General features: G+C 36.8%; 62 protein-coding genes, 3 tRNA genes and 1 riboswitch. Of the genes, 30 read left to right on the forward strand and 35 right to left on the reverse strand.

Annotation, left to right across the window (positions count from 1 at the left end; translation table 11 throughout):
* Positions 1-94: 94 nt before the first annotated feature.
* The 3 genes from CP355_RS03070 to CP355_RS03080 are packed head-to-tail and all read right to left on the reverse strand — an operon-like array spanning position 95 to position 2,235.
* Positions 95-733, reverse strand: coding sequence for an NAD(P)H-binding protein (locus CP355_RS03070; protein WP_087176613.1), 639 nt, complete (start codon positions 731-733; stop codon positions 95-97).
* 18 nt (positions 734-751) lie between these two features.
* Positions 752-1,408 carry an alpha/beta fold hydrolase gene (locus CP355_RS03075; RefSeq protein ID WP_025005599.1) on the reverse strand — a complete coding sequence of 219 codons (657 nt, stop codon included), beginning with the start codon at positions 1,406-1,408 and terminating at the stop codon, positions 752-754.
* 11 nt (positions 1,409-1,419) lie between these two features.
* The gene (locus CP355_RS03080; protein WP_098043866.1) at positions 1,420-2,235 is read right to left on the reverse strand and encodes a glycosyltransferase family 2 protein; all 816 of its coding nucleotides are present in this window, start codon (positions 2,233-2,235) and stop codon (positions 1,420-1,422) included.
* Between the two features lie 158 nt (positions 2,236-2,393).
* On the opposite strand from CP355_RS03080, the gene CP355_RS03085 reads away from it, so the two are divergent.
* Complete coding sequence (locus CP355_RS03085) at positions 2,394-3,338, forward strand: DUF1002 domain-containing protein (protein WP_025005601.1); 945 nt, start codon at positions 2,394-2,396, stop codon at positions 3,336-3,338.
* 45 nt (positions 3,339-3,383) lie between these two features.
* Here the strand turns inward: CP355_RS03085 and CP355_RS03090 are convergent, their stop codons facing one another.
* Positions 3,384-4,142 carry a ribonuclease H family protein gene (locus CP355_RS03090; RefSeq protein WP_087176616.1) on the reverse strand — a complete coding sequence of 253 codons (759 nt, stop codon included), beginning with the start codon at positions 4,140-4,142 and terminating at the stop codon, positions 3,384-3,386.
* Between the two features lie 87 nt (positions 4,143-4,229).
* Here CP355_RS03090 and CP355_RS03095 point away from each other — a divergent pair, with 87 nt between their 5' ends.
* Complete coding sequence (locus CP355_RS03095) at positions 4,230-5,156, forward strand: alpha/beta hydrolase (protein ID WP_098043867.1); 927 nt, start codon at positions 4,230-4,232, stop codon at positions 5,154-5,156.
* A 21-nt stretch (positions 5,157-5,177) separates the two neighbouring features.
* Complete coding sequence (gene cls, locus CP355_RS03100; protein ID WP_087176617.1) at positions 5,178-6,635, forward strand: cardiolipin synthase; 1,458 nt, start codon at positions 5,178-5,180, stop codon at positions 6,633-6,635.
* Here the strand turns inward: cls and CP355_RS03105 are convergent.
* Positions 6,630-7,109 (reverse strand): hypothetical protein, encoded by a 480-nt coding sequence (locus tag CP355_RS03105; RefSeq protein WP_098043868.1) that lies wholly within the window; start codon positions 7,107-7,109, stop codon positions 6,630-6,632. The two genes, cls and CP355_RS03105, sit on opposite strands and share 6 nt — an antisense overlap.
* A gap of 91 nt (positions 7,110-7,200) precedes the next feature.
* Between CP355_RS03105 and CP355_RS03110 the strand changes: the two genes are divergently transcribed.
* The 3 genes from CP355_RS03110 to CP355_RS03120 are packed head-to-tail and all read left to right on the forward strand — an operon-like array spanning position 7,201 to position 9,248.
* Positions 7,201-7,905, forward strand: coding sequence for an NAD-dependent protein deacylase (locus CP355_RS03110; protein ID WP_098043869.1), 705 nt, complete (start codon positions 7,201-7,203; stop codon positions 7,903-7,905).
* A gap of 49 nt (positions 7,906-7,954) precedes the next feature.
* Positions 7,955-8,473, forward strand: a complete 519-nt coding sequence (locus CP355_RS03115) for a methylated-DNA--[protein]-cysteine S-methyltransferase (RefSeq protein ID WP_025005607.1) — start codon at positions 7,955-7,957, stop codon at positions 8,471-8,473.
* Entirely contained in the window at positions 8,460-9,248 is a 789-nt protein-coding gene (locus tag CP355_RS03120) for a TerC family protein (RefSeq protein WP_025005608.1), read from the forward strand. Before CP355_RS03115 ends, CP355_RS03120 begins: the two co-directional genes overlap by 14 nt.
* Before the next feature lie 37 nt (positions 9,249-9,285).
* Here CP355_RS03120 and CP355_RS03125 read toward each other — a convergent pair whose 3' ends face one another.
* Positions 9,286-9,648 carry a DUF488 domain-containing protein gene (locus CP355_RS03125; RefSeq protein ID WP_087176621.1) on the reverse strand — a complete coding sequence of 121 codons (363 nt, stop codon included), beginning with the start codon at positions 9,646-9,648 and terminating at the stop codon, positions 9,286-9,288.
* A gap of 69 nt (positions 9,649-9,717) precedes the next feature.
* Between CP355_RS03125 and CP355_RS03130 the strand changes: the two genes are divergently transcribed.
* From CP355_RS03130 to CP355_RS03145, 4 genes are all read left to right on the forward strand, one after another.
* Positions 9,718-10,350, forward strand: coding sequence for a DNA-3-methyladenine glycosylase (locus CP355_RS03130; RefSeq protein WP_087176622.1), 633 nt, complete (start codon positions 9,718-9,720; stop codon positions 10,348-10,350).
* Between the two features lie 48 nt (positions 10,351-10,398).
* Positions 10,399-10,572: riboswitch (Lysine riboswitch) on the forward strand.
* 105 nt (positions 10,573-10,677) lie between these two features.
* Positions 10,678-12,291 carry an ABC transporter substrate-binding protein/permease gene (locus CP355_RS03135; protein WP_098043870.1) on the forward strand — a complete coding sequence of 538 codons (1,614 nt, stop codon included), beginning with the start codon at positions 10,678-10,680 and terminating at the stop codon, positions 12,289-12,291.
* Complete coding sequence (locus CP355_RS03140; RefSeq protein ID WP_098036530.1) at positions 12,291-13,046, forward strand: amino acid ABC transporter ATP-binding protein; 756 nt, start codon at positions 12,291-12,293, stop codon at positions 13,044-13,046. Before CP355_RS03135 ends, CP355_RS03140 begins: the two co-directional genes overlap by 1 nt.
* Before the next feature lie 80 nt (positions 13,047-13,126).
* Positions 13,127-14,059 carry a DUF805 domain-containing protein gene (locus CP355_RS03145; protein ID WP_098043871.1) on the forward strand — a complete coding sequence of 311 codons (933 nt, stop codon included), beginning with the start codon at positions 13,127-13,129 and terminating at the stop codon, positions 14,057-14,059.
* Between the two features lie 98 nt (positions 14,060-14,157).
* Here CP355_RS03145 and CP355_RS03150 read toward each other — a convergent pair whose 3' ends face one another.
* The 8 genes from CP355_RS03150 to CP355_RS03190 all read right to left on the reverse strand — a co-directional run bounded on the left by CP355_RS03150 (position 14,158) and on the right by CP355_RS03190 (position 21,960).
* On the reverse strand, positions 14,158-15,072 hold the full coding sequence (locus tag CP355_RS03150) for an HNH endonuclease (RefSeq protein WP_087176625.1): 915 nt from the start codon (positions 15,070-15,072) through the stop codon (positions 14,158-14,160).
* A complete protein-coding gene (locus tag CP355_RS03155) occupies positions 15,073-15,717 on the reverse strand; it encodes a YfbR-like 5'-deoxynucleotidase (RefSeq protein ID WP_013436958.1) in 645 nt (214 codons plus the stop codon).
* A 198-nt stretch (positions 15,718-15,915) separates the two neighbouring features.
* Positions 15,916-17,049 carry a glycosyl hydrolase family 8 gene (locus CP355_RS03160; RefSeq protein WP_199161205.1) on the reverse strand — a complete coding sequence of 378 codons (1,134 nt, stop codon included), beginning with the start codon at positions 17,047-17,049 and terminating at the stop codon, positions 15,916-15,918.
* A gap of 9 nt (positions 17,050-17,058) precedes the next feature.
* Positions 17,059-18,366: a glycosyltransferase family 2 protein gene (locus CP355_RS03165; protein ID WP_098043872.1), complete on the reverse strand. Its 1,308-nt coding sequence runs from the start codon at positions 18,364-18,366 to the stop codon at positions 17,059-17,061.
* A gap of 131 nt (positions 18,367-18,497) precedes the next feature.
* The gene (locus CP355_RS03175; RefSeq protein ID WP_098043873.1) at positions 18,498-19,370 is read right to left on the reverse strand and encodes a hypothetical protein; all 873 of its coding nucleotides are present in this window, start codon (positions 19,368-19,370) and stop codon (positions 18,498-18,500) included.
* Between the two features lie 102 nt (positions 19,371-19,472).
* Positions 19,473-19,613: a hypothetical protein gene (locus tag CP355_RS03180; RefSeq protein ID WP_003548644.1), complete on the reverse strand. Its 141-nt coding sequence runs from the start codon at positions 19,611-19,613 to the stop codon at positions 19,473-19,475.
* A 71-nt stretch (positions 19,614-19,684) separates the two neighbouring features.
* Positions 19,685-21,463, reverse strand: coding sequence for a glycerophosphoryl diester phosphodiesterase membrane domain-containing protein (locus CP355_RS03185; RefSeq protein WP_098043874.1), 1,779 nt, complete (start codon positions 21,461-21,463; stop codon positions 19,685-19,687).
* A gap of 92 nt (positions 21,464-21,555) precedes the next feature.
* Positions 21,556-21,960: an iron-sulfur cluster biosynthesis family protein gene (locus CP355_RS03190; protein WP_005727488.1), complete on the reverse strand. Its 405-nt coding sequence runs from the start codon at positions 21,958-21,960 to the stop codon at positions 21,556-21,558.
* A 199-nt stretch (positions 21,961-22,159) separates the two neighbouring features.
* Here CP355_RS03190 and CP355_RS03195 point away from each other — a divergent pair, with 199 nt between their 5' ends.
* The 3 genes from CP355_RS03195 to htpX all read left to right on the forward strand — a co-directional run bounded on the left by CP355_RS03195 (position 22,160) and on the right by htpX (position 24,835).
* Entirely contained in the window at positions 22,160-23,266 is a 1,107-nt protein-coding gene (locus CP355_RS03195) for an SLC13 family permease (RefSeq protein WP_098043875.1), read from the forward strand.
* A gap of 97 nt (positions 23,267-23,363) precedes the next feature.
* Positions 23,364-23,924 (forward strand): LemA family protein, encoded by a 561-nt coding sequence (locus CP355_RS03200; RefSeq protein ID WP_098043876.1) that lies wholly within the window; start codon positions 23,364-23,366, stop codon positions 23,922-23,924.
* 14 nt (positions 23,925-23,938) lie between these two features.
* Positions 23,939-24,835 (forward strand): zinc metalloprotease HtpX, encoded by an 897-nt coding sequence (gene htpX / locus CP355_RS03205; RefSeq protein ID WP_098043877.1) that lies wholly within the window; start codon positions 23,939-23,941, stop codon positions 24,833-24,835.
* A gap of 31 nt (positions 24,836-24,866) precedes the next feature.
* Here htpX and CP355_RS03210 read toward each other — a convergent pair whose 3' ends face one another.
* The gene (locus CP355_RS03210) at positions 24,867-25,808 is read right to left on the reverse strand and encodes a helix-turn-helix domain-containing protein (protein WP_098043878.1); all 942 of its coding nucleotides are present in this window, start codon (positions 25,806-25,808) and stop codon (positions 24,867-24,869) included.
* A 155-nt stretch (positions 25,809-25,963) separates the two neighbouring features.
* Between CP355_RS03210 and CP355_RS03215 the strand changes: the two genes are divergently transcribed.
* Genes CP355_RS03215 through pepI form a run of 3 tightly spaced genes read left to right on the forward strand, consistent with a single transcriptional unit; the run spans position 25,964 to position 28,862 of the window.
* Positions 25,964-27,313 (forward strand): ATP-binding cassette domain-containing protein, encoded by a 1,350-nt coding sequence (locus CP355_RS03215; protein ID WP_098043879.1) that lies wholly within the window; start codon positions 25,964-25,966, stop codon positions 27,311-27,313.
* Positions 27,314-27,315: 2 nt separating this feature from the next.
* The gene (locus tag CP355_RS03220; protein WP_098043880.1) at positions 27,316-27,969 is read left to right on the forward strand and encodes an energy-coupling factor transporter transmembrane protein EcfT; all 654 of its coding nucleotides are present in this window, start codon (positions 27,316-27,318) and stop codon (positions 27,967-27,969) included.
* Positions 27,970-27,977: 8 nt separating this feature from the next.
* Positions 27,978-28,862: a proline iminopeptidase gene (gene pepI / locus CP355_RS03225; RefSeq protein WP_098043881.1), complete on the forward strand. Its 885-nt coding sequence runs from the start codon at positions 27,978-27,980 to the stop codon at positions 28,860-28,862.
* A 137-nt stretch (positions 28,863-28,999) separates the two neighbouring features.
* Here the strand turns inward: pepI and CP355_RS03230 are convergent, their stop codons facing one another.
* The 9 genes from CP355_RS03230 to yycF form a co-directional block, all read right to left on the reverse strand.
* Entirely contained in the window at positions 29,000-29,374 is a 375-nt protein-coding gene (locus tag CP355_RS03230) for an SLAP domain-containing protein (protein ID WP_098043882.1), read from the reverse strand.
* Positions 29,375-29,514: 140 nt separating this feature from the next.
* A complete protein-coding gene (locus tag CP355_RS03235; RefSeq protein WP_025005626.1) occupies positions 29,515-29,904 on the reverse strand; it encodes a hypothetical protein in 390 nt (129 codons plus the stop codon).
* A gap of 131 nt (positions 29,905-30,035) precedes the next feature.
* The gene (gene rlmH, locus CP355_RS03240; RefSeq protein ID WP_098036534.1) at positions 30,036-30,515 is read right to left on the reverse strand and encodes a 23S rRNA (pseudouridine(1915)-N(3))-methyltransferase RlmH; all 480 of its coding nucleotides are present in this window, start codon (positions 30,513-30,515) and stop codon (positions 30,036-30,038) included.
* 479 nt (positions 30,516-30,994) lie between these two features.
* Positions 30,995-32,236, reverse strand: coding sequence for a S1C family serine protease (locus tag CP355_RS03245; RefSeq protein WP_098043883.1), 1,242 nt, complete (start codon positions 32,234-32,236; stop codon positions 30,995-30,997).
* 81 nt (positions 32,237-32,317) lie between these two features.
* On the reverse strand, positions 32,318-33,115 hold the full coding sequence (locus tag CP355_RS03250; RefSeq protein ID WP_098043884.1) for an MBL fold metallo-hydrolase: 798 nt from the start codon (positions 33,113-33,115) through the stop codon (positions 32,318-32,320).
* A 16-nt stretch (positions 33,116-33,131) separates the two neighbouring features.
* Positions 33,132-33,956: a two-component system regulatory protein YycI gene (locus tag CP355_RS03255; protein WP_025005628.1), complete on the reverse strand. Its 825-nt coding sequence runs from the start codon at positions 33,954-33,956 to the stop codon at positions 33,132-33,134.
* Between the two features lie 2 nt (positions 33,957-33,958).
* Positions 33,959-35,308: a YycH family regulatory protein gene (locus tag CP355_RS03260; protein ID WP_199161206.1), complete on the reverse strand. Its 1,350-nt coding sequence runs from the start codon at positions 35,306-35,308 to the stop codon at positions 33,959-33,961.
* Positions 35,298-37,154: a cell wall metabolism sensor histidine kinase WalK gene (gene walK / locus CP355_RS03265; RefSeq protein WP_098043893.1), complete on the reverse strand. Its 1,857-nt coding sequence runs from the start codon at positions 37,152-37,154 to the stop codon at positions 35,298-35,300. The genes CP355_RS03260 and walK overlap by 11 nt, the downstream gene beginning before the upstream one ends.
* Positions 37,155-37,221: 67 nt before the next feature.
* On the reverse strand, positions 37,222-37,938 hold the full coding sequence (gene yycF / locus CP355_RS03270; protein WP_056945541.1) for a response regulator YycF: 717 nt from the start codon (positions 37,936-37,938) through the stop codon (positions 37,222-37,224).
* A 135-nt stretch (positions 37,939-38,073) separates the two neighbouring features.
* Between yycF and CP355_RS03275 the strand changes: the two genes are divergently transcribed.
* The 4 genes from CP355_RS03275 to CP355_RS03290 all read left to right on the forward strand — a co-directional run bounded on the left by CP355_RS03275 (position 38,074) and on the right by CP355_RS03290 (position 39,553).
* Positions 38,074-38,146 (forward strand) — tRNA-Lys (locus CP355_RS03275).
* A gap of 120 nt (positions 38,147-38,266) precedes the next feature.
* The gene (locus CP355_RS03280; protein ID WP_025005631.1) at positions 38,267-38,488 is read left to right on the forward strand and encodes a hypothetical protein; all 222 of its coding nucleotides are present in this window, start codon (positions 38,267-38,269) and stop codon (positions 38,486-38,488) included.
* A 141-nt stretch (positions 38,489-38,629) separates the two neighbouring features.
* A tRNA-Lys gene (locus tag CP355_RS03285) sits at positions 38,630-38,702 on the forward strand.
* A 170-nt stretch (positions 38,703-38,872) separates the two neighbouring features.
* Positions 38,873-39,553: an SLAP domain-containing protein gene (locus CP355_RS03290; RefSeq protein WP_087363442.1), complete on the forward strand. Its 681-nt coding sequence runs from the start codon at positions 38,873-38,875 to the stop codon at positions 39,551-39,553.
* Positions 39,554-39,603: 50 nt separating this feature from the next.
* Here CP355_RS03290 and CP355_RS03295 read toward each other — a convergent pair whose 3' ends face one another.
* Genes CP355_RS03295 through CP355_RS03300 form a run of 3 tightly spaced genes read right to left on the reverse strand, consistent with a single transcriptional unit; the run spans position 39,604 to position 40,975 of the window.
* Positions 39,604-40,464 (reverse strand): helveticin J family class III bacteriocin, encoded by an 861-nt coding sequence (locus CP355_RS03295; RefSeq protein WP_233186978.1) that lies wholly within the window; start codon positions 40,462-40,464, stop codon positions 39,604-39,606.
* A gap of 57 nt (positions 40,465-40,521) precedes the next feature.
* Positions 40,522-40,632, reverse strand: a complete 111-nt coding sequence (locus tag CP355_RS10490) for a class III bacteriocin (protein ID WP_233186979.1) — start codon at positions 40,630-40,632, stop codon at positions 40,522-40,524.
* A gap of 19 nt (positions 40,633-40,651) precedes the next feature.
* Positions 40,652-40,975: a hypothetical protein gene (locus CP355_RS03300; protein WP_003628386.1), complete on the reverse strand. Its 324-nt coding sequence runs from the start codon at positions 40,973-40,975 to the stop codon at positions 40,652-40,654.
* Positions 40,976-41,275: 300 nt separating this feature from the next.
* Here CP355_RS03300 and CP355_RS03305 point away from each other — a divergent pair, with 300 nt between their 5' ends.
* Both CP355_RS03305 and CP355_RS10495 read left to right on the forward strand, forming a co-directional pair.
* Complete coding sequence (locus CP355_RS03305; protein WP_013436925.1) at positions 41,276-41,629, forward strand: helix-turn-helix transcriptional regulator; 354 nt, start codon at positions 41,276-41,278, stop codon at positions 41,627-41,629.
* Positions 41,626-41,856 (forward strand): M48 family metalloprotease, encoded by a 231-nt coding sequence (locus tag CP355_RS10495; RefSeq protein ID WP_233186980.1) that lies wholly within the window; start codon positions 41,626-41,628, stop codon positions 41,854-41,856. Before CP355_RS03305 ends, CP355_RS10495 begins: the two co-directional genes overlap by 4 nt.
* A gap of 263 nt (positions 41,857-42,119) precedes the next feature.
* On the opposite strand, the gene CP355_RS03315 is transcribed toward CP355_RS10495, so the two are convergent.
* Both CP355_RS03315 and CP355_RS03320 read right to left on the reverse strand, forming a co-directional pair.
* Positions 42,120-43,313, reverse strand: coding sequence for an SLAP domain-containing protein (locus CP355_RS03315; RefSeq protein WP_098043894.1), 1,194 nt, complete (start codon positions 43,311-43,313; stop codon positions 42,120-42,122).
* A gap of 215 nt (positions 43,314-43,528) precedes the next feature.
* On the reverse strand, positions 43,529-44,200 hold the full coding sequence (locus CP355_RS03320) for a hypothetical protein (RefSeq protein ID WP_098043886.1): 672 nt from the start codon (positions 44,198-44,200) through the stop codon (positions 43,529-43,531).
* Between the two features lie 127 nt (positions 44,201-44,327).
* On the opposite strand from CP355_RS03320, the gene CP355_RS03325 reads away from it, so the two are divergent.
* Positions 44,328-45,086, forward strand: a complete 759-nt coding sequence (locus tag CP355_RS03325; protein WP_098037055.1) for a 1-acyl-sn-glycerol-3-phosphate acyltransferase — start codon at positions 44,328-44,330, stop codon at positions 45,084-45,086.
* 59 nt (positions 45,087-45,145) lie between these two features.
* Here the strand turns inward: CP355_RS03325 and CP355_RS03330 are convergent, their stop codons facing one another.
* From CP355_RS03330 to CP355_RS03345, 4 genes are all read right to left on the reverse strand, one after another.
* Positions 45,146-45,859, reverse strand: coding sequence for a hypothetical protein (locus CP355_RS03330; protein WP_098037054.1), 714 nt, complete (start codon positions 45,857-45,859; stop codon positions 45,146-45,148).
* A gap of 62 nt (positions 45,860-45,921) precedes the next feature.
* The gene (locus tag CP355_RS03335; RefSeq protein WP_233185839.1) at positions 45,922-46,170 is read right to left on the reverse strand and encodes a sodium:proton antiporter; all 249 of its coding nucleotides are present in this window, start codon (positions 46,168-46,170) and stop codon (positions 45,922-45,924) included.
* A gap of 415 nt (positions 46,171-46,585) precedes the next feature.
* Positions 46,586-46,834, reverse strand: coding sequence for a hypothetical protein (locus CP355_RS03340; protein WP_098043887.1), 249 nt, complete (start codon positions 46,832-46,834; stop codon positions 46,586-46,588).
* A gap of 11 nt (positions 46,835-46,845) precedes the next feature.
* Entirely contained in the window at positions 46,846-47,118 is a 273-nt protein-coding gene (locus CP355_RS03345) for a helix-turn-helix domain-containing protein (protein WP_158227430.1), read from the reverse strand.
* A gap of 95 nt (positions 47,119-47,213) precedes the next feature.
* On the opposite strand from CP355_RS03345, the gene CP355_RS03350 reads away from it, so the two are divergent.
* From CP355_RS03350 to CP355_RS03380, 7 genes are all read left to right on the forward strand, one after another.
* Positions 47,214-48,050 (forward strand): glycosyltransferase, encoded by an 837-nt coding sequence (locus CP355_RS03350; RefSeq protein WP_098043889.1) that lies wholly within the window; start codon positions 47,214-47,216, stop codon positions 48,048-48,050.
* Between the two features lie 17 nt (positions 48,051-48,067).
* Positions 48,068-49,024 carry a glycosyltransferase family 8 protein gene (locus CP355_RS03355; protein WP_098043890.1) on the forward strand — a complete coding sequence of 319 codons (957 nt, stop codon included), beginning with the start codon at positions 48,068-48,070 and terminating at the stop codon, positions 49,022-49,024.
* Positions 49,025-49,035: 11 nt separating this feature from the next.
* Positions 49,036-49,983, forward strand: coding sequence for a glycosyltransferase family 8 protein (locus CP355_RS03360; RefSeq protein WP_087236501.1), 948 nt, complete (start codon positions 49,036-49,038; stop codon positions 49,981-49,983).
* Complete coding sequence (locus CP355_RS03365) at positions 49,980-50,849, forward strand: lysophospholipid acyltransferase family protein (protein WP_087176765.1); 870 nt, start codon at positions 49,980-49,982, stop codon at positions 50,847-50,849. Before CP355_RS03360 ends, CP355_RS03365 begins: the two co-directional genes overlap by 4 nt.
* 91 nt (positions 50,850-50,940) lie before the next feature.
* Positions 50,941-51,159 carry a cytochrome b5 domain-containing protein gene (locus tag CP355_RS03370; RefSeq protein ID WP_056945469.1) on the forward strand — a complete coding sequence of 73 codons (219 nt, stop codon included), beginning with the start codon at positions 50,941-50,943 and terminating at the stop codon, positions 51,157-51,159.
* 155 nt (positions 51,160-51,314) lie between these two features.
* Positions 51,315-51,938, forward strand: coding sequence for a LysR family transcriptional regulator (locus CP355_RS03375; RefSeq protein WP_098043891.1), 624 nt, complete (start codon positions 51,315-51,317; stop codon positions 51,936-51,938).
* Between the two features lie 120 nt (positions 51,939-52,058).
* Positions 52,059-52,973 (forward strand): LysR family transcriptional regulator, encoded by a 915-nt coding sequence (locus CP355_RS03380; RefSeq protein WP_087176767.1) that lies wholly within the window; start codon positions 52,059-52,061, stop codon positions 52,971-52,973.
* Between the two features lie 28 nt (positions 52,974-53,001).
* Here CP355_RS03380 and brnQ read toward each other — a convergent pair whose 3' ends face one another.
* On the reverse strand, positions 53,002-54,360 hold the full coding sequence (brnQ, locus tag CP355_RS03385) for a branched-chain amino acid transport system II carrier protein (RefSeq protein ID WP_098043895.1): 1,359 nt from the start codon (positions 54,358-54,360) through the stop codon (positions 53,002-53,004).
* Between the two features lie 97 nt (positions 54,361-54,457).
* A tRNA-Asn gene (locus CP355_RS03390) sits at positions 54,458-54,530 on the reverse strand.
* Positions 54,531-54,596: the final 66 nt, after the last annotated feature.

Below are 54,596 nucleotides of genomic sequence, written 5' to 3' on the forward strand. Positions count from 1 at the left end.
AAAAAAGCTGACTGCTAGGTCAGCTTGGCCCTATCCATCCCCGCATTAAAATACGGGGATTTTCGGGCGTTTTTCATTAAAATGATCCACATTTTTAATACCAGCTAGGCTTATCTCCTTCAGTACCTGGCTTACCTAAGCCAATTGATTCGCCAACGTCTTCTTTAGGATTCTTGATCAAATGATAAACATATGCGGCAACTGACTTACGTGATACTTCAGTATCCTTGATTGGTTCACCCTTCTTAGACTTTTCATAATCTACTTCATCTTTATTGTCCATCCAAGTTGGACGAATAATGGTGTAGTCTAAGCCAGATTCTTCAATTCTCTTAGCAGCCTTGGCATATTCAGTAATGTAGTCACCTAAAGTTTCCTTGTTCCATTCACCAAACTTGCCTGGAACTTCATCATAAATGCCCAAAGTAGAAATCCAAATCAATCTCTTAACGCGGGCATTCTTCATTGCTTCAATAACGGCTTCTGCTTCAAGATCAATATCATCTTTGCCGCCTAAGTTAGCGTAAACAATGTCTTGGCCCTTCATAGCTTTTTCAAGTTGTGCGGCATCAGTTGCGCTGCCTTCAAAGATTGTAGCTTGATTCTTTTTATCTTCCATACGCTTAGCATTACGTAAAAATAATGAAGGTTGAACTTCTTTATCTGCAAACAAAAATCTTTCAGCAATTTGGGCTACTTGTCCGTGAGCACCAAGTACTACAACTTTAACCATAATTTTTCTCCTTTTTAATTATTTACAAAATTCTTTAATCAAATCTAATAGCTTAAGGCTACGCACTGCATAGCTATCGTGTGTTTGACGTGGCATAATAACTAATCTCGCATTGGGCATAAATTGACTATACCAGCGAACGTGTTCCACCTTAACCCAATCTCTTTCTCCAACTACACAAAGTGTTGGTATCGTGATTTTCTTCAAATCATCAACAGAGATAAAGGACTCGGTTAATTCGACACGACTATCACGATCAAGCTTCAAAAAGCGGTGAAACCCTTCAGTTAAGTAGTGGTATGGACGAATGCCGGCACCATTAACAAATACCCCAGCAACAATCATTTTCTTAAAAATTGTTGGATATTTTCTAGCTAGCATCATCGCAACTAATCCACCTGCATCAAAACCGAAGCAGTAACATCCTTCGATGCCTACTTGCTTAATAAAGGCATAAACGTCTTCCACTTCAGTATGATAGTGTTCCGCAATATCACCTTCACTTAATCCATGACCACGCATATCGAGTACATAAACCGTGTAATAAAGAGAAAGTGGGGCAACGATTTTATCAAACATGCCCCCATCTAGATGGTGACCATGTAAAAGAAGCAAAGGTGCCCCTTTGCCTAGTTTATGATAATAAAATTCGATGCCATTAACTTTTTCTTTCATAAAAACCTCTCTTATTGAGCGTCACTATCACGCAAGGCTGAACGATCTAGCTTTTTACGAATCTTTTCTTCTTCACGATCTTTCATAATAGTTTTAATGATCTTGTGCCATACACGATAATTACCGCGAAAATTATCCGCTACCTTCTTAAAGTTAGGTTGGTGAATAATACTGCCTTTTCTTTGCCAATAATGATAATACGGCTTTTGAGTATAGTACACACCTCTAGCTACTGAAGTATATTTAACGTTAAAAATCTGATCCTCTAATAAAGAGATATCACGATCAAATCTTAAGTGATATTTATTGATAATCGCTGTTTTATAAGCTTTGTTCCAGCTATATCCCTTCATTGGTGAACCAAATACATTAGTTAATTTAAGGTAAGTTTCACCACGTGTTAAAAATCCACCTTCTGGGTGGCCAACAACACGTTCTTTTTTATCAGGGTAATCAATCCAATAACCGCATGATACAAGATTTACATTTGGATGTTCTTCAAAGGCACTAATAAAGAATGCAGTATAGCCTGGATCTACCCAATCATCGCCATCATGAAAGGTGACATATGGCGTGTCGATATACTTTATACCAACATTACGTGCGTCAGAAGGCCCTCCATTTTCCTTTTGAATTAATTTGAAATATGGAAAACGGGAGGCATAGCTTTGCGCTACCTCAACCGAATTGTCAGTTGAGCCATCATCAACCACAATTAGCTTAAATGCTTTATTAACTTGCTTAAGCAAAGCATCGAAAGCACGTGGCAAGTATTGTGCCGTATTATAAACCGGCATAATAATAGTTAACTTTGGCACTTGTAACATAATGTCCCCCTTTATTGCTACTTATTATATCATCTTTAAGAATCAGTTCGAAATTAAGAAAGTTTTAGAATATGCTCCTATTAAATTTTTAAAAATTTCTAGTATAATGAGGCGTATTAAACAGAATATATTTTCGATGAAGAGGAAGAAGATTAATCATGAAAAAATCACTTACATTAATTACGGCAATTTTGCTTAGCGTTGTCGCGATACTTTCTTTTGGCAAAAAACAGACAGTACTCGCTGACGACGACACCCCAGTGGTCACTCTGGGAACATCTTTAACCGAATCACAAAAACAAGGTACTCTGAAAACTTTAACTGCTCCATTAAATGGCGGCAATTATCAAACCATTACAGTTACTGGTTCAGACCTAGTTAAATATTTAAACCCATCTGGCGATAATTTCACCACTTCATCTGGTGTTTGGTCCAGTGCAATGATTCAAAAAACAAATAGTGGCTCTGGAATCAACGTTAAAATTTTAGACTATAACGGTAAAAACAATATCACAACTATTACCGCTAACCAATACAAAAATGCAGCTTTAACCGCAGGAATTACTGATGCTAATATTTATGTAACCAGTGCTATTCCGATTGATGGTTCTGGTGCTTTAGCCGGTGTTTATGCCGCATATGCTAAAAACGGTAATGCTTTAAATCAAAAACAAGTTAATGCAGCTCAAGATGAAATGAATACTTTGAGTGGCATTACCCAAGACAACAAGGGCAAAAAAGGTTATTCTGATGCTCAATTGAACAATGCGGTTGCTGGCGCCAAATCAGAAATGGCTAAACAAGGACAAAATATTTCTGACAGCCAAATTCGTGATATTGTGAATAATCAAATTAATATTAATCACTTAGGCAACACCATTAACAACAATCAAAAGAATCAAATTATTAATTTGTTAATTGAAATTCGTGATTCTGGTGCTTTAAAGAATGGAGATTTTAAAGGCCAAGCTGCTAAGCTTTCTAACCAAATTGAAAATGGTGCTAAGAACATCTTCAATAAATTCAACACTCCTGAAAACCGCAATCTTTTCCAACAAATTTGGGATAGCATTGTCAATTTCTTCAGTGGTTTGTTTAAGTAAACAAAAATACCTGATTTTTTGAAATCAGGTATTTTTTTATGCTTTTTACATTTTATTGTCCATATAGCGATTTAATTCATGATCCACAAATTCATTGCCTCGATTATTGGCGTGGCCTTTAGTCCATTCAAATGTACTATCTGGGAAATGCTTAAGCAAACGATCAAGTTCTTGCCATTCTGCCACATTTTTTAAAGGTCCGCCAGAACGCTTCCAACCGCGTTTCTTCCAACCGGCTAACCAGTGCTGATTAATTGCATTTAAAACATACTTAGAATCTAGCACAAACAATAAATGCTTTTCATTAAAGCCAAGCTCAATTAGTTTTTTCAAAGCATTAATCAAAGCAGTCTGTTCCATCTTATTGTTAGTTGCACCATATTCACCGCCTGAATCATGAACTTCTTGATCATCCCATTCAATCAAATAAGCCCACGCTGCTTTATCAGTTTTCTTAACATGGCCGCCCTTATATACGCCTGTATTACGAGTACCGCCATCAGTATAAGTCACTGCAAAAAACTCTACGGTTGAATGCGCCGTTACTTTTTTAGCTTGTGGCTTATTTTTTACTCTATTACTTTCTTGTTTAATCTTGGCAATGGCATTTTGCAAGGTATCTTCACCCTTTTGCAAAATATCTCCCTGAGTCCCATTGTTTAAACCTAGATAGTCAGTCGCATCAGTAATATTTTCAAATGACTTATACTCTGCTCCGGAAAAACCATCTACCTGCTTTTTTGCATCATCCCACGTGCGGTAGACGCCTGGTACACGACCATTTTTTACAGCATAAAACTTCATGATTCACCTCAAAAACAAAAAATCTCTACCCAATGTTAAAATATAATTATTATTCATTATAGGGAATTATGTAAGAAGGTGGCAAAAATGTTCTTTAACTCCAAAAAATATGCCGAAGAGGCTGAAAAGAACCATAAATATGATCTAAAACAAGAACCCAGCATGTTTAACATGATCTCATTAGGTCTGCTTGCTTCCTTTGCCCCTACACGTATCTTTCTCAAGTTACGCAAACGACACATCGAAAACAAGGCAGTAATTCAAGAAAGTTCAGTAAAGCAAGTTCCTATTATTTACTTCCATGGCTTTCGCGGTGGAGATTACACTACTAATGTAATGGTTCATCAAGCAATGCATGATAAGAGAACCGATAAATTTTTAAAGGTTACGGTTGATTTATTAGGCAACTTCAAATTAGAAGGTACTTGGTCCGGCGATGAGCATCCTATTGTACAGGTTGCCTTTCGTCAAAGAATTGTGGGAATTTACGGCATTGATTATTATCTTAGCTTTGTTTTACCCTTTCTTTCTAAAAAATATCACTTCAAAAATTATATTGCTGTAGCTCACTCCTTAGCCTGTCCTTGCATCATTAGAACGGAAATGAAGCATGCCTCTAGTAAAACTTTCCCTCATTTAATTAAATGTGCGTTAATTGCCGGCCCCTTTGACGGTGTTACTTATCTAGGCGATATTCCTAACGTAAATATTCTTAATGAAAATGGCCGTCCTAGTGTCATGAATCCTCATTATTTATATTTGCTTTTTAATCGCCGAAAATTCAATTCAAATATTTCAGTGCTAAATATCTACGGCAATGTTCTTGATAACACTAACACTGATAAATTTATTTCTGTAGTTTCAGCTAAAAGCATCCGCTACATTTTGGCTCCTAAAGCACATTTCTACCAAGAAGTAGAAGTTCGCGGCAAAAATGATGCAGAACATAGTTGGATGCATGATAATCCATTCGTTATTGATATTGTTGATAAATTTCTCAATTTAAAAAAATAGACTGTATTTGGGAGGAAGAACATGGTCTGGTGGCATGATTTTATCAGAATTATCTTTATTACTAACACACTCCTTGCTTTTTACATCGTTTTCCACCGAAGGCGATCAGTTTCTACAACTTGGGCCTGGTTAATTATTTTGCTTATTTTTCCAGTAGTTGGTCTTACTCTTTATGCATTTTTCGGCCGGGGTATTTCCCAGGAAAATATTTTTTCAATTAATAAGCAACACCACATTGGCTTACGCAACGTTCAAAAATCAATTGCCAAAGCACCCAAAGAAGTCAGCCCCTCTGACACTTCTAAATTAGGCGAAATCGCGATTCATTTTTTTAACCGCAATAATGAATCGCCTCTCACCAAAAACAACAACGTGGAACTCTATACTGAGGGTGAAACCTTCTTTCATGATTTGCTCAAAGACATAGTTCGAGCAAAGGAAACTATCAATGTAGAGTTTTATACTTTTTATAGCGACAATATTGGTAACCGCGTTTTACAACTTTTAATCCAAAAGGCTAAACAAGGTGTAAAAGTACGAGTTATCTATGATGCCTGGGGATCAATGGGTGCAACCAAGGCCTGGTTTGATCAATTACGCAAAGCCGGCGGAGAGGTTTTGCCTTTTATTACTTCCAGAAATATGATCACTAGATATCGAATTAACTATCATTTGCACCGTAAGATTGTTGTAATCGATGGGCGTATTTCCTGGACTGGTGGCTTCAATATCGGTGATCAATACTTAGGAAGGAAAAAGAAATTTGGTCATTGGCGTGATAGTCAGGTGCGCATCGTCGGCTCTGCTTCTTTGTTATTGCAAGAGCGATTCGTGATGGACTGGAACGCTTCTATCAAACGTCCTGAACAAATTATTCGCTTTAACGATACGCTTTTCCCTGATCTTGATGAAAAAAAGATCCATCGCGGAGATGTTGCTACACAGATCATTTCTGATGGCCCTGACCGTTATATTCCCTATATGCGTAACGGTATGATGCGCTTAATGCAGCTAGCGAGAAAAAGATTATGGATTCAAACACCTTACTTAATTCCTGACGATGCCGTCTTTGCCACATGGCAAACTATCGCTATGTCTGGTGTCGATGTGAGAATCATGATCCCGTGCAAGCCCGATCACCCTTTTATTTACCGGGCTTCTCAATGGTATGCCAATGAGCTTACACGCTGCGGCGTAAAAATTTATATTTATGAAGACGGCTTCTTACATGCGAAGACTACTATCATCGATGATTATTTTTCTACCGTTGGTTCGATGAATCAAGATTATCGTTCATATGATCTTAACTTTGAAGACAATGCCATTTTCTATGATAAAAAATTTACTAAAAAAATGATCGAAGTTTTTGAAGCAGATATGAAAAAATCTCACTTGCTTACTCACGAGGAAATAAAAAAGCAAGGTCGTATATTACGAACCTTGCAAAGTTTTTCACGGATGCTTTCCCCAATCTTATGATTGGATTTCAACGGGAATATTTTTACCTATATATTTTTGCAATGCGGCAATAACTTCGTTAGCTTGAATCCGAAACCGCATCATATATGCCTTATTATTGTTAGTTCTAAAAATGGCCATTACTAATGGCTTTTTAGGATTAGGGACATTAATTAATGTGACACTAGAGATTTCATCGTACTTAACCGTTCGCTTAAAGTAACCTGAAACCACCATTTTTTTAGGACTAAAACCTGAAAAACCATCAACTATGCTAATTAACAAGAATAAGGCTAAAAATACGTTTAAACCTGGATCACCTTTTTCAATGTAGTTCCAGGTAAAACCTAACCAAATAAAAATAATTGCCCAAACGATTGAGGAGATACGATAGTGTCCACGAAATTCTACTTTAGCTTGCCAATACCAACTGTAGCAAGCATAAGCTAGCATCAATATATTAACTACAATGTAAAAATAAGACATATAAGCCATAAAAATCCCCTCAAAAAATTTATTTCTTTTAATTATAACAAAGACAGGATTCATAATTAAACAAACAGATTATAGAACAGAGGCATAAACTATGAAAAAATCTGATTTAATAGAATTGCAACAAGAAATTGATAAAGCAAACCACATCGTTTTTTTAACCGGCGCAGGTGTCTCAACTCATTCAGGCATTCCTGATTATCGTTCAAAAAATGGGATTTATAACGGCGTGCAAGAAAGTCCGGAAAATATTCTTAGTGAAAGCACTCTTTACAACCGTCCAGAATTTTTCTACCAATTTGTAATGAATAATATGTATTTCCCAGACGCTAAACCCAACCTAATCCACCAAAAAATCGCTCAAATTTGCAATCAAAAAGGTGATCTTATTACCCAAAATATTGATTGTTTGGATACGAAAGCCGGAAATAAACACGTGACAGAGTTTCATGGAAATCTATATAATATATATTGTACTAAATGTCACCATTCAATTTCTTACGAAAAATATTCTCAAAATTACATCCATCAAAATTGCGGTGGCATTATTCGACCAGACATAGTACTATATGGTGAATCAATTAAGCCTGAAACTTTAACTAAATCCGTTGAAATTATGCAAAAATCTGATTTAGTTATTATTTGTGGGACAAGTTTTGTAGTTTATCCATTTGCTCAACTTTTGGCCTATCGCAATGAGAAAGCAAAGATTTTTTCCATTAACAAAACTAAGATTCCTGCATCAGGAATTAAACAAATTATTGGTGACGCTCTTGATGTATTTAAAATATTGAATTAATATAACATTTAATATTTTCAAAGTGAAAATTTATGTAGGTGGTGAAAATATGGCAGAGGTTTTTTATTATGATTATGTGACGATCAAACCATGGACTTACTTTTTAACAGCTTCCATATTTGGTTTGACTTACGTAGGGCTCAAAGGTGACAAAAGCGTTTCTCCCATTTTTAGCTTTTATCCTCACCGAATGCTTGTACATGATCCTAAAAAATTAGCTCCATATATTGAACAATTAAAAGAATATTTCGCTGGAACAAGAAAAAAGTTTGATGTTCCGATTGATATTTCTGAATTTGGCACTGAATTCCAAAGAAAAACATTACAAGTTGTGCAAAATCTTCCATATGGTTTTACAGCCAGTTACGGTGATATTGCAACATCATTACCTAACGCTACTTCTGCACGCGCAGTAGCACATGCGGTAGCGTTAAATCCTGTTTTGATTTTTATTCCAGACCACAGAGTTATTCTCTCCAATAATCAAGTGGGAACTTATCGTCTAGGACAAAAAGAAAAAGTTAGGTTAATTGATTTAGAAAAGAGTCATATGCATGGCAATCTTTAAAATGTATGCCCCATTTTTTGACCTAGGCAACTGGGCTCATGTTTTAACCAGTGGTAAAGATTGGATGATTATCCTAACCCTGATTTTAATGGAATGTTTGCTTTCCGTTGACAATGCCGTAGTTTTAGCAGCACAAACACAAGTGTTGCCTACAAAAGCAGAAAAGGAAAAATCATTATTATATGGTTTATGGGGTGCCTACCTTTTCCGCTTTATTGTTATCGGAATTGGAACATATTTAATTCATTTTTGGGAAATTAAATTAGCTGGTAGTATTTATTTATTCTACCTAGCTTTTAAGTTTTTCTATGATCAGCGTCACCCTAAACAAGCCGCTGAACGTGAAAAAGAAAAGGAAGAGCGTGAGGCCGCTCACCATAAAGGAAAGAAAAAGAAGAAACACGTTTTGTCTTTATTCTGGCGAACGGTTATCTCAATTGAATCCATGGATATCGTATTTTCTATCGACTCAGTTCTGGCGGCATTAGCTGTCTCAAGTAATCCTGTCGTAGTTTTAATCGGTGGAATGATCGGTATTCTCTGCATGAGAGGGGTTGCCGAAATAATTATTAAATTAATGGATATCATCCCTGAATTACAGCCAATGGCTTATCTATTAATTGGGATTATCGCCTTAAAATTACTTTTAGCACTTCCACCTCTTCGTTTTGAATTACCAAACATGGTTTTCGCCATCATTGTTTTTACTATTTTAACTTTGACTATTCTTTTCCACTTCTGGCGTGTTAAACGTCATGGACATAAGCATATTTAAAATAAAAAAGCTTATCTGTTATGATAAGCTTCTTTATTTACTTCAATTTCTTTTCTACATATTTCTTCAAAACAACCGCTTGATTATGTTCCCTATTTTTAGCCCCATAAAGAAAGAGTACATCACCTATTTTCAATTTCTCTTGTACAGTTTTGATAAACTCAGGCATAAAATCATTGGCATCTAATTCTGTAATATACTTTTGTTCAAATTCCGGGAACTTCTCATCCTCATGATTAAACCATTTTCTTAAATCATTTGTCGGTCCAATCTGCTTATCCCATTCATCCAGGGCCGCTTTAACTTTGCTTATTCCTCGTGGCCACATACGATCAACTAATATTCTATAGCCAGCAGGTTGCTCATGATCATAAATTCTTACTAATTTTATTTCACTCATTTGAAAGAATCCTCTCTTTTAGATTAGTCTATAACTAAGATTAAAAAATTTAAACCAGAAAGGCGTTAAATGAACTACACAAATTACTTTACTAATCGTCCAACTGATGAAATTACACACGATTTAATTGGACGACCTCTTATTTATAATGAGGGAAAAGAAAAATTAGGTGGCTATATTGTCGAGGCTGAAGCGTACATGGGCAAAGATGATCGTGCAGCCCACTCTTATGGCGGTCATCGCAGTCCCGCTAACGAAGGACTTTACCGCCGCGGCGGCACCATTTATATCTACGCACAAAGACAATATTTCTTTTTTGATGTTGCCTGTCAAGAAGAAAATGAACCACAAGGGATTCTTATCAGAGCAATTGAACCTGTTTGGGGAATTGATACTATGATTAAAAACAGAAACGGCAAAAGCGGCGTTTTGCTTACTAATGGCCCAGCCAAAATGATGCAGGCTTTTGGAATACACGACAAGAATTGGAATTTGCATTTTCTTTCTGATTCTCCATTTATAATTGATCTTGAAGACAAACACAGAAAACCTGCCCAAGAGATTATTGCAGATAAACGCGTGGGTATTAATCAATCTGATCCTATTTGGGCTAATAAAAAACTACGTTATTACGTAGCTGGAAATCCTTACGTTTCAGATATGAAAAAGAGAAATTATGCTAAAAATAATGGATGGACTTGACATATTTTAATTTTTCTTTTATTATCTTTCCATAGTTAAATAATTTTCCAATGCAATAGAGGTTGCGACAACCACAAGATAATTCAGAGTCCGCGAAGACAATGAAGGTTATCTTAGGGCTGCCGCCGAAATGGATTTAACATTCGCGTGTTGATCTGTTGGGCTATAGAACAATATTCTATAGACTGTCCTGGTTAGTCCCCAGGGAGCGCTATAAGATTTGGTTTTAATACTGATGATTATGACCTCGTTGCTGATGAAGCACCGAGGTTTTTATTTACGCTTTATTGTATTGGCTTTATGTTGAAAACATTGGAGGGTTTTTCATTGAAGTCAAGATTTAGATGGATTGCAGCATTACTAACAATCCTGATCGGTTTATTTATTGGATTCAGCTTTAACAGCCGCGAGACTCAAGCTGCTAAAAAAGATTCCAGCGTATTAAAAATAGGTATGGAAGCTAACTATCCACCATACAATTGGACTCAACCTAAGAAGACAAACGGTGCTGTGCCAATTGATGGCTCAAATTCTTATGCAAATGGTTATGACGTTCAAATCGCCAAAATTATTGGTAAGAGACTTCACAAAAAAGTTGTGGTTGAAAAGACTCAATGGGATGGTTTATTACCTGCTTTAACTTCCGGCAAAATTGATTTAATCATCGCTGGTATGAGTCCTACTGCTGAAAGACGTAAGGCTATCAACTTTTCAGAGCCATACAGAAAGAGTACTTTCGTTGTTATTACCAATAAAGCAAGTAAATACTCAAATGCTAAGAAATTATCTGATTTTAAGGGTGCTAAGTTAACTGCTCAACAAGGTACTTTGCACTACGATTTAATCAAGCAATTAAAGGGTGCTAAGCGTGAACCAGCTATGCGTGACTTCTCAGCCATGCGTCAAAGTTTAGCTTCTGGTACCATCGATGGTTATGTTGCAGAAGACATCGAATTCGAAAGTTACCACAGCGTTAACCCTAACATCATTGCCGTTAACTTGAACAAGATGGCTGGTTTCCACGTTGATCATGATGATTCCGTAACTAGTATTGGTGTTAAAAAGGGCAACACTAAATTACTTAACGAAGTTAACGCTACTTTAAGAACTATTTCTAACAAAAAGCGTGAACAATTGATGTCACAAGCCGTTAAGGAACAACCTAAGGCTGGTAACCAAACTAAGAAGGAAAACTGGTTAGTAACTACTTGGAAGCAATACGGCGGCATGATCATGTCCGGTATTGGTATGACTTTACTTTTAGCCTTAGTTGGTACTATTGTTGGTTTCTTTATCGGTTTGCTTGTAGGTATCGTTCGTACCATCCCTACCCCAACTACTCGCGGTAAGCGTTGGGCTTTAAACTTCGTAAAATGGTTATTATCAGTTTACGTTGAAATTTTCCGTGGTACTCCAATGATGGTTCAGGCCGCTGTAATTTACTACGGTATTGCTCAATTCTGGCACTTAAACTTAAACAGAACTATTGCCGCTTTAATCATTGTTTCAATCAATACTGGTGCCTACCTTGCCGAAGTTATCCGTGGTGGTATTATTTCTACTCCAGAAGGACAATTTGAAGCAGCTAGTGCACTTGGTATGACTCACAACCAAAGAATGTGGCATATCATCTTGCCTCAAGCTATTAGAAACTGTTTACCATCAATCACCAACGAATTTATCGTTAACATCAAGGATACTTCAGTATTGAGTATCATCTCAGTTTCTGAATTGTTCTTCGTTGGTACTACTATTGCCAGTCAATCATTCAAGTTCTTCCCAACTTACTTAATGATTTCGGCAATCTACTTAATTTTGACATTTACTATTACCAGAATCTTCAACTTTATTGAAAAGAAACTTGAAGGTAAAAAGAACTACAACTTGATGGCTAACCAAGTTCAAGTTGGTACTCCAAAAGATGCGGAGGCAAACAATTAATGACTGAATCAAACGAAGTAATTTTAAGTTTAAAGCATATGCAAAAGTCCTATGGGGCTCACAAGGTATTGAAGGACATTTCTTTCGATATCAACAAAGGCGAGATCGTGACCATCATTGGTCCTTCCGGTGGTGGTAAGTCTACTACCCTTCGCTGCATCAACTTGCTCGAAGAACCTACTGGTGGCGAGATCGATTTCCACGATGAAAACATTTTGGCACCTGGTTACAACCGTAATACCTTTAGATCCAAGGTCGGCATGGTATTCCAGCAATTCGACTTATTCGAAAACAAGAATGTTTTGGAAAACTGCATGATCGGCCAAGAATTGGTCCTCAAGCGTTCAAAAGACGAAGCACGTAAGATTGCTATGGAGAACCTTAAAAAGGTTGGTATGGATCCATTTATCAAGGCTAAACCACAACAATTATCTGGTGGTCAACAACAGCGTGTTGCTATTGCCCGTGCGATTTCAATGAATCCAGAAGTTTTATTGTTCGACGAACCAACTAGTGCCCTTGACCCAGAAATGGTTGGCGAAGTATTAGACGTTATGCAAAAGCTTGCTACAACCGGTTTGACGATGGTGATCGTTACCCACGAAATGGGCTTTGCCAAGAGCATTTCAGACCGTGTATTGTTCATCAGTGACGGTATCATTACTGAACAAGGTTCACCTGATCAAATCTTTGATCATCCAAAGAATGAAAAGACACAAAAGTTCCTGAGTAACTTCAGAAAAATGGACTTTTAAAATTTTAAAAGCAGAGAAGTTTGATTACTTCCCTGCTTTTTTAGTTTATAATTAATAAAAAATTAATTGGAGGAATATTTATGAATGAAAGAGTGTATTACTTCGTCAAATCGTATGATGAAGATTTACCAAAACCACCAGCAGAAAGTTTTGGTCAAATTTTAAACGAAACCTACTTGCATCCCTTCGATTGGAGCGCAAGAACCACTCGTAAGTCCTACTGGTGGAGCGTCTTAACCAACTTCATTATTGCCATTTTAGCTATTGTAGTTGGCTTCTATGCTTTCAATGAGGGCCTTAATCCAGGTATCAGAGTAATCGACGCTGTTGTTGCGATTGCTATCTATGTCTGGGTATTTCTAGCTGGCCTTGGTCAAATGATCCGTCGTTTGCATGACGTTGGCTACAGCGGCTACTGGTACTGGGCTACCTTCACTGGTTATGGCACAATGTTTATGTTTTACTTAGCACTTCAGCCATCTGTCCAACACAAGGTTAAATGGGGCAAGTACTTGTTCAGCGATCAAGATTATCCTGAGGACGGCGCAAAAAGTAATGTTCCTATACCAACTATTGGTCAAATCTTGAAGGAACACTTCTTTGACTGCTTCAAGTGGGATGCTAGATCTACTAGAACCTCATTCTGGGTAGGTACTGCAATTAGCCATGTTATCATGACAATCGGCGTACTTGCTTGTTACCTACTTGCTTTCATGCTTTTAGCTCCTTTCAGCGTTACTGAATTTGATTCTGGCGATGCCAAGGTAATCGGTGTAATCTTCATCATTTTTATTATTTTCTTTATTGCAGCAGCTATTTGGGCCTTTTTAGCACAATTAGGTCACACTGTTCGTCGTCTGCACGACGCAGGCTTTAACGGTGGTTGGTGGTGGCTGGGCGTAATTCCTTACGTTGGTCAACTGTTGCTAGCATTCTTGCTCTTCCACCCTACTGTCCAAAATGAAGTTAAATGGGACAAATATTTATTTGATCCAGAAGATCGAATTAGATAGATCAAAATTAAAAAGATCATTCCTATATGGGGATGATCTTTTTAAAACTCATTTTCTATTTTGAATTGAGTTTACAAAAAATAGCGCTTTTTTACGTTTTAAATAATATCCTTATTTTCCTTAATGCGAGCTAATTTCCAGCCCGTATCAAAATACGTCTTGCGCGTTTGACGCAAATCATCATAATCACTTTGTAAACTATCAATGGCATCCTGTAAGCTCTTATTTTGCTTTCTAATCGCATTTAGCTCAGGATCATTGATCACACCCTTAAGGTGTACTTGAGCCGCTAAATAGCGCCGACGATGCTCAAATTCTTCTCTCAAAGTACCCAGCGCATCTTCATACTTAACTAGCTTTTTATTGATCTCAGAAATTTGATCATTCAGTTGAATAAACAACTTATAAGGCATATCCGACTTAATTCGGTTGCATTCCGCACAAGCTAAAGTTAAATTATCTAAGCTGTTGTTGTGACTAAGAGAAACAGGATCCTTATGATCTACGCTGCGGCCACGTCTGCCGCAATATTGACAACGGTATTTATACTTGGCCCGAATGCGTTCACGATCAATAAAATCAACTTCGTTTAACTGGAAATTGATCTCCAAATCCATTCCCTTTAAATTTTGCTCAAAAGTTACGCCTTGGTTAGGCACATAATTAAGCTTGCCATCTTCGCTTTTAATTACCGCCAAATTCAAATCAGACCTTTTAATCTGTTGGCGGGCGATTTCATTGCCATCATAATCTTGTAAAAAGGCCTCGTATTTTTTACGGTCCTTTTTATTTTTCACAATAAAACCTGATTGATCTTGTTTCTTTGCACCGACAAACGTGTAAAGCAAGCTTTGAGCAAAAGTTGCGACCGCATCATTTGCGTAATCTTCCGGATTCAGGTTGCGCGTGATACAAATGTCGCAAATACTGGTCAACTTAGGATTCATTAACCCCTCTTGCTTAAAATGCAAAGAGTCCATGCGTAGCCCGCATGAACTACATTGAAATTTCACCTAATCATCCCCTAACAATAGAATGCTAAAAGCTATTCGTTGCATCTTATCCTTTCCCGCGAAATCACCTTTAAAAAGATCTGGCAAAATTTTCTTAATAAAGTATTGTACGCAAACTAAATCGTCGAACTTCTTGATCGTTTCAAGACTTTCCTTGAACATTTGCATATAAACCGGGTTCGGATTACCTAATTCGATTTCTCCATAAGCTTCATATAACAAATCTAATTTATCACAGATTGATAAAATTTTACCCTCTAAAGTATCATCTTTGCCTTCTGAGAGACGTTTAGTATAAATTTCTTGAAATTCTTCTGGAATCTCATCCTTAATGAACTTGGTGGTCATTGTTTCTTCAACGTCACCAATCATCTTTCTAAGTTGAGGAGTAGCGTATTTAACCGGTGTCTTAATATCACCGATGAAACGTTCAGTATAATCGTGATTCAAACTCTTTTCGTAAAGGGCCTTCCAATTGATCTTCTTATTGCCGTGAACTTCTTCGATATCACCCATCATTTGTGCGAGTTCAGCCGTTCTGAAGCAGTGATCAGCTACTGAGTGGTGGTGGTACTTGAAGTAACCTGGTGCACGATCGATTGACTCTAAACTGTTAAAACCTTGAATGTATGCATTTAATCCCATTTTTTGTCCTCCTCTTAAAAATTTATTGCTAAAAATGTTTAAAAATTTTTACTATGTTATCAAAAATCAAAATAAGATGCAAATATAGCTGCCATAATGGTCGGTATCCTAGCTTTGCGACGAGCATTTGCCGGGATGCAAGAACAAGTGAATAAATAAAAACAAAAATAAAAAAAGTCCCACTTTTGTGGGATTTTTTTATAGCTTATCAGCATCTAAAGCAGCCATTGTCGTCAATGCGGCATCATAATAATTATTTCGCGGTAAATGACGCGCAAAAATATACTGCTGAGACATGAACAAATCGTCATAGCCTTCATTTCGATTGAACGATACGGCATCGAAAATCGGTGCACTGAAGCTGGCAGACTGGTACTTGTTTAATGGCTTGCCTTTTAGAGTATAGCCTGCTGTTATGGTGTTTTGCTTACTAAAGAATTTAAGCATCCTCTTTAAAGTGTTCTGTGCTGAGCGATCATTGCATCCCGCCAACATCATCGGAACACGACAAGCATTAGCAGAATAGTAGCCATCATTTTCTGTTGAAATAGTCTTGGGCTTAACCGGTTTGGCGTCATTTTTGCTTACCCAAGCAAAATCAGGCACTAAGCCAGTTTTATTTTGATGACTGAGCTGGTTAAGTCGCTTAAGCATCGTATTTTTGATCACGAGCCAGCGCTTATCATCTGTTTCTTGATAAAAGTTGTCGAAGAATTCCGGCATCACATCAGAAGTCCGCATTAAATTGTAGTACTTGGACTTCGAATCAGCCCAGTCTCCGACAGTCAGCGTTTCAGTATCAGGATTGTACTCATAGCGCAAAATATCTTGCAAAATGGCATGCGCTTCTTTTTGATACTTATCATCATGCCACTGCTTGCTGGCTAGTAATAATGCCTGGGCAATAAATAAGTCACCGTCTGTGGCACTATTTTTATTAATCGTCCAGTGACCATTATTTTCAACGGCACGCCAAGACATTAATGCTGTCTTGTCTTTATTAATCGTTTCGCGGTGCTTGAGATAAAAATTATTCAGTTGATCAAAATATTCTTTCTTGCTCCACTTTCTTTTAGCAGACAAAACAGCAATATACATGCCGTAGCCTTGCCCTTCAGATAGCGCGGTTCTGGTTTTTGTTTTTGGCGTCGTATCAATAAAACTCTCTTGTTTATTAACTTTAACAACGTAATCTTCGTGCCATTGTCTATAAAAATTGTGGCGCAATTGGCTACCGTTTTGCAATCGTACATATGCCATAATCCCTGAAAAAATAGCGATAATAACTATAAAATACAGGGATAAATGATGATTATGATTTAGTCTCTTCATTTTTCTTCCTTAATCGGCAAATCTCTTCGTCTTAACCCACTTAGTACTATCACGGTGGAACAATCTATCGGCCGTAACTGAACATACTGCATGAACGGAAACTACGATAAACAATTGCGAATATGAGAAATATGAGGCCAAGGCTAGCCAAATTTGCCCAGTAGTTGCCTGACCAAACTGCGTACACATGGCCGCATAAATTTGCAAAATATAAAGCAAAATCATCAGTAGCCAATTAAGCAACAAAATCTGTGCCAGCAAGATGTTGCTTGAAGTAATTGTGAATGGCAATTGCACTCCTGGCTGCCAAATGTGGACGATCATTGCAATCACATTGGCTAAGAAAATAATGTCAGACAAAATAATTGCGGCATTAAACCAGAAGAAAGTACATGAGTAATAAAACGTTTCTAGTTTTACGCGCCAATTGCTTCGATCAAACAAGTGCTTGAAGTTGTTGATGACCACTTCGTAGTTGCCTTTAGCCCAGCGCAAACGCTGGAAGTAATAGTCCTTCAATCTTTCTGGTTCTTGCTGGAAAGCTTCAGAGTTATAAGCCAGTGCAATCAATTTGCCTGAGCCCATAATCTTAAAGGAAATATCGGTATCTTCGGTCAAGGCACCATTACGCCAGCCACCGATTGATTCTACATATTCTTTATTAATAATGAAATTAGTACCTGGAATTCGGCCAATTTTGAATAATTGCCAAATACCGCAGTGTTGAATTCGCTGCGTTACAACGATCTCTTGGTTGATACATCTAGTTAAAAAGTTCTGCTTAGCGTTACGCGTTTTATTTCTACCAAAAGCCGCCATATAACGCTTAGGATTTTCCAACACTTTTCGAACTAAAAAGTACAGCGCATTGCTTTCAGGCATGGCATCCGCATCATAAACGCCTAGGTATTCACCGTGAGCAATTTTCAAGGCATCGTTTAAAACTCCGGCCTTACCACCGGTACCAGTTCGTCTAATTACTTTAGCGTTACGATTTTTAAACCTTTCTTCTGCTAAAACACTGTCTAGAACATCAGCAGTATGGTCCTCACAGTTATCCGCGTAAAATAAGACTTCTAATTTATCCTTAGGATAATTAAGATTCAAAATTGCTGTCGCCGTATTTTTAATTACCAATTCTTCGTTATGGGCTGGGACAACGATCGTCACTTTAGGATAACGAGGAAGCGGTGTGATTTTAACTAAAACCTTGCTGTGCCTTAGCCAAAATGCAATTGCCCCACTTAGAGTAATCATCGACATGAGCAGCGATAGCCAAATCGAAATCAACGTAATTATCTGCATTACATCACTCATTGTCATTCTTCCTCTTCGATTTAATCAAAGTCTGGTTCACATTACTTAAAATTTTTAATGTACAAAAGAAAATGATGAAAAAACAGATGCTAAAAATCAACGTAATGCCAACTGCCAAAAAGTAAAACCAATTAGTCATTTTGATCAGCCTTCAAATATTCCACAATGATATCTGTTTCTAGGCCTCGTTCCAAATGCTTAAAGAGCTTGTCCAGATCAGAAAACTTTTCACAGTTTTGCAAGTTTACTTTCTGAGTTGCTACCTTAAGCATCAACGGAATTCCGGTATCCAATTTTTGCAAAGCAATGTAAGCTTGCTCATCTAATTCCTTATACATCTCATCTGTAACTCTAGGTGAAAGGATCAAGAATTTACCATCGCCAGTGTAATAGATAAACTCGCATCTTAGGCGTGTCTCCTTTAAAATCTTGGCAATCTCACGTAATAACTTGGCATGATATTGTGGATGGTGCTCTTCGACTTGTTGGTGATGTGCCCAACTGATCAATTCCGCATTAACCCAAATATTCATGTCAGGGTAACGTTTCATCTTTCTCAGATAATCTTCATAAAGTTTACTTGCATTGTAATAAGTCTGCAGCTTCACGTTTAAATCATAGTGGCCTATCAAGCGCTTAGCATCGCTTTCACGACCAAAGACAATACTCCAGTCCAAAATATGGTGTCGCACCACACTTAATAAAATTGCTTCAACCGGAAAGGCAATAATCAAGAATGTCTTTTCAGTACTTGCCATTACCACATACCCCAGCAGCAAAAAAGCAACTGCAACTGTAGTCAAAATAATAATCAGCCAACTAACTAAGTATCTAGCTGAAAATAGGCCAACGAAGATTGCTAATACAAAAATCATTAACAAACCGTTAATCACGTTAATTTGGAAAGAATCCGCTAGCCAAAATGTAATAATTGGAAAAAGCAGTGCTGCCAGCAGTGCTGCCAGCAGTGCAAAATATACTAGTCTAATATATTTTTTATTCATAACCTAACCTTCTCAAAATTCCCATTGCATGAAAAAAGGCTACTAACAAATCTAACGATCTCTTAGTAGCCCTCCTCTGTTTCTTAATTTTAAAAAACGAAATTACTTGTTTTCGTCTTTTGCGGCCTTGTTCAAGAAAGCAACAACTGCTGCTACGTGAGCAACACGCTTCTTTGCGTTTCTCTTGTTCTTAGGTCTTTGGTTTGGTTCACAACCAGTGTTGTAATTTTCACCTTTACGCATATGCTATACTTCCTTTCAGATTTTCGAAAATCTAGTATAGTTTACCATGTCCAGCCCTTCAGATCAAGTCTTCATGCAGATTCAAAATTTTTCGGCAGATGCAGGACAACAATATAATTTAAGATTCGCGTAGCATAACTAGCATCCTTTTGGAAACTTTTAATTGCCTTTTTAGCTAAATCAACTCGATCAGTAATTAAGCCATCAACTTGTTGATACATCATCTTCTTCATTAATTTTTCGTCATTAACTGTCCAGGCATAAACAGGACGATCCTGCAAATGGGCTTGCCAAATAAAGTCTGAATTCAAGGTAGAATATTCCATTGAATATCCACTAGCAACACTTTGCGGATAAGTAAAATTATAAGGTTGAATGTAAAAGACAACCAAACGTGTATTAATTAAGTGCAGTCCTTCAACCACGCGATAGTCGAGTGATTGTACTTGATACGTATTTTTGAGAATCGTTTTGCCATATTTTTGATTAAAGCGCTGCAGCATTTTCTTCGAATCTTTAGCCGTCGTTTTAATTTCAATTAGCAATTTTTGATGCAGTCTTTTGGCTTCCTCAAGATATTGATCAAAGCTAACTAACTTAGCATGATAGCCGTCTTCTTTGGCAGTTAACTTTTCTAATTGCCGTAAAGTTAAATCATTCGGGGCTTTATTAACTCCTGTTAGCTTCAATAAATTCTCATCATGAATTACGATAAATTTTTTATCCTTAGTTTCATGAACATCAATTTCAACGTAGTCCGGCTTTTCTTTAGCCGTTTTTCTTAATGACTGTAACGTGTTTTGTACGCCATTTTTATCATCAACGCCGCGATGAGAAATAATTACTGGCACTTTAGCATTTACACTAGTCAAATATAAATAATTGGTGGATATTGCATTAATCATTACTAGTACAAACACAACTAATGTACTTAGAATTATCTTTTTAGTTTTACCTGTTTGACTTATCTTTTCTTGCCTTAAGGCTTTCAAAATAATAGATAAGCCCAGTACACTAACATAGACTAACGCTACTTCACTAATAATTTGAACAAGCGAAAGATTGATAATGGCTACAATTAACGGACATTTCCCAGGTAATAAATCAACTAATAGCTGCAAGCAATACATTGCTAAATAGAAAATTGTCATGACTGCTGCAGATAAAACGGCTAAAACAATAATCCTCCAGCAAATCGTCCGCCAACGGTAGTGCGCCGTTAATCGCCAACTTCTTTTTACTGCTTGCGCTGACTTTAAGTGGTCAAAAACGATGATGGGTAAAGTAAATACTAGCCTTGCACCAAGGATCAAAGTGGCTAAATAAAACGCAATCAAAACGGCTAACAAGATTGGCGTTCTCGTCAGATAATCCAAGATAAATTCTGAAATCTGCACTTTGCTTAAAAGTGGTGTTCTAAAGATGACATCGGCTAACGGTACTACCAATAAAAAATAGAGCATCAAAATAAAAAGCGTGCCCAAACGAATTTTTTTGATATTTTGCCAAGTTTGAATAAAACTATTTTTCCACGTAAAAACTTGATGCTTAATATCCCAAACGCCATGAAGTAAATAAGCTAATTGCGCATACAAGATTACTAATAAAAGCAGCAACTCAATTATCAAAATTAAAAAGGCAACCGTATGCGTCGTAATGATCGTCACTACATTTTGATAAGATACGAACGGAATAGCACTAGCCTGCAAAACAAAGGTTGTAATATAGCGAAAAAATGGAATAACAATAAATTGATTAAATAAACTTAATCCCATAAAAAGTAGCAGATACCGCAGCCAATTTTGGCAAAATTCACGACTACATGCTTTTATTTCTTTGACAAAAGTCATTGTTCTTCCCCCCCTTGCATTGAAATCACTTTCTTAATTCTATACTAAAAAAGGACGAGGTCATTCCCTCGTCCCTATGATTAATTTTATTTTTAACATTGACCGCCGTTTTTTAGATCATCAGCAGTAATTGCTTCAGGTTCATATTGGGTAACGGTCATCCCGCCATCAATAATGCCGCTGTCTGAAGATAAACTCAAAGTTGAGTTGCGCGCATTTACCACTAGACCTGGTTCAAAGAAAGTTGTTTCCGGCTGAGCAGTATACAAGTCAAGACCAGCATTATTTTCGATTGAAATATTATACTTAGGATCTTTTTCAGCAAGGATTACAAACTGGAAGCTGTCGCCAATAGTACAAGTGCCGCCTTTTTTAGAATACTTGGTTGAACCATCATCTAAAGCCAAGATGACAATTTGGTGATCTGCATCCATCTTGCTTTTAATCATTTCTGCAGCATCTGGTTTAATATTGATTGAAATTGCATTCTCTGTCATTTTGTTTCCTCTTTTCAATCTAAATTTGATTAATTTACTTATTTAAATATAGCACGACTAGTTCCAACTAACTAAAAATATGCTCGAAAATGCCGCTAATCTTGATATTTTTAAAATTTATCATTGCATGCAACCACAAAAAGGCTCAAAATGGTACATAGGGTTTTTAGACGATTGTAATACGTAAGGGGGCGCTTTTATGACCGTCTTAAAGAATATTGCTAAAGATAGAATTTTACAGATTACAGTTTTAATTACAGTAGTAAGTCTTTTTTTCGCTAAGCCGCGGTTAGCAGATATTAACTTTCACACTTTATGGTCTGTTGCCGCAATGCTGACGCTGATCCAGATCTATGCTTATTTGCACGTTCTGGATGTTTTAGCGTACAAACTTACGAGTATCGCAGATAATACGCGTAAGTTGAACATGCTGTTCACGGTTTTGGCCGTTATCGCCGGTATGTTCTTAGGTAATGACATTACTGTATTAACTTTAATTCCACTTTATTTAAATATCGCTAAGCGCTACAAGCTACCACAAATTTTGCCAGTTACCTTAATTGGTATGGGGGCAAATATTGGTGCTGCATTTACACCATGGGGGAATCCGCACAATATTTTCTTAGTAAGTCGCTACAACGTAAGTCCAATTAAGTTTTTTGAATGGTCTGTACCTTATTTGGTAGTTTCATTGATCATCATGTGGCTGGTCTTTTTGCTTATCCCTAAAAAAGATATTCCTACTCAAAAAACAGAACCTATCAGAATTAGTTGGCGTCCTACTATTATTACAACTGTAGTATTTATTTTCTTCTTCTTTGGCGTCTTCAGAGCAATTGATATCATTTGGCCATTAATTGTCGCCATAATTTTAGCACTTGCCATCAATCCGCGCATAATGCTTAAGATTGACTATGCCCTACTTCTTACCTTTACAGGCTTCTTCATCTTTATTAGTGATATCCAACAAATTCCCGCAATTGTTAACTTAATTCATGGTATGGTTTACTCCGAAATTTCAACTTATTTCGCTTCAATTCTTTCAAGTCAGGTTATGAGTAACGTACCATCGACTATCTTAGTTGGTAAGTTTACTAACTATGTCCAAGCATTATTCTTGGGTTCAAACATCGGTGGTTTTGGTTCAGCTATTGGTTCAATGGCCAATATGTTGGTATTAAAGACTTTCAACCAACACGGTAGTGTAAGTAAGAAGAAATTCTTTATTCAATGGACAATCATGCAATTTGCCGGTTTGATTATTTTAACCATAGTTGGATTAGGATTATTAATTTTCAGAATTTAATACTTTTCATTGAGAATGTCGCTTAGACATTCTTTTTTTATTGCCTCCAATATCAGAAATGGATAAAATTAAATAAACGTATAGAAAGGGGAATATTATGTCACCATTAGTATGGATAATTTTAATTATCATTGTCTTATTAGTCGGTATTTATATTGCAATTTACAACGGATTGCAAAAATCTCGCGTTTTCGTTGATGAATCATGGAGTCAAATTGATGTTCAACTTAAGCGCCGTAATGACTTAATTCCTAATTTAGTTGAAACTACTAAAGGCTATGCCAAACATGAAAAATCAACTTTAGAAGGTGTAGTTAAGTTACGTGATCAATTAGTTAACGTTCCTCAGGGAGATCACGAAGAAGCAATGAAGTTGTCCAATCAAATTACTGATTCTTTAAAATCAATTTTTGCATTGGCCGAAGCATATCCTGACTTAAAAGCAAATCAAAATTTCTTAAAACTTCAAGAAGAATTAACCAACACAGAAAACAAAATTGCTTACTCTCGTCAGCTTTACAACTCAAGTGTTGCATCATACGATCAAAAATTGCTTACTTTCCCTTCCAACTTGATCGCCAAAATTCATGGCTTTACCAAGATCGATTACTTGGAAACCCCAACTGAAGAAAAGGCCGTTCCTAAAGTTAAGTTTTAGTTAGAAGGAAAATTATGTTATACCAACAAATTGCCCGTAACAAGCGTAAAACTGCGTTAATTATGGTTCTCTTTGTGGTAATTTTAGCCCTTGTTGGTGCTGGACTAGGCTATCTTTTTAGCAATAGTCCATGGATAGGAATCATCATTGCCTTAGTAGGTAGTTTAATTTACTTATTAATTATGTGGCAAAATCCGGCCAATATGATTATGAGTCTTAACCATGCTCAAGAAATTCAGGAAGCAGATAATCCTGAATTGTGGCATATCGTTGAAGATATGGCTATGGTAGCAAGGGTACCAATGCCCCGCGTCTATATTATTCCTGATCCAAGTCCCAACGCCTTTGCGACAGGACGAGATCCTAACCACAGTGCGGTAGCTGTAACAGAAGGCATTCTTCAACTGATGGATCGTGAGGAACTAGAAGGCGTACTAGGACATGAATTATCACATGTACGCAATTACGACATTCTGCTTTCCACCATTGCTGTTGTGCTGGTCGGAGTAATTTCCTTTATTTCCGGCATGGCATCTCGTTACATCTGGTTTGCTGGTGGCGGCCGCGATCGTGACGATGATCGTGATTCAAATGCCTTTGAGATAATCTTTAAAGTGGTAGCCATTGTCTTTGTTTTAATCTTAGGACCATTATCGGCTTCTCTTGCTCAAATGGCTCTTTCACGCAATAGAGAATATTTAGCAGATGCTTCCTCTGTAGAATTAACGCGTAATCCGCAAGGATTAATTTCTGCTTTGAGAAAAATCGAAAATAGTCAGCCAATGAAGCAGGCTGATCGTAGTAGTGCTGGGCTATATATCGAAAATCCATTCCATAATCATGGCCTATCGCATCTTTTCGATACTCACCCACCTACAGAAGATAGAATTAACAGACTTGAACACATGTAAAAAAAGAATCTGGAAAATTTCCAGATTCTTTTTACTTTAAATTGATATTAGCTTGTCTAAATAGCTCTTCTCGCATAGCAGCTGGCGTCATGTGATAGTATTGGTTGAATTTCTTATAGAAGAAAGACTTGCTTGAATAACCTACACGCCCGATAATTTCTTTCAATGATAAATCTGGTTGGGCAAGCAACTCACGTGCTTCTTGCATTCTTCTCTCATCTACATGATCAACAAAGCTCTTACCAGTCTTAGCTTTAACCATATTTGAGAAATAGTTAGGATTAAAGCCAAAGTACTTAGCTGCTTCTGCTAGAGATGCATCCGCAAAGTGCATATCAATATAATTATTCAATGATTTTTTTTCAAATTTAGTTTTATCCAAATTAGTTGGCGTTGCCATTCTTTGGGTTCTAATTGAAATAATAAGCATCACCGTTAACTCGGCCTGAATTAATGCCTTGATGAAGATATCATTATTCAAATATCCTCCAATAATATGTTGCATTACTTGAGAGGCACGAGTGATTTGATTATTTTTTAACCATAAAGCATGCTCGTTTTCAAGGCTATCAACTATTTGCTTAATAACCTTCATTTCCCTGCTGCCTTTATAACTAAAATCATTAAAGTATTTACGATATCTAAAACCGGGCTTAAATTTTAGTTTAACAAGTACTGTATCTGATGTTTGTTTGGTAATCTCATAAATGCTATTTTCCGTAAGTAAAAGAACATTACCGGATTTCATTGGGATAATCTTTTCACCACTCTTAATCGTCACAGTACCTTTGGCGACATATAAGATTGTCGAGACATCCATGCGATAGCGATGAATGCCAGTATTATGATTTTCAAGGTAGATTGTAAACAGATCAAAATCGGGATTGCCAGCCTCGAGTTTTACCTCGTTCTTATCTGTTATGTTTGATTTTAATACGCTAGCCAGATATTGATCCAGAGCAACAGCTGCCATATGTCCACCTTCCTTAATTAAACAAATAATAATAGTACTATAAGTACATTATAAAACAAAAAGATATTTAGCATTGTGTATAATTGCTTTATTGTATCGAAATGACTCTTTTACGGCAGTAGACAGGCAAAAAATCATTTTGTACAATCAGAATTATGATGATAGAAATTAGTGATGTAACCTTTTCTTACGAAAAAGAACCCCTTATCCACCAGCTTAATATGAATATCGCACCTGGTTTTAATCTTTTAATTGGACCAACAGGTTGCGGCAAATCCACGCTACTAAAAATTATTGCGGGACTCTATCCAAAATATGCTGGAAAATTAACAGGAGGAATTGATCTTCATGGTCAAAAAGCGGCCATGATGTTTCAAAATGCTGCGGAACAATTTACGATGACAACGCCACGTGAAGAAATCGTCTTTGCGTTAGAAAATTTGCAAATAAAAGCTAAGGATTATGACCCCCACATAAAAAAGGCAGTGGAATTCACCAAAATTGCAGATTTGCTTGACCAAAAAATTAGTACATTATCAGGTGGTCAACAGCAGCGTGTAGCCCTAGCCGTCTTAATCGCAATGGATGTCGATGTTTTTTTGCTAGACGAACCTTTTGCTAGTTGTGATCCTAACACACGTCATTTTTTGATAAAAAAATTAGCAAGCTTAGCTGAAACTGGAAGAACGATCCTATTAAGCGACCACGTATTGGATGATTATGAGCAAATTTGTGATCAACTATATCAATTTGAAGGTAAAACCGTTAAAGAATTATCTGCTAATGAAAAAAATAAATTGTTTACGCAAAATAAACAATTCCATGCACGATCTTATTCTTTTGTGTTGCCAACCGGCACACCCGTTTTCGAGCTAAACAAGACACAGATCAGACAAAATCGTCTTTTGCTTAAACAAAACAAACTAAAAATCTACGGCAAAACAACTCTAATTACTGGTTCAAATGGTGTCGGCAAAACATCACTATTTAAAGCAATGACTAAAATGATTCCGTACAAAGGTAATTTTACCTATTTAGATAATGAAATTGCAAAGATAAAATACCATAAATATTTATCTCAGGTAGCACAAATTTTTCAAAAGGCAAGCGATCAGTTCTTAACAGTCACCGTCAAGGATGAGATTGAGTTAAGCAAAAAAGACCGCAATCACTTTTTTACTGATGAAAAAATTGATGAATGGCTAGACAAATTACAGCTAAAACAGCATCTTGATCAAGTAGTTTATTCTTTATCTGGTGGTCAGCAAAAGAAGCTGCAAATTTTGTTAATGCTGATGACTAAGCATAATGTGTTGCTAATTGATGAGCCTCTGAGCGGACTGGATCATGACTCGATTGAGTTAGTTCTGCAACTGATGCAAGAATGCCAAGAGAAGCTCCACCAGACGTTTTTAATCATTAGCCATCAGATAGACGAATTAGCTCAATTTTGCGATTACAGGCTTGTTTTTGCGGACCAGCAGCTAAAATATGTGGAGGAGTAGCCATGAATCCTAGTTTAAAGTTCATTTTGGCTTTTATTATTTCCCTGGAAATATCTTTGAAGGCCAGCTTAACTACCAATTTGATTGTCATTGTTTTTGCGTTGATTTATCTATTAATTACTAGAATCAGGATCAAGGAATTGATTTTGTTAATCGCCGTGCCATTTATCGCAGCGTTCACGATATTTGCGACGCTGTTTTGGTTCTCACCGACGCCTGATGCATATTACGCTTGGAATCTGTCGACCCGTGTGTACGTCTATACTTTGACCATTGCTTGTGTCACGAGAAACACTACGGCGACAGATCTCGCTCGTTCGCTTGAACAAAATCTGCATCTACCTAGTAAATTTGCGTATGGCGTTTTGGCGGCAATCAATATTATTCCGCGAATGAAAATTGCAGTTAAACAAATTAGAGCTGCGGCCATGATGCGCGGGATGTATCTGAGTTTTTGGTCACCGGTACTCTACTTTAAGGCAATCTTGGTAGCACTCAACTCCGCCGACAATTTAGCGCAAGGAATGGAATCCCACGGCTATGTCGAAGGACAGAAGAGATCAACTATCGTGGCAATTCCATTAACAAAAAAAGATTGGCTGATCTTCTTTACTTTATTGATTTTGGTTAATATTTCGTTGTTTATTTTTAAGTAGGCAAAAAGATGGAAATTATTGAAGGAAAGATGCCCTTCATGGGCTATGAAACTTATTATCGAATTGTTGGTAAAAGAAGCAAAAAGCCGCCGCTAGTGCTGCTTCATGGCGGACCTGGCTCAAGCCACAATTATTTTGAGGTGCTGGATGAATTAGCACAAAAAGACGGGCGCCGCATCATTATGTATGACCAATTAGGTTGCGGTGAAAGCAGCATCCCTAATGATCATCCTGAACTTTACACTAAGGAAACTTGGGTGAAGGAATTAGTAGCGTTACGTGAACATTTGGCATTACGCAAGATGCATTTGCTTGGACAAAGCTGGGGCGGGATGCTCGCCATTATTTACATGTGTGACTATCATCCAAAAGGCATTCAGAGCTTGATTCTGTCTTCTACCCTGTCATCGGCATCCCTTTGGAGTAAAGAACTCCACCGCATGATTAAGTATTTGCCAATTGAGGAGCAAGCAGCGATTCATAGAGCTGAGTTGACCAGCAATTTTAACGATCCTGACTATTTGAAGGCTAACGAGCATTTCATGAATCAACATGCCATCGATATGACGAAGACCTGGCCGGAGTGCGTGATGCGCAAAAAGCGTGGCGGCACCGTTGCGTATGAAACAGCATGGGGACCGAATGAATATACTCCGGAAGGCAATCTGCATGACTATGAATACACGAATAAATTGGGCAAAATAAAAGTTCCAACTCTGATTACGAGTGGAACCGATGATTTATGTACGCCATATGTGGCTAAAACAATGCAAGACGAGATTGCCGGCAGTAAGTGGCGGTTGTTTGAAGGATGCGGCCACATGTCATTTGTTGAACAAACTGATGAATATGTTGCACTGCTGCAGAAGTGGCTGGATCAATATGATGAATAATAATAGACTGACCTTGATTGGTCAGTCTTTTTTATATAAAAATGTTAAATACGTTTACTTTTTTAAGAATAAAACAAAAACGAAGGAGCAATTTCTGCTTCTTCGTCTTTCTTCATTCTTTCACTGCGTTTGTGAGCCTATTTGAAGTTCACTACTTTAACGTAGCGTTTGTTGGTTGCGGTTGCGCCGGCTACCTGGTAGTAGCGCTTGCCGTTCCTAAACTTGTATGAGCCACCATATGTGGTGATGATTCGACCCTTTATAAGTACAGTGTAATCGGCACGGCGTTTGCTGGTTGCGTAAACGTAGGCGTTACGTTTTAAAGTACGCTTAGTACCATCAATATTTGAAGCCTTGATGTAAGCCTCGTTGTAGTCGTCTCCTAAAGCTAATTTATAATATTCGCTACCATTAATATCTACTGTATTTGGTAAAACAGAAACTTTACGATAAGAGTAATACTTTTTGCCTAATGACTTACCTTTATCGTTATAAAGAATAGCAGTATGCATCAAAGTCTTATTAACTGGTTCCGCAGAAGTAGTGAGCTTAGTATTACTAGACGTACTGCCGCTACCTTCAATATCAGAGGTATGAATGTATATATCCGAATTGGCACTATTAAGTCTAGTATATGAAACATTGTTAACTGTTACTGTACCACAGTTACCGTAGTTGGATATTTACCAGCTACCTCCCAGTTAAAACTATCCATGTTAACTTTAACTGTTACAGGAGTTTTATCATTGCTAGAAACTGTAGCTGTAAAAGCTTTTTGAATTGCTGCAAGTGTATCACTCATAGAATTCACTTTTCTTACAGGGATGTAATTAAATGAAGCATTATCCGTTACATCATTAATTGATTGATCCTGATCATAACTTTTACCAGCAAATGTAATTACAGGATTAGTGCTAGTTTTATTAGCAGTAGTAGTAACAGCATTTGTCGTAGTATCAGCTTGTACAGTTGAAGTAATTGTAGGTGCTACCGTTAACAAGGCAGCTACAGCCAAGCTGATTAATTTAGTTCTCTTGTTCATGATTTTGTCCTTCCTAAATATCTAAAATCACTTAACTTAAACTAATGGCATAGTATATTTCTATCGTGAAATGAGTATACATTATTTTGAAAATGCGCAAATTAAAAAATCCCTTATTAGGGATTTTTGCTCTACTTATGATACGGACTACCCGAATTAATCATGAACGCACGATAAATCTGCTCAATCAATACCACTCGCATCAACTGGTGTGGCATCGTCAACTTACCAAAACTAATCAGATCATCCCCGCGCTTATTAACAGCATCACTTGTTCCCAAGCTGCCGCCAATCACAAACGTGATATCCGAATGACCGTACGTAGCCAGATCCTGAATCTCCTTCGCAAATTCCTCACTACTGCGCTGCTTACCTTTAATCGCAGTCACGTAGACATACTCCTTATCCTTAATCTTGCTCAGAATCCGTTCGCCTTCGATCCGCTTGACGCGTTCATCTTCAGCCACACTGAATTTCTCCGGTGCTTTTTCATCAGGCACCTGTACAATCGACACTTTCGCAAAGCGGCTTAGCCGCTTTTTATATTCCGCAATCGCATCTTTAAAATACTTTTCTTTTAATTTTCCAACACAAACAATCTTAATATTCATACTTACTAGTTTATCATCAAAATTAACAGAAATTCCACTGTAGTTTTCCACATCCTGTTCAAAACACAATCTACATTTTGTGGTATTATTAACTACATCTTCAATACTTTGTGGTCAAAATTTTATTGAATTTTTTTCAAAAAACTTTCCCACATTTTGCCTATGGATAAGCATTTTTCACAAACTTTACGTTAAAAAGCTTAACATACCAGCATGAACGCACGTTTTAACAAAATTTATTCACTTATTTTTAAAAATATTATCCACACTAGTCAAGCACAAAATCAGCCGAGTTATCCACAATCCACAGAGTTATCCACATTTGTCAACAAGTACTCTTTCATCAGCAGTTTCTTGACAAATGAAGAAAACGAACTTTTTCTTGTTACACATTATTATAGTTAATAAAAAGAGATATATCTGCATTTAATTCGCATGATATAGCTCTTTTTCTTTGCTTAAATATTTTTATTTATTGATTAGTTGCCTTCAAGTTTTACCTTCATGTCAACGTCTTTACCATTTCTGTTCACGGTTACATTTACGGTATCACCGACTTTGTGACTGTAAAGGATACTGTGTAACGATGCAACATCGTCAACTTTCTTGCCGTCAACCTTAGTAATGACATCGCCACTCTTAATGCCTGCATTTGCAGCAGAACCACTCTTATTGACAGATGCAATGTAAATACCACTCTTAAGGTTAGACTTAATCTTCAAACGGCTTCTGTAACCTTCTGGAATACCTTGAAGTGCGATTACTCTCACGCCAAGTTGTGGACGCGTAATCTTACCCTTCTTAACCAGTTCATTAACAATAGTTACTACTTCATTTGAAGGAATTGCGAAGCCCATCCCTTCTACAGAAGTACCATCGCTTGATTGTGCCAACTTCATTGAGTTAATACCAATAACTTGACCAGCTGAGTTAACTAATGCACCACCAGAGTTACCTGGGTTAATTGCGGCATCAGTTTGGATAACTGTTTGTTGATTGCCTGATGAAGTAGAGATTGTTCTTGCAGGTGCTGAAATAATCCCTTGCGTTACCGTAGAAGCATATTCACTACCAAGTGGTGAACCAACCGCAATTACGGTTTGACCGGCTTCTAGGTGCTTAGAATCACCGAATTGAGCCGTTTGAGTTACATACTTAGCATCAATTGATAAAACGGCTAAGTCAGTTGTACTATCTTTACCCACAACCTTAGCATTTACAGTTTTACCATTAGCAAGCAAAACTTGTACTGCGTCGCTACCGGAAATAACGTGGTTGTTAGTTACAATGTAGCCTTTACCATTAGATTTCATGTAAACGACACCAGAACCTTCACTATAAGTTTCAAGCTTGCCGCTCTTACTTGAAGAACTGTCGCTATCATCGCCAAACAAGCTACTATAAAGTGAATCTGCACCGCTTGAAGCTGATTGTCGCTTCAAATTAATGACAGAAACAACCGCACCTTTCACATCATTATAAGCAGCAGTCATCGTACCACCATTTTTGGCACTCTTTTCAGAAACCTTGCTGCTGCTTGAAGAAATACTGGTTTGTGCAGCGTTATTAGCTTGACCATTATTCATTTGTTCCATTGCGTAATAAGACACGCCACCGCCGACAAGTCCGCCAACTACACCAACGATTGCTGCAGTAGCGATAATTTTGTTACCGCTCTTTCTTCTAGGTTGATTTTGATTATTATTTTGATTTTCTACCATACCGTTACTCTCCCCTCATATCATTGTTAATACTATACCGAGCAAATTTGAAAAATATATGAATAATCTATACAAAAACTGCTAAATTTCTATCAACTTTGTTGGACTAGCGGGTTCTGTATCAATAATTTGCACATCATCACTCAAATTTGCATCCCCTTCAATCAGCATTTCTTTCGCCGTCTCATGTGCTAAGTATTCCGTATTATTATGCTGACTACGGTGTGCCAAAAAGATATGCTTTGTCTTGGGCGTTACCACATCAACTAAAGCCTGGGCTGCTTCATCGTTTGACAAATGCCCAACATCTGACAGAATTCGCTGCTTAAGCGACCAAGAATACGGTCCATCTCTTAGCATCATAGTATCATAATTGAATTCCATCATATAGGCATCCGCATCCTCAATCGTCCCCTCAACTTCTTCAGAGACATAGCCTGTATCTGTTAAAAACACAATTCGTTTTCCACCACTTGTAAAAACATAATACTGTGGCTCGGCCGCATCATGACTAGTTGCAAATGCCGTAACATCGAGATCGCCAAAAGTTTTAGTCTGCCCTGGTTCAATCGTATTCATCTGCTCTGCCGGCAACTTACCGATCTTTTGCGTATCTAATAGATACTGCCATGTGCCGCTATTAGCAAAAGCATCGATCTTGGGATAACGGCGCATCAAAACGCCTAAACCACCGCTATGGTCCGTATGGTCATGACTCAAAAACGCCATATCAATATCATTAATATCTACGCCAACATCGGCCAATAATTGCTTAGTTTTTTTGCCAGAAAGGCCAGCATCCATAAGGATTTTATGCTGGCTTGTTTCGATTAAACTAGTATTACCGGTTGACCCGCTCGCTAAAACGGAAACCTTCATCTTTGTCTTTACCTCTCTACTTTTCAACGTTATACGTAGTCGACTGGAGCATTTGCGCCGTATATGCGTTAACTCGCTTTAACGTAATATTCTTAGTGGTCTTGTTTTCTATCCAGACTAACCAAGTCGGTAACAAAATCGTACTGCCACGAACTTCAGTCAACTTAGAATAGCCCAACTTAATTTGCGTTACCTTCGAATTGTTAGTCAACTCTCGATTAGTATACATCGCACGCACTGCACGCACTGCACTGATCGTTGACTGCAATTCTCTTACTGGACTAGCTGGACCCATGTAAGATTCCGCATAATTGATAATCTGATGATCCTTGACCGCGATGCTCAATTGAGCTGAACCAGCATAAATCTCGCCATAGTCAGTTGTTTGTACAAAAACATAATTGTCTTCGCTGGACATATCTGGCTCATACTTGAATTCTTTTCCATAAGGGACATTCTTAGGATCATTCTTGAATTTATTTACTTGTTCCAGTGCCTTTTTAGGATTTTTATCCAAGAGCGTTGTCATCTTAGGTGCAGCGTAAAGAACATTTTCGTCTTTAGAATAGCGTACGTTAACATTGGTCAAAGCATCTATTTTATTGGAAAGATAATTACGGTTTTTGGTTGCTAAATAATAGCCTGAGGCAGGTGCATTAGAAAGTTTATCTGGCAAATCAATATTATCTGACTTCATTTCTGAACGAATGCTGGCCACGCTGCGAGTGGTTGTATCTGCTCCGCTCAAATTGACGGGTGAACGTAGAATCTCAATCCCCAAATAGATATCGATCAATAAGAAAACAATGAAAAACAGCCATTCTATTCGTTTATGGTCCATTTTTATTTCACCTCATTAGTTTTAACTGTCTCCCCAGGTTTACGGTAAGGAGCTACATTCTTCTTTTCCCACTCGTCAACACTCTTCCACTCATCGTAAGCCTTTACGTAATAAGTTGGAATTAAGTTAATCAAGCTATGGTGACTAGAATCCTTTTCTGTCTTGAAACCTACAATAATTCGTTGAATATCAGATTGCTTAAGACCATGCGCACCTAGTTCACTCACTACCTCAGCAGTCGGCTTTAACTCTTGAGTTTGACCATCAAAAGGAATCGGAATTTGGAAATTGACACTGTTGAAGGCAACGTTAATTGAATCATATGAAAAAGTAGTTTTAACCTGCAAATCATGCTGGTTCAAGAAAACAGGAATCCCTTCAATATAGTTGACATAGCCCACATTAGAGCCATCCGCGTCAAAGAATCGCAGATCTTGTTCGGTTAATCCCAATTGGTGCACGTAGTACACGCTATCAAGCAGACGGTTAGTTGCATTCGGAATCTTATTCTTTTCAAAATGAGTATACAAGTAATTATGCTCACCTGATTCAGGATCTGGCACCTTTAATCTGGTGTAATAGTTGAGAGAATAGATGGTTTGTCCACTCTTATTAGTCTTGCTAGTTACTCCAGAAGTTCCCAATAAGCGAGAAACGAAGTAAGAATAAGACTGGTTATTAGTCAAATAGCTGTAAACCTGGCTATTGGTTGTTCGACTATAGAATGGTGAATAACCTTCCTGCAATTTAACCAAGTGTACTGGACTCTTAGTTTTGGCATTACGAGCAAATTTACGCAACTTATCAAAGTTAGCGCCCTTGATCTTAATGCGGTAAATCGCACTAGTTTGATCATTGCCTAAATAAATAAGATTATTAGAACGGGAGACAAAGAAGCGATTAAATTCTCGATTATCGTTATTAGAATTGTTCAAACGATTGAACAAAGAAAAAGTGATTTCATCAGGATAAACTAATTGCAAATAAGCATCATCATTCAAATATTCTTCGTACTTAGCGCGAGACTTAACAATTTTCTTTACATCGCTAACTGCCTTGGCTTTTTGAATTTCCTTGGTAAATTCCAAAGTTAAATTATTTTTTGAATCATACAACTGGCATAATCTGCCGTCTACAAAACCGTATGAAGTAGTTGGAATGTACAGATCATATAATGATTTGGCACTATGGCTACGAGCCTGCTCTTTTGTAGTATTATTCTGATTTTGACCAATATTGCTGAAACGCTGGTCACTCGTCATGATAAAAATCCATAAAACAATGGAAAGAACAATGGCGAGCAGGGTAGCTAAACCTAAGAAAAATTCACCGAATTTAAATTTAAACTTCATCCCAGTCATCCTCCTCTGTCATTGGTTCATAAGGCAAAGAAATATAGAAGGTAGAGCCCTTGCCCTCGCTACTATCAGCCCAAATTCGACCATGATGAGCTTCCACAATTTCTTTAGCAATGGCTAAACCTAACCCGGTTCCGCCTTGAGCACGTGAACGAGCCTTATCTACACGATAGAATCTATCGAAGATCTTACCTAAGTCCTTTCTAGGAATACCTAATCCTTGATCAGAAATACTCAAGATAACGTGACCTTGACTATGAGTTAAGCGAACGGTAATCACACCACCATCAGGTGAATATTTAATCGCATTATTCATAATGTTGTCGATCACCTGCATCATCTTGTCAGTGTCAATCTCTACCCAAAGGGCCTGATTGCCTAACTCACGTTTGATAGTGTATTTCTTTTTGTGGCCCTTATTTTTATCGGTTTTCACAATCATATCAAACCGGTTCAAAATATGGTTTACAAAGTCATTCAAGTTAACGAATTCCAGATCCATCTTTGAAACGCCACGGTCCATTCTGGACAGGCTAAGTAAGTCGTTAATCATTCTGATCATTCGACTTGTTTCTTGCTGAGTGACTTCCAAGAATTTAGGCGCAATTTCAGGATCTTTCCATGCACCTTCATTTAAAGCTTCAATGTAGGCTTGCAAACTTGTTAAAGGTGTTCTTAACTCGTGAGAGACGTTGGAAACAAATTGTCTTTGTGAATTTTCATTCTTTTGTTGTTCCGTGACATCATGAAGAACGCAAACACTACCTGATACGAAACCTGTTACACGCTTAATTAATGAAAAACTAGCATGCAAAATAATTTCATCACGCGTACCCGGATCAAGAGTAACAACGATTTCCTTTTGGCTAGAAATCAAATCTTGTGACGATGTATCTTTCAAACCTAAAACTTCTGCTATTGGCTTATTAATGATCTCATCTTCGTTCGCATTCAAATATCTAAGTGCCATGTGGTTAACGACGCTGACGTTGCCGTGACGGTCGGTAGCAAGCACCCCATCACTCATGTGCGACAGCACGCTATCTAGCCTACGTCTTTCACTATCTGATTCTTCTTGCGATTGTTCAATTCGAACGGACAAAGTATTAAAGGCTTTGGCCAATTGTCCCAACTCATCGTTTGAGTAGATTTTTACCTGACTAGAATAATCACCGTTGGCAATATGCAGGGCCTGTTTTTGCATTTCCTCAATCGGCTGAGTAATTGCGCGGGAAATAACTAGTGCTAAAAATGCTCCAAGTAGTGCCGCAATTAATGAAGCAATCAAGAATGTTAAGGAAATCTGCCGCAGATTATCGAAGACATCCTGCATGCTGGCCTTAACATAAATTGCACCAACATTGTTGTTCGAACCGTTGCCACTAGTTAAAGGCGAGATCTGAATCATGTAATTGCCATGATCATCAACCACCTTATTAATCTGGTGCCCGGTTGAAATTACTTGCTTAACATCAGTATTGTTAATTCGCTGACCAATCTTGCTTTTATCGTTCAAATTAGAGACCGCACGAATAGTATCTTTATTATCAACAACGATAATTTCACTAATCGAGTCATTGTTATAATCATTGACGATTTGATTCAAGCGATCATTGGCATTTTTGCTATCGCTGGCTAGTTGATTGGCCAACTGATTGCTTACGATCGTCTGAATCTGAATCGATGATTGAAAGTTTTCAATACTATTTTGTTCTAATTGCCTGGTAAAATAAGCTCCAATTACTTCAATTGTTGCTAGCAGCATCAACATAAACACAATCGCTAGCTTAGTATTAATTGAATTAAATGTAGCGTTTAATTTCTCTCTGAGTTTTTTCATCATTCATTCAACATTTTTAACATAAAAAAGAAAGTCACTTACCTTTTCAGTTTTGTGACTTTCTTCATTAACCTTCACTTGGCTGTTTTACGTAATATCCTACACCACGACGAGTAACCAAAACCTGAGGTTGAATTGGATTGTCTTCAATCTTTTCTCTCAAGCGGTGAACAGTTACGTCGACTGTACGCACATCGCCAAAGTAGTCATAGCCCCACACAGTTTGTAAAAGGTGTTCACGAGTCATAACTTGCCCCATATGTTGAGCTAAGTAGTAAAGAAGCTCAAATTCACGGTGAGTAAGTTCAATCTTTTGACCATCTTTTTCAACAATATAAGCATCTGGCATGATAACCAAGTTACCGATCTTAATATTCTTATCTGTATCATCTTGGCTGGCTGCTTCTGCCTTCTTAACGATGTCACGACGGCGCAAGTTAGCCTTAACGCGGGCAACTAATTCTCTATTAGAGAAAGGCTTAGTGACGTAGTCATCAGCACCCATTTCTAGACCAAGTACTTTATCAATTTCAGTATCTTTAGCTGTTACCATGATAATTGGCATATCGTGCGTTTGACGAACTTCACGAGCAACCTCGAGTCCATCTTTCTTTGGTAACATTAAATCCAGGATCATTAAGTCTGGATCGTATTCGTCAACTTTCTTAACAGCTTCTTCGCCATCATAGGCGGTGTCGACATCAAAGCCTTCCTTAGTTAAATTAAATTTAATGATATCAGAAATCGGCTTTTCATCGTCGACGACGAGAATCTTTTTTGGCATCGGGAATGCCTCCTTTGCCCTTACATTATACTGGATTTTGCGGTTTTAGCCAAAAAAATCGAAAAAATTTAAAAAAAGTCTTGCATTTTTTGCCAGTTAATTGCATAATAATATCTGTTGATTGATTCAGCACATGGGTGGCTAGCTCAGCTGGCAGAGCAACGGACTCTTAATCCGTGGGTCCAGGGTTCGATCCCCTGGCCACCCATAACATATTAGTTAGAGATAGGACTTTAATCCTATCTCTTTTTTTGATCTTCTAATTGGATTTAAGGCTGCCGATCTTGGTAAAATATAGATAAGATATTTTGACTAAGGGGGCTTTACTATGAACGAAGCTGTATTTTTCAATCCGGGGGATGCGATTGCATCTTCCCATGACTTCAAGGAAGCACGCAGAAGTGCACAAATTATTAAGGCAGAACGTCCAACGGGCCGCCAGATTGTAATTGCTAAAAATGATAAGAGTGGTATCTATGCTGTCTACTATGCAGACAAGATGCAGGAAGATCAGACTGGCACTGCATATCACATTGAAGATAAGCTTTAAGATTGATCGGTCAAATGGCCGATTTTTTGTTTTTTTATGTTTTTGAGCAATTATTTTGACTTTTTTTAAAAAAGTACTTGTCAAAAGCAAAATCTACTGGTAATATATTTAACTGTCAGCGAGAGAGCTGATAAAAAATATGGGTGGCTAGCTCAGCTGGCAGAGCAACGGACTCTTAATCCGTGGGTCCAGGGTTCGATCCCCTGGCCACCCATAATATGGAAATGGCACTGCAAGAAGGCGGTGCTTTTTTTGTGCTTAAAATTAGATATGTGAAAAAGGCGGCTTGATGGCCATCTTTTTGGGATCAGTGTGAATTATTGTACCCCCCAATTTATGTGCTTTAATATGGTTAACATTCGAATATTGATGAGGTGTTAACACATGAAAAAGAATAAAACAATATTTACTGTTCTGATCGCTGTCTTTTTAGGCATCGTTTCACTAGGCATGAATTCCAGCCCAGTTAAGGCAGCCAATAATGTGAAGCTGTATTTAAACAGTAACTCCTATGTATACAACAACAAAGGCCAACGTTTACGTGGTAAAAACAATTACATCAAGAAGAATAAGGCTGTTACTGCTCCAGGAAAATTGCTAAAAACAAATTCTGTGAAGAGATATTACGTGCAAGTACGACAAGATTTACAATCAAGTCCTGATTTTAAAGTTGATTTATATTATCTTCCATATAAAGTTATTAAATCTCAACCATACTACAAGTTGAACAATAATAAATATATCAAATGTTGTAATATCAAAAGAATAAACCAAAAAACTGTTTTTACTAATCAAGCAACTGTAATAGTTGGAAAGCCATTACCACCAGATAAAAATGTATATGCTATGAACCCATCTGGTAAATTTACCAAGAAGATCTTAAAAAGAGGACAAAAATTAGTAGTCGATGAAGCCAATATTTTAAATGGCTCACTTTATTCTTCTTATCATATTAAAAACACGCAATACTGGATTTACTCTGGAAATGTAGTTAAAAAGCCAAAAATGCCATTTTCAGCTCATCCAACAAAATCATTTATCAACATGCAAAGAACGCAATATTAAAAAAAGACCAATATGTTTAAGCATTGAACATATTGGTCTTTTTTTATTAACTACCAATTAATCTTAAAAATTTTGTTCTTTCGAGTTGTATAATCTGAACTATCATGGTAGGCAACAGTCAGATAAAGATCATTTTCACTATTAACTTGAATACCTTCAAATTCTGTAGCATATCCCGATTCATTTAATTTAAAACTATTATCTAAACGAATTATATCCCATTCAGAAGCTTCAGTAGCTTCCCATGGAATTTTGACTATTTTTCTAGGTTTAGAATAAATATCTGTTTGATCTGGATGTGCCTCACTTGAAATATAAATATTCAGGTTATCATCAATATCATATCCTTGTAATGATGTAATTTCTTTTACTAGACCTTTAATTTTAAATGCTTTCAAGCACTGATCAGCTAATGCGTCTGTCTTCAAATTTACATCACCTGTACCAACTCTATCTAAAGCATTGTTAACATCTTCCAAATTATAAAGTGAAAAATATCCTGTGTCACTTTTATCTACAGTAACAATTAAAAAATAACTATAATTTGGAGATGGAGATACGGCTGCTTCAGATCTAACCAAGTCATTACCACTATATGCTAATCCAAATTTCCTACCAGCTTGATTTAAATTGGAAATGCGAGGTAATTGCGTGTTGAATTTATATTCAGCTTTACTGAACTTTACTCTAGCAATTTGAGTATCCCAATAAATTGAAGAATGATCAGGATCTTTTTTAGGCTTAGTACCGATAAACCATTCACTTGCTCCACTATAAGAATCTGTCCGATTAGCATATTCCCAAGTTTGAGTATGACCACCAGCTGCTTGCAAAGTTTTATTAGCAGGAACAGAATGAATCCCATCTAAATACAATCGCTCAACATTACTATTCTTGCCTTTTCCTTTCACAAAATCTCTCCCATGACGAGCACGATATACTACCGCATCTGTACCCTGTTTTAGTAATTAAAGAGCATAATTGTAGGTCTTTCCAACATTACCCTTTTGAACTACAACCTCATGTAAGCCATTCAACTCATACATTTTCTCTATATTCGCATTTGTAATATCAACCATAATAAAACCTCCAAAAAATCTACTTATCCTGAGTCTCGTGCAAGTCATTCATTTGCTTTGCAACCTCCGCAAAAATGTCCTGCACTTCTTGTTCACTCAACTTAAAGCCCTTAGCTTGCAAGCCATCAACTACTGCATTGCCAACTCGATTGATCTTCTTTTCATCAGATAAATTCTCTTGGTCATACATGTTGATGTAGCTTTTCATTAGATTGCTTGTAACAATACGCAATCTTTCTAGCCTTTTGTTCTTAAAGTGAACATGACTCAAGATACCAACACTTACAACACTAATAACCCAAAACGCTAGAGCTATTAGTTCAACGTAATCATGAATATCCATGATTTCTTCTTCACCTCTCTTTTTCCTTATTGCACAGTCATTGGCACCACCTCTTTGAATAAAATTTATCAACTAGATACTAATATTCATTGACTTATATTAGTATTTATACTAATATAATGGTATAAGAAATAACCTTAAGCACATGATTCCTTACTTACACACGTGTTTCTAGGCTTTTTCTTATTTCTTTCATATCTCGTTGACAGTTCTTATGCCGCGTCTAAAGACTAATATTGTAAATACATTTTTAGTAAAAATACCTATTTAATAATTTAAAATATTCGGAGAATGCTTGCCATGATTGAATTAGAGCGTACTAAAGAATTAGCAAAAAAATATAAAATGAACTTACGTGAAGTGAATGACAAGGCTGGATTAGGTACTAATTCTATCTATAATTGGAAAAATAAGAGGCCTGGTGGTGATGCCTTAGAGGCCGTAGCTGAAGTATTAAATACTTCAATCGATTACCTAAAAGGTAAAACTGATGATCCTACCCCTATACCTGCAAAAGGACAACCAACTTCTATTCCACTAGACGAAGAAAAGCCTTATTCATATCATGGTTACAACGTTCCTGAGAGATATCTCAATATGATTCGAGGATTAATGGAAGATGACATTAAGGAAGGTCGTGCAGACAAGAAATGAGAAACTTAGGCAAAGAAGAGTTAATTGAGTACTTACTCAATTATGCTTTTAAGCAAAGTCTTTCATACATCTTGGTTAAAGGAGAGACATATGACCCAGCACTTTCATTTAAGAATGCTCATAAAATGGTAATCAATACTAATTGGCACACTTCTAATGAATTGCCTTTTATCATTGGTCACGAAATTGGTCACTTAATGTTAGGTGATTCAGGTATTGCTTATTAGCCTAGCTTTTCAGGACAAAACTCGGAAGAAGAGGAAGCAGATCTATTTTCTCTTAAGATTATTTACGACTATTCCTGCAAAAATGGTGACTACATTCAAGAACCAGGAACCTTTATGCAGAACTATGGCATCCCCGAAAGAATGACCGCTGCAACCAAGCAACTTTTTAAAGACAATGACGATCTAATGTAACAAAAAACTGATGCTCCTAGCTTCATAGCTTAGATGCATCAGTTTTTTAGTTTTAAAATCTATTTTTAATTTTACTTTTTCGCAGCATCCTCTGCTTCAGCTTCTGTGTTCGATGGAGTTAATTTCAAACCATTTGGATCAACTTTAACTTCACTTGCTTTTATGTATGCATTTTTAATTGGAACACGATCGGAAACATAGTCGCCATTGTTTGTTAAGCGATAAACGCTTCTATATTCACCATTCAAATGTAAACGATAGAATAGTTCAGCCTTATTTTCCTTGGCTACCCAAATGTATGATAAGCTATCAACTCTCCATACCAAATCGTTCTTCTTAATTCTAATATTTTGAGAAGTACCATCTGCATTGTAGACTTCAACTGGTTGATCCATAGTAATTAATGATTTGTCTGTTTTGTTATAACTCTGAACTGATAATTGCTTAGCAGCTTGAACATCATTATTATAAATCCAATAATCTGTTCCCTTAATATGATAAATTGCTAGCTCATTATCGTCATCACCGTCTTGCCCAGTACCAGCACGTGTCCCTTGTTCTAAACGGTCTACTACAAACTTATCACCTTTTTTAACACGTTTATTAGTACGTTGAACTTCAATCTTGCCAGGCACTTCTGTAAATAGATAAGTATATGGAGTAGTTACCGTTACAGTGGTTTCATCTTTACCAACTGGTTGGGTATTATTGGTTGTGGTGTTTGACGAATTATTAGAACTTGTTGAAGTATTAGTTCCGATAACTGGACCTAAGTTAGCAGTTCTAACATATTGCTTTCTTGGTCCGCCTACCTTGAAGTAGTGCTTGCCATTCTTAAAAGTGTAGTAGCCACCATAAGTAGTTACTATTTCGCCTTTGTATAACTTCCATTTCTTACTGCTTGCAGTCATACCGTAAGGTGTTCTTTGAGTGGAAGTACGGTAAATATAAGCATTGTGGGTTACTCTACGCCTTACACCATCAATGTTAGTTACTCTAACGTATTGATCTTTGCCTGAAATTTTGTAATATTGATTTCCTTTAATAGTTATAGGGGTTGGGTCAACATAAATTGAGCCATAGGTAATATATTTTTGACCTGTTGAATTGCCATCTTTATCATAAGCAATTGAATTATGCATAACTGTCTTTCTGACAGAATTATCTGCAGCTTGAACTGTGTGAGCCTGTGAGCTAAGTGGAAGCACTGGGCTTACAGCCATTAATGCTGCAACTGAAGCCAAGATAAGTTTATTCTTCTTCATTTTAATCATCTTTCTGTTAATATCTCGCTGATACTTCTATTATCTCCCCCCCAATTTTTAAGTCAATCAATATGGACATAAATGAAAATGGACTATAATTGTATTAACATTCAATACATTAAACTCCATTTAAAGAGAAACAAAAAACTGATGCTCCTAGCTTCATAACTTAGATGCATCAGTTTTTCTATCTTCTTTTAACGTATTTTTTCACTTTAAAGGCCAAATAAAAGTAAATTGTCGCCTTCAACGCCAATATTGTTATCTTTCTTAAGTTGCTTCAAAGAATTTACCACAAATTTCTTCTGACTACCCTTAAGCTTATTAGCAGCCTTCATCGCTGCATTAAAGTCGCGTTTATTTTGTTTATTCTTTAGACTAATAATGTTCTTATCAGCGCTTCTATTAGCAATTCTCTTCAATGGATTTACTACTCCACGCATCCCCTTGCTGTTGAAGTAATAATATTGAAGCATTGCTTGCGTAGTCCAGCAGCTGTACTTCTTATCCTTAGAAACTACTAAGTATAATGGAGCACCACTAATTTTGCCGTGGAATCTTACTACCTTTTCAACTCTAAATTTAACGTTTTGGACCTTAGCTGGACTAATTGTCTTGCCCTTGAAGGTTTCATAATGCGTTAAAGCATATTTGTAGTTGCTTTTACCTACATAAATAGGATCTGCATCCTTAGAATTTTTAATTCTTAAAACATAGCCTTGTTTAGTTAACTTAGGGTCATTTTCAATTACGGCCTTCGGATTAACATTTGTGGTTTTAGGTGCATTGCTAGCAGTACTTGCAGCTTGAACAGTAGCAGGCGCAACGCCTAAGAGAAGTCCCGCAATAACAGCAGAAGAAAACAACATTTTTTTGTTAAGTTTCATACTCAATTACCCCTTTATTCATGAATTCAGGAATATTATTGCACAAAAATTTTTGCCTGATGCATCGATTTTTCGCTTAATATTTTTCATGATAAGATTAATTTATAACTATCTTGAAAGAACACGAATGAAACGAATTTACTATTATCACAAAACTACCGATGACGTGGTCGACAGCCACGATCAAAATTTTAGCTTACCAGATGACTACGTAATTTTGCCCAATTCTCGTGGGGCCAAAATCTGGTCCGCCATTGCTCGTCGCCTCGCTGCAGGCTTTGGCTGGCTCGTCTTCCGCTTTTTCGACAACGTTAAGGTAATTGGCAAAGAAAAACTAAAGCAAGTCGACGGCGGCTATTTCATCTATGGTAATCACACCAGACCAATGGGTGACGTTTTTACATCCCTCACCATTTTTCCTATTAAGAACTTCTACGCGATCGCAGGCCAAGCCAACTGGGGCATCCCCTTCATCGGCAAATACCTAGTGCGCTACGGTGGCCTTCCCGTTGGCAAGGATGTGAAGCAATCAATTAAATTAATCAAAGCTATCCAAACTGTGATCAAGGATAAAAAAGGTGAAGTTCTAATCTACCCAGAAGCACACGTTTGGCCATACTACACCAAAATTCGTCCATTTGATGCAACCAGCATGCACTTTCCTGTTCAACTGAACGCACCAAGTTTCGTTATGACCAAAACCTACCATAAAAGATGCTTTAGCAAGCGTCCTCGCGCCGTTATTTATATCGATGGACCATTTTACCCAGATCAAACTTTAAGCCGTAAGGAAGCGCAAAATAAGCTTCACGACGAAATTCAAAAGACATTAATTGACCGAGCTAATCTCAGCGACTATGAATATTGTCAATATATCAAAAAATAAGGTTAAGAAACGTTTTTGCTTCTTAACCTTATTAGTTTGTCTTTAAGAGTTTTAGTTACCTAATTAACGCTCCATAACAAAATGTTGTCTTTCTTTTCCATCATGACATTACGCAGAACACAATCTTGTTTCATTTGTTTTAAAGATCCTAAAACAAACTTGCGTTGATCACCCTTCAACTTTTTAGCAGCTTTGACTGCTAAAGCATAATCATGCTCATTTTTAGCAAGCCATTTACGATCAGTAATTTTGCCTTTAGAAGTAAACTTTTTATTTGGTCTGATAGGACTTCTTCCTTCTATTTTTTTCAATGGTTTAATCACTTTCTGAAAAGTCTTACTGTTTATAGCATAATATTGCAAGCCTGCATTTGGCGTCCAACCATTATATTTGTGATCCTTAGAGGTAACAAAATATTCTGGAGCACCACCTACGCCTTGAAAGTGCATAACCTTTTCAATCTTAAATCTAACATTCTTGATTTTCTTAGGACTAACAGTTTCGTTTCCTTTAAAATGTGGATTATTTACCATCTTGGCATAGTTGGATTTACCAACATAAATAGGTTGTGCTGAAGAATTAACATTTATAACATAGCCCCATTTACTAAGCTTAGGCGTATTTTGAATTATCATCTTAGGTGACTTTTTAGCATTTGTCGTAGTTGCATCAGAATTACTACTTGCGGCATTAACTGTAACTGGTGCCGTACCAAGTAACGTAGCAACTGAAGCTGCAGTGAATAAAGCTGTTAAAATCTTTTTTGATTTCATTGTTTTAACTCGCCTTTCTTTTTACGCCTATATTTTATATCTAAAATATTTTCATGTTAACCTTATTTTTTCGTTTTGCGTATCTGAAAATACGTAAAAATCGCAGCAACGACAGCAACAACATCTAATGGGATAAGTATAGTCATAAGAACTACAGCGCCATCTTGAAAACATGCGTATATATTAGCAACCAACATAATCAATATTGGCACTGCCACATTGAAGTAGCCCCACTTTCGCCACAGCCACGCGCGATAATTTTTATACGCTGGCGTTGCTGAAACGGCGATACCTATTATCAGCAATGCCATGCAAATCCATCCTGGAGTAGACATAATACCTTTCTATTCTTTCTATTGAGGATAATTCTAATAATATTCTTACTTCTTCACATTTTATCATAAACAGAATATTAATATAGTCAGAGAAGTTTTCTACAGAAAACTAAATCACTAATCTTTTTGCTATTTCAGTGTATCCAGCTAGTTTCAAAGAGTCCTTTATCTCTTTTGCATGTTCTTTTTGATCCTTCGATATTGCTAAATAAAATTTACCCAATAGTTTATACATTTAAAAAGCTGGAATTGGTTCTAAACTTTTGAGTAACAAGAATATTTGTTCAACTTCTTTATCCTGAAAATCATGCTTATCATCAATATTAAATAGATAATTAACACAAATCGTAGCAATCCGTATTATTTCTCCATCCGAGAAATTATTAATATTTTAATACGTTCTCAGTACAGACTGCATTAATGTTCTACGTACACTTTTATCAAAATATTTCATTGCATTGCCAAAAATACGAAGTGTGTCTCTATTCTTAGTCCAGTCATTCTGGGAAAACATTGACTGTAGAATTTCTTTCTGTGTTTTCGCATCTAATTTAGTTTTTTTCAATTCAGCCACTATTAGTAATGCATGCAATTTATATTCCATTGGAAAATTTTGCTGTAAAATTTTATCTTTTAACATCTCTGCCTTTTTTACATCAGCCTCATAAAAAGCTTGGGACATTTCTTTTTGTAATTCAGAATTGTCATTTCTAAATCCATAACTAGGAGCCACTTCATCAAAAAATGATGATAATCAATATTATTGTCGGCTAACATTTTTAATAAATCTTCAGCATAAATACGATGCTTTCCATGCTCTATCTGCGAATAATGTGATTTAGAGATAGCTATATTTTTAATCATATCTTTTTGTTTTAAATTTCTATCCTGTCGTTCTTTCCTCAAAGCTTCTGAAATTTTCATCGACTTCATCCTTCCATTCAGAAAAATGAATTCTACATGGTATCATATAGAATATACAGATTAGTAAATTCAAATACTACTAAACAGGAGTAATTATGAACATACTTTTTTGCGGGGACGAAAACGCAGAAGACGGCGTTTTAATCTCCACACTATCTTTATTAAAGAACTCTGGTGCCAAGGAACTGCACCTCTATATTTTAACCATGGAAGCTCACAGCGATGAACGCAAGTATCATCCCTTCTCTGAGCATGCCGCAGATTTTATTCGTTCTTTATTAGTTAAAGCAAAACCTAAAAATACGCTGGAGTTGATCGATTGCACCGATCTATTTATCAAGCAGCCACCTACAGCCAACATGAATACGCGTTTTACCCCTTATGCCATGTTGCGTCTATTTGCGGATGAATTACCACAGATTCCTGACCGCATTCTTTACCTAGACGACGACATCGTTATCCGCGGCGACATTACTGCTTTTTACAAGCAAAATATCAAGGGTATCGAACTCGTCGGCGTGCTCGACTATTGGGGCAGATTCTTCTTCCACAATGTCAAAACTAAGCGCGTCTTTGATTACCTAAACTCCGGTGTTTTGCTTTTGAATATGGTTAAGATCAAGCAAACTGGTCTTTTTGCCAAAGTCAGAGACATGATGCAAACCAAGAAGATGTTCTTACCTGACCAGTCAGCAATTAACAAACTTGCCGTTGCAAAACGTGTCGTACCTCGTCGTTACAACGAACAATATCGCCTGCAAAAGGATACCAAGATTCAACACTTTACCACTAGTTTTCGTTTCTGGCCCTACTTCCATACCCAAACAGTTAAGCCATGGGACGTAGCTCGTGTGCACAGCGTACTGCATCTACATGAATACGACGATATACTCAACGAATATCTCAAAATTCGCAATAACTTGAAAGAATAATACTTGGAGGAACCATTTTGAAAACTATCCCTGTTTTTTACACTATCAGTGATAACTACACACCATATGCATTTGTTTCAATTCAATCATTAATTGATCATGCTGATCCTAAGAAGGACTACACCATCACTCTTTTGGTTCAAGAAATTTCTGATGAACACAAAAAGAGCTTGGAAGACATGTCAACCGACAACATTCATGTCCACGTCTTCCACATTGACGACGACATGGTTAAGCCAATTCACAAGACTAAAGAAAACTACTTACGTGCCCAATTTTTCACCATGTCTATCTTCTATCGTCTGTTCATCCCTGAATTATTCCCACAATACGACAAGGCAGTTTACCTAGATGCTGATACCATCATTTGTGCGGATATTGCAGATTTATACGACACCGAAATCGGCGACAACATGTTTGCCAGCTGTCCTGATTTGTCTATTCGCTACATGCCACTTTTGCAAAAATATATCAAGGAATGTCAAGGCATTTTACCTGCCGAAAAGTACATCAACAACGGCGTGATCGTCTTTAACATGAAGGCATTCAGAGACAAGCATTTCGTAGACAAGTTTTATTACTTAATGGACAAATATCACTTCGACAACGTCGATCCAGATCAAGCTTACATGAACGAAATTTGCGAAGACAAGATCTACCACTTACCTAAGGAATGGGACGCAATGCCTAACGAAAGCATCCCCGAAATCGAAAATCCTAAGATCGTGCACTACAACTTATTCTTCAAACCATGGCACTTCGCCGATGTCCAATACGCCCACTACTTCTGGGATGTTGCCAAGAAGACACCATATTATGATGAATTAAAGAAACAATTAGATGATTTCACAGATGAAGATCGTCAAAGAGCACGTGCCGACCTAGAACGGATGGCTGAAAGAGTTGATACAATCGTCAAAGAGCCAAATACCTGGGCTAAAGTTAAGCAACATGAATCAGTAAAGATTGGTTAAGGAAAGCAATTATGACAGTTCCAGTTTTTTATAGCATTAGTGACGACTTCACTAAGTATGCTGCAGTATCGCTTAATTCACTGGTTAAACATGCAAATCCTGAGACAGACTACACAGTATATTTTTTAAACCAAGATTTATCTGGCCAGCATAAACAAGATTTAAGTGATCTTGGCATTCAAAATGTGCACGTTAAATTTTTCCATATTGATGATGAATTAGTTAAGCCAATTCAAAATCGCAAAGAAAATTTCCTGCGCGCTGATTTCTTTACCATGTCGATTTTTTATCGCTTGTTTATCCCGGAATTATTCCCGCAATACGACAAAGCAATTTATATCGACAGTGACACTATTGTAAATGATGACATTGCCAAACTTTACAACACCGAACTAGGCAACAACCTATTCGGTGCTTGCACCGACTCCTCTATCCAATATGTAGCCAAAATGGTGAAATACATCAAAGATGTTTTAGCGCTAGATCCAAAGAAATATATTAACTCAGGGATGCTAGTCATGAACTCTAAGGCATTCCGCGATGAGCATTTCATTAACCACTTCATGAATTTACTAGAAAGATACCACTTTGACTGTATTGCCCCAGATCAGGATTACTTAAATGAAATTGGTGAAGGAAGGATTTTGCACCTTGATCCGCGTTGGGATGCGATGCCTAATGAAAATACTAAGCCACTGAAAAATCCTGGTCTGATCCACTACAATCTTTTCTTTAAACCATGGCATTTTAAAAATGTTCAATACGAAGATTACTTCTGGCAAAGTGCTAAAGAGACTAAGTTTTATAATGAATTAAAAGCTGAACTCGATAATTATACTGACGCCGAACGCGCAGATGATCGAGAAAAACTTAATCACATGCTTTTAAAGGAAGATAAAACTGAACAAGATCCTAATAATTGGGCACGAGTGAAAGAACGAGAGGCTGTTAAACTATGATTTTTGGCGATAACCGCGAAGCTGTAATTAAAAATATTCAAAAAGCTGCCAACAAGCGAGACTTTACGGCAAAGGCAGAAATTGGCGATCCACAAATGACGCTTGATGAACGATTGAAGTTAGTTAATGACTATTGGAAAAATCGCAAATCATTTTCTAGCAAAATTAATAATCAAATTGGACACGCTATGCTTACTACTTTTGCCAAAACCTTAGCAGGTTCTACTGAATTCAAGGGATTGGAAAATTTAAACAATCTTCCTATTGGTGGAGCAATCGTAACTGCTAACCACTTTAACCAGATTGATTCTTTACCAATTAAATTATTAGCCAACAAGATGCATCATCAACTCTCAATCGTCATTGAAGATACTAACTTGATGCTGCCAGGCTTCTTCCGCTATTTAATGAACTATGTTGGAACTATCCCTCTAGTTCAAAGCGCAAGTTATATTGGCAATGTATTTCCTAAGCATTTAAGCAACGCACTAGCTAAAAACAACTGGGTATTAATTTATCCTGAACAAGAAATGTGGTGGAATTATCGTAAACCACGTAAATTGCAACGTGGCGCCTATTACTTTGCTGCAAAACAAAACGTGCCAGTTATTTCGCTCTTTATTGAGATTAGAGATTTGCCAAAAATAGAAAAGAAAGACTCTAATTTCTACGAGACTAAATATATTGTCCATGTTTTACAACCGATTTTTCCTGATGTTTCTTTAAGTGCTAATGAAAATGCGCATAAAATGATGGAACAAGATTATCAACAAAAAGTTGCCGCATACGAAAAAATTTACGGTAAGAAACTTAATTATGATTTCACAGATTGGGATATCGCAGGCTGGCGCGGCCATCTTTCATAAGAAAAATATAAGATAATTTGAAATAGTTTGTTCTAAAGTGACAACGTGTTACCGTTAATATAACGTATTTTACTTTAGAAAGGAGCTTCCTATGAAAAAATTTACCAGAGAAACTCTATCAAACTATAACGGAAAAAATGGTCGGCCTGCCTATATTGCAGTTAACGGTACCGTATATGATGTAACTAACAATTCTCAATGGACCAATGGCGAATACCATAATATTATGGCCGGCCAAGATGTTAGTTTTAACTTAACTAATACGCCAGATGTATTAGTTAATATTAATAAAGTTGGTTTATACAACTAGAAATAAATAAAAAATTTGATCAATAAAATAAATCCCCAAAAGAGAGCAGACTGTAAACATCTGCTCTCTTTTTTCTTCTCAAGTCGAATATTGTTCTTATTTAAAAAGATAATATAATAATAGTTAGTATATTATTATAAGTGAAGTGCTAAATTATGAATCTAAATCAACTTTATTACTTTAATGAATTGGTTAAACAACACCAATTTTCTAGTGCTGCAAAACGATTACATATTTCTCAGCCTAGCTTATCTAATTCAATCAAAACCTTAGAAATACATTATAATTTAATCGAACGGCGTAACGGCCGTATTGAATTAACAGAATACGGTCAAATATTCCTTGAATCAGCAGATTCCATTATCTTAACCCTCGAAAAGACAAAAAATAATATTAATCATACCAAGCAAATGAGAAATAATACTATAGAAATAGGTTGCATCCCCACTGCTAGAGAGAACTTTCTGCCTCATATTACTTCAGCATTCGAAAAAGAAAATTCTAGCACATTTCATTACATTTACCACAATGCTATTTCTAATCAAATTTGCTTAGAAGTCCAAAACGGAAATTTCGACTTAGGCGTTTGTTCAAAAACTGATAATTATTCTGATTTAAACTTTATTCCTTTATATGTTGAAAATACCGTTTTTACAGCTTCAAAATTGGCATCTAAATTAGAGCTGCCTCAAAGCACGCGAACCATCTATCTAGTCTATAGTACTAAGCATCAGTTATCTCAACCTGCTCAGCAATTAATTGATTTTATTGCAAACTAAAAAATCAGCCAAAAAGGCTGATATTTTTTTGTTCTAAATCTATACCTAATTTATAGATGAAATAGTTCTCTAGCTAATGCGTTATAATAATTTTATTATCGAAAGAAAGAAGGGATTTTCATGAATGACCCTGAGGCTTTATTACATTATCTTGATGTATTACTTAAAGAGAGCAATTTTACTAAAGCAGCCCGAGAATTATATATTTCTCAACCTTATTTGACCCAGTTAATAAAAAGAATCGAGAAAAAACTTGGTACCAAAATTATCAATCGTGACCGGACACCTTTTTCATTAACAGAAGCAGGCATGATTTATTACAAGTATTTAGAAAATATTTCTTACAGTGACCAACAATTGGATCGCGACCTTGCTCCATATACCCAACCTAACAAGGAAATCATTAAATTAGGCATTTTAGAAAGCTTAGGTTCATTTTTATTGCCTCGATTATTACCTTCATTTTTACAAAAAAATCCTAACGTGGAAATTCAGTTATTTGAAAATTCTCCACGCAAAAATGAAACAAATTTACTCAATGGTGACATTGATTGTTATATTGGACAAACACCTGAGACTATTTCCCACGATTTAGATTACCTAGTCAAAAATGGAGAACAATATTATGTAGTCATCCCTCAGAATTCGCCTTATTTCCGCTCTAACAAGTTTATTTTAGAAGCAGATGACTTAGACCTTAAGGAAGTTTTGCAGGCTCCTATGGTATTAAGTGCCTCAGAATCGGCAATTCGACATCAAGTGAATGGCTTATTTCAAAAATTTCATATTAAGCCTTGCATTGTTTTAGAAAGTAAAAGCATCATTACGGCTACAGACTTAGCATTAAGAGGAGTAGGCCTTACTATTTCTTCAGCTAGCATACTTAGCCGTATGCGTCAAACTCCAGTGAACCTACTAAAAATTGATGAAAATCTAATTTATATTAACTTCTTTATCGCAACTAAAAAAGAAGCCAAGATTTCTTCTTCTTTGCAAGAATTAATCGAAGAATTTAAAAATCTCGATTTAAGTTAAAAAGCATCTGTAAGTTTTTACCTACAGATTAACTATTTTTAGCTTTAATCTTAAATATAATAGTTCCTAGTATTAAACCGACAAGCATAGGAACTACCCAAGATAACCCTTGTCCTGCTAACGGAAGAGTATTTCTAACATGAGCAATAGCCAATCCAAACGAACTTTGACTAACTACTGGCGGCATGCTGACGATCATATCAAGAATAGCTGGAATTAGTATAAAGAATAAGCTCACCACGTACATAGTCTTATTTTTCTTAAAAATATGCACGCCCAACGATAGAATAATTACTACAATTGCAATTGGATAAAGCAGCATAAGTACCGGCTTAGACCAAGCAATAATCGTTTCCAGACCGCAATTAGCTACCAAGAAAGCAGCACCACAAGAAATCCCCAACCAATTGTGATAGCTTAATTTTGAATAATGAGCATGAAAATCTTGTGCAAAGGCTGCTACTAATCCCACAGCTGTAGTGATACAAGTTAGGATTATTAAAGCTGCTAATAGTGCTTGTCCAGCAATACCTGCATAACTTTGAACGATTTGTGAAAAGGCAATTCCTCCGTCAGCAGAAACTTTAAATCGACCTAAAGACATAGCTCCAATGATGATTAGAAATACGTAGATCAATCCTATGGCTGACATACTAAATACACCTGACTTAGCAGTAACTATTGCGACACTTTTATCTTCCTTTTTACCCATTTGCCTAATTGCGGTAATAATAGTTACTCCAAATGCCAATCCTGCCAATGCATCCATAGTGTTGTAGCCCTCTAAAAAGCCATTAATAAATGAAAGACCGCTACTACCATATGCCTTGGTTGCTGGAGCCGCATTAGGATCTCCCATCGGAAAAAGAAAAGCAATGAAAAACACTAAAAAGAGTAAGATTAAAAAGATAGGATTTAAAATCTTACCCAGAGCACTTAAAATATCACTTTCTTTATATGCAATAAGATAAGCAAAAATGAAAAATAAAGTCGTAAAAATCAATAAACCAATCTGATTAAACTGCTTTGGTACAAAAGGAGCTATTCCGACGGTATATGAAACAGTCGCCGTTCTAGGGGTACCAAATAATGGGCCAATAGTTAAATGAATCAAAGTCATGAACACTAATGCAAATTTTGCCCCAGCTGGCAAACCAATATCATACACACCATCTGAATGCGTCAATGCAATAGCTAACACCGAAAATAGCGGTAATAGCACACCCGTTACTAAAAATCCTACTGCTGCAAACGACCAATCATGTCCAGCAATTTGTCCTAAGTGAAGTGGAAAGATTAAGTTACCTGCACCAAAAAACAGAGCAAATAACATGGAACTGATTACGAAGTAATCTCTTTTAGATAACTCGCGTTCAATCTTTTCCATTTCATCCATAATATCAACTCCTAAATATTAATATTTCGACATTATCTCATAAAAAGGATAAAAAAAGAAGGAAGCTAGGCTTCCTTCTCTCTCCTTACTCCGGCTGTCAGACTCGAACTGACGACATCTTGATTAACAGTCAAGCGCTCTACCAACTGAGCTAAGCCGGAATATTAAAAAAGAGCACGGCAGCTTCCTTTCCTCGCAGGCAGTTGCCCACCAACTACTTTCGGCGT

This window comes from Lactobacillus sp. UMNPBX4, assembly GCF_002554115.1.
Taxonomy (GTDB): Bacteria; Bacillota; Bacilli; order Lactobacillales; family Lactobacillaceae; genus Lactobacillus; species Lactobacillus gallinarum.

Coding starts and splice junctions, on each gene's coding strand:
- CP355_RS03070 (WP_087176613.1), bottom strand. CDS start 733: ATGGTTAAAGTTGTAGTACTTGGTGCTCACGGACAAGTAGCCCAAATT.
- CP355_RS03075 (WP_025005599.1), bottom strand. CDS start 1,408: ATGAAAGAAAAAGTTAATGGCATCGAATTTTATTATCATAAACTAGGC.
- CP355_RS03080 (WP_098043866.1), bottom strand. CDS start 2,235: ATGTTACAAGTGCCAAAGTTAACTATTATTATGCCGGTTTATAATACG.
- CP355_RS03085 (WP_025005601.1), top strand. CDS start 2,394: ATGAAAAAATCACTTACATTAATTACGGCAATTTTGCTTAGCGTTGTC.
- CP355_RS03090 (WP_087176616.1), bottom strand. CDS start 4,142: ATGAAGTTTTATGCTGTAAAAAATGGTCGTGTACCAGGCGTCTACCGC.
- CP355_RS03095 (WP_098043867.1), top strand. CDS start 4,230: ATGTTCTTTAACTCCAAAAAATATGCCGAAGAGGCTGAAAAGAACCAT.
- cls (WP_087176617.1), top strand. CDS start 5,178: ATGGTCTGGTGGCATGATTTTATCAGAATTATCTTTATTACTAACACA.
- CP355_RS03105 (WP_098043868.1), bottom strand. CDS start 7,109: ATGGCTTATATGTCTTATTTTTACATTGTAGTTAATATATTGATGCTA.
- CP355_RS03110 (WP_098043869.1), top strand. CDS start 7,201: ATGAAAAAATCTGATTTAATAGAATTGCAACAAGAAATTGATAAAGCA.
- CP355_RS03115 (WP_025005607.1), top strand. CDS start 7,955: ATGGCAGAGGTTTTTTATTATGATTATGTGACGATCAAACCATGGACT.
- CP355_RS03120 (WP_025005608.1), top strand. CDS start 8,460: ATGGCAATCTTTAAAATGTATGCCCCATTTTTTGACCTAGGCAACTGG.
- CP355_RS03125 (WP_087176621.1), bottom strand. CDS start 9,648: ATGAGTGAAATAAAATTAGTAAGAATTTATGATCATGAGCAACCTGCT.
- CP355_RS03130 (WP_087176622.1), top strand. CDS start 9,718: ATGAACTACACAAATTACTTTACTAATCGTCCAACTGATGAAATTACA.
- CP355_RS03140 (WP_098036530.1), top strand. CDS start 12,291: ATGACTGAATCAAACGAAGTAATTTTAAGTTTAAAGCATATGCAAAAG.
- CP355_RS03145 (WP_098043871.1), top strand. CDS start 13,127: ATGAATGAAAGAGTGTATTACTTCGTCAAATCGTATGATGAAGATTTA.
- CP355_RS03155 (WP_013436958.1), bottom strand. CDS start 15,717: ATGGGATTAAATGCATACATTCAAGGTTTTAACAGTTTAGAGTCAATC.
- CP355_RS03160 (WP_199161205.1), bottom strand. CDS start 17,049: ATGAAGAGACTAAATCATAATCATCATTTATCCCTGTATTTTATAGTT.
- CP355_RS03165 (WP_098043872.1), bottom strand. CDS start 18,366: ATGAGTGATGTAATGCAGATAATTACGTTGATTTCGATTTGGCTATCG.
- CP355_RS03175 (WP_098043873.1), bottom strand. CDS start 19,370: ATGAATAAAAAATATATTAGACTAGTATATTTTGCACTGCTGGCAGCA.
- CP355_RS03180 (WP_003548644.1), bottom strand. CDS start 19,613: ATGCGTAAAGGTGAAAATTACAACACTGGTTGTGAACCAAACCAAAGA.
- CP355_RS03185 (WP_098043874.1), bottom strand. CDS start 21,463: ATGACTTTTGTCAAAGAAATAAAAGCATGTAGTCGTGAATTTTGCCAA.
- CP355_RS03190 (WP_005727488.1), bottom strand. CDS start 21,960: ATGACAGAGAATGCAATTTCAATCAATATTAAACCAGATGCTGCAGAA.
- CP355_RS03195 (WP_098043875.1), top strand. CDS start 22,160: ATGACCGTCTTAAAGAATATTGCTAAAGATAGAATTTTACAGATTACA.
- CP355_RS03200 (WP_098043876.1), top strand. CDS start 23,364: ATGTCACCATTAGTATGGATAATTTTAATTATCATTGTCTTATTAGTC.
- htpX (WP_098043877.1), top strand. CDS start 23,939: ATGTTATACCAACAAATTGCCCGTAACAAGCGTAAAACTGCGTTAATT.
- CP355_RS03210 (WP_098043878.1), bottom strand. CDS start 25,808: ATGGCAGCTGTTGCTCTGGATCAATATCTGGCTAGCGTATTAAAATCA.
- CP355_RS03215 (WP_098043879.1), top strand. CDS start 25,964: ATGATGATAGAAATTAGTGATGTAACCTTTTCTTACGAAAAAGAACCC.
- CP355_RS03220 (WP_098043880.1), top strand. CDS start 27,316: ATGAATCCTAGTTTAAAGTTCATTTTGGCTTTTATTATTTCCCTGGAA.
- pepI (WP_098043881.1), top strand. CDS start 27,978: ATGGAAATTATTGAAGGAAAGATGCCCTTCATGGGCTATGAAACTTAT.
- CP355_RS03230 (WP_098043882.1), bottom strand. CDS start 29,374: ATGCATACTGCTATTCTTTATAACGATAAAGGTAAGTCATTAGGCAAA.
- CP355_RS03235 (WP_025005626.1), bottom strand. CDS start 29,904: ATGAACAAGAGAACTAAATTAATCAGCTTGGCTGTAGCTGCCTTGTTA.
- rlmH (WP_098036534.1), bottom strand. CDS start 30,515: ATGAATATTAAGATTGTTTGTGTTGGAAAATTAAAAGAAAAGTATTTT.
- CP355_RS03245 (WP_098043883.1), bottom strand. CDS start 32,236: ATGGTAGAAAATCAAAATAATAATCAAAATCAACCTAGAAGAAAGAGC.
- CP355_RS03250 (WP_098043884.1), bottom strand. CDS start 33,115: ATGAAGGTTTCCGTTTTAGCGAGCGGGTCAACCGGTAATACTAGTTTA.
- CP355_RS03255 (WP_025005628.1), bottom strand. CDS start 33,956: ATGGACCATAAACGAATAGAATGGCTGTTTTTCATTGTTTTCTTATTG.
- CP355_RS03260 (WP_199161206.1), bottom strand. CDS start 35,308: ATGAAGTTTAAATTTAAATTCGGTGAATTTTTCTTAGGTTTAGCTACC.
- walK (WP_098043893.1), bottom strand. CDS start 37,154: ATGAAAAAACTCAGAGAGAAATTAAACGCTACATTTAATTCAATTAAT.
- yycF (WP_056945541.1), bottom strand. CDS start 37,938: ATGCCAAAAAAGATTCTCGTCGTCGACGATGAAAAGCCGATTTCTGAT.
- CP355_RS03280 (WP_025005631.1), top strand. CDS start 38,267: ATGAACGAAGCTGTATTTTTCAATCCGGGGGATGCGATTGCATCTTCC.
- CP355_RS03290 (WP_087363442.1), top strand. CDS start 38,873: ATGAAAAAGAATAAAACAATATTTACTGTTCTGATCGCTGTCTTTTTA.
- CP355_RS10490 (WP_233186979.1), bottom strand. CDS start 40,632: ATGGTTGATATTACAAATGCGAATATAGAGAAAATGTATGAGTTGAAT.
- CP355_RS03300 (WP_003628386.1), bottom strand. CDS start 40,975: ATGGATATTCATGATTACGTTGAACTAATAGCTCTAGCGTTTTGGGTT.
- CP355_RS03305 (WP_013436925.1), top strand. CDS start 41,276: ATGATTGAATTAGAGCGTACTAAAGAATTAGCAAAAAAATATAAAATG.
- CP355_RS10495 (WP_233186980.1), top strand. CDS start 41,626: ATGAGAAACTTAGGCAAAGAAGAGTTAATTGAGTACTTACTCAATTAT.
- CP355_RS03315 (WP_098043894.1), bottom strand. CDS start 43,313: ATGAAGAAGAATAAACTTATCTTGGCTTCAGTTGCAGCATTAATGGCT.
- CP355_RS03320 (WP_098043886.1), bottom strand. CDS start 44,200: ATGAAACTTAACAAAAAAATGTTGTTTTCTTCTGCTGTTATTGCGGGA.
- CP355_RS03325 (WP_098037055.1), top strand. CDS start 44,328: ATGAAACGAATTTACTATTATCACAAAACTACCGATGACGTGGTCGAC.
- CP355_RS03330 (WP_098037054.1), bottom strand. CDS start 45,859: ATGAAATCAAAAAAGATTTTAACAGCTTTATTCACTGCAGCTTCAGTT.
- CP355_RS03335 (WP_233185839.1), bottom strand. CDS start 46,170: ATGGCATTGCTGATAATAGGTATCGCCGTTTCAGCAACGCCAGCGTAT.
- CP355_RS03340 (WP_098043887.1), bottom strand. CDS start 46,834: ATGTTAAAAGATAAAATTTTACAGCAAAATTTTCCAATGGAATATAAA.
- CP355_RS03345 (WP_158227430.1), bottom strand. CDS start 47,118: ATGAAAATTTCAGAAGCTTTGAGGAAAGAACGACAGGATAGAAATTTA.
- CP355_RS03350 (WP_098043889.1), top strand. CDS start 47,214: ATGAACATACTTTTTTGCGGGGACGAAAACGCAGAAGACGGCGTTTTA.
- CP355_RS03360 (WP_087236501.1), top strand. CDS start 49,036: ATGACAGTTCCAGTTTTTTATAGCATTAGTGACGACTTCACTAAGTAT.
- CP355_RS03365 (WP_087176765.1), top strand. CDS start 49,980: ATGATTTTTGGCGATAACCGCGAAGCTGTAATTAAAAATATTCAAAAA.
- CP355_RS03370 (WP_056945469.1), top strand. CDS start 50,941: ATGAAAAAATTTACCAGAGAAACTCTATCAAACTATAACGGAAAAAAT.
- CP355_RS03375 (WP_098043891.1), top strand. CDS start 51,315: ATGAATCTAAATCAACTTTATTACTTTAATGAATTGGTTAAACAACAC.
- CP355_RS03380 (WP_087176767.1), top strand. CDS start 52,059: ATGAATGACCCTGAGGCTTTATTACATTATCTTGATGTATTACTTAAA.
- brnQ (WP_098043895.1), bottom strand. CDS start 54,360: ATGGAAAAGATTGAACGCGAGTTATCTAAAAGAGATTACTTCGTAATC.